Source organism: Serratia grimesii (assembly GCF_900186025.1).
In the GTDB taxonomy this organism is placed as follows: Bacteria; Pseudomonadota; Gammaproteobacteria; order Enterobacterales; family Enterobacteriaceae; genus Serratia; species Serratia grimesii.
Genome location: NZ_LT883155.1, coordinates 3,118,800 through 3,175,083 on the forward strand (window position 1 = coordinate 3,118,800; position 56,284 = coordinate 3,175,083).

At 54.0% G+C, this 56,284-nt stretch carries 60 protein-coding genes (2 of these 60 only partly in view); 27 read left to right on the forward strand and 33 right to left on the reverse strand.

Annotated features, from left to right (window positions below; genetic code table 11):
- The 4 genes from efeB to putP all read right to left on the reverse strand — a co-directional run.
- Window positions 1–1,023: the 5' portion of an iron uptake transporter deferrochelatase/peroxidase subunit gene (gene efeB / locus SGBXF1_RS14680; RefSeq protein WP_130381135.1), read on the reverse strand. The gene continues 276 nt to the left of window position 1, outside the view; the window shows 1,023 of its 1,299 coding nt (coding positions 1–1,023); its start codon is at window positions 1,021–1,023; the stop codon falls past the left edge of the window.
- A gap of 11 nt (window positions 1,024–1,034) precedes the next feature.
- Window positions 1,035–2,171: an iron uptake system protein EfeO gene (efeO, locus tag SGBXF1_RS14685; protein WP_186427064.1), complete on the reverse strand. Its 1,137-nt coding sequence runs from the start codon at window positions 2,169–2,171 to the stop codon at window positions 1,035–1,037.
- 18 nt (window positions 2,172–2,189) lie between these two features.
- Complete coding sequence (efeU, locus tag SGBXF1_RS14690; RefSeq protein WP_186427065.1) at window positions 2,190–3,035, reverse strand: iron uptake transporter permease EfeU; 846 nt, start codon at window positions 3,033–3,035, stop codon at window positions 2,190–2,192.
- Between the two features lie 411 nt (window positions 3,036–3,446).
- On the reverse strand, window positions 3,447–4,931 hold the full coding sequence (gene putP / locus SGBXF1_RS14695) for a sodium/proline symporter PutP (protein WP_037419083.1): 1,485 nt from the start codon (window positions 4,929–4,931) through the stop codon (window positions 3,447–3,449).
- A 685-nt stretch (window positions 4,932–5,616) separates the two neighbouring features.
- Between putP and putA the strand changes: the two genes are divergently transcribed.
- The 3 genes from putA to SGBXF1_RS14710 all read left to right on the forward strand — a co-directional run bounded on the left by putA (window position 5,617) and on the right by SGBXF1_RS14710 (window position 10,376).
- On the forward strand, window positions 5,617–9,588 hold the full coding sequence (gene putA, locus SGBXF1_RS14700) for a trifunctional transcriptional regulator/proline dehydrogenase/L-glutamate gamma-semialdehyde dehydrogenase (protein ID WP_186427066.1): 3,972 nt from the start codon (window positions 5,617–5,619) through the stop codon (window positions 9,586–9,588).
- A gap of 178 nt (window positions 9,589–9,766) precedes the next feature.
- Window positions 9,767–9,934 carry a type II toxin-antitoxin system HicA family toxin gene (locus tag SGBXF1_RS14705; RefSeq protein ID WP_186428515.1) on the forward strand — a complete coding sequence of 56 codons (168 nt, stop codon included), beginning with the start codon at window positions 9,767–9,769 and terminating at the stop codon, window positions 9,932–9,934.
- Window positions 9,935–9,962: 28 nt separating this feature from the next.
- Window positions 9,963–10,376: a type II toxin-antitoxin system HicB family antitoxin gene (locus tag SGBXF1_RS14710; RefSeq protein ID WP_186427067.1), complete on the forward strand. Its 414-nt coding sequence runs from the start codon at window positions 9,963–9,965 to the stop codon at window positions 10,374–10,376.
- A 27-nt stretch (window positions 10,377–10,403) separates the two neighbouring features.
- Here SGBXF1_RS14710 and tcyN read toward each other — a convergent pair whose 3' ends face one another.
- From tcyN to SGBXF1_RS23880, 8 genes are all read right to left on the reverse strand, one after another.
- Window positions 10,404–11,156 carry an L-cystine ABC transporter ATP-binding protein TcyN gene (tcyN, locus tag SGBXF1_RS14715; protein WP_186427068.1) on the reverse strand — a complete coding sequence of 251 codons (753 nt, stop codon included), beginning with the start codon at window positions 11,154–11,156 and terminating at the stop codon, window positions 10,404–10,406.
- 3 nt (window positions 11,157–11,159) lie between these two features.
- Window positions 11,160–11,822 carry a cystine ABC transporter permease gene (gene tcyL, locus SGBXF1_RS14720; RefSeq protein WP_037419074.1) on the reverse strand — a complete coding sequence of 221 codons (663 nt, stop codon included), beginning with the start codon at window positions 11,820–11,822 and terminating at the stop codon, window positions 11,160–11,162.
- A complete protein-coding gene (gene tcyJ / locus SGBXF1_RS14725; protein WP_037419071.1) occupies window positions 11,822–12,622 on the reverse strand; it encodes a cystine ABC transporter substrate-binding protein in 801 nt (266 codons plus the stop codon). Before tcyJ ends, tcyL begins: the two co-directional genes overlap by 1 nt.
- Window positions 12,623–12,736: 114 nt before the next feature.
- A complete protein-coding gene (locus tag SGBXF1_RS14730; protein WP_186427069.1) occupies window positions 12,737–13,729 on the reverse strand; it encodes a D-cysteine desulfhydrase in 993 nt (330 codons plus the stop codon).
- Between the two features lie 127 nt (window positions 13,730–13,856).
- Window positions 13,857–14,366, reverse strand: coding sequence for a flagella biosynthesis regulatory protein FliZ (gene fliZ, locus SGBXF1_RS14735; RefSeq protein WP_037419066.1), 510 nt, complete (start codon window positions 14,364–14,366; stop codon window positions 13,857–13,859).
- Between the two features lie 58 nt (window positions 14,367–14,424).
- Window positions 14,425–15,147: an RNA polymerase sigma factor FliA gene (locus SGBXF1_RS14740; protein WP_037419063.1), complete on the reverse strand. Its 723-nt coding sequence runs from the start codon at window positions 15,145–15,147 to the stop codon at window positions 14,425–14,427.
- Between the two features lie 183 nt (window positions 15,148–15,330).
- Window positions 15,331–16,611 carry a FliC/FljB family flagellin gene (locus SGBXF1_RS14745; protein WP_186427070.1) on the reverse strand — a complete coding sequence of 427 codons (1,281 nt, stop codon included), beginning with the start codon at window positions 16,609–16,611 and terminating at the stop codon, window positions 15,331–15,333.
- Between the two features lie 42 nt (window positions 16,612–16,653).
- Window positions 16,654–16,872, reverse strand: coding sequence for a histidine kinase (locus SGBXF1_RS23880; protein ID WP_238320969.1), 219 nt, complete (start codon window positions 16,870–16,872; stop codon window positions 16,654–16,656).
- A gap of 18 nt (window positions 16,873–16,890) precedes the next feature.
- Here SGBXF1_RS23880 and fliD point away from each other — a divergent pair, with 18 nt between their 5' ends.
- The 4 genes from fliD (at window position 16,891) to SGBXF1_RS14765 (ending at window position 20,271) form a co-directional block, all read left to right on the forward strand.
- Window positions 16,891–18,288 carry a flagellar filament capping protein FliD gene (fliD, locus tag SGBXF1_RS14750; RefSeq protein ID WP_186427071.1) on the forward strand — a complete coding sequence of 466 codons (1,398 nt, stop codon included), beginning with the start codon at window positions 16,891–16,893 and terminating at the stop codon, window positions 18,286–18,288.
- A 26-nt stretch (window positions 18,289–18,314) separates the two neighbouring features.
- The gene (fliS, locus tag SGBXF1_RS14755; RefSeq protein ID WP_037419056.1) at window positions 18,315–18,725 is read left to right on the forward strand and encodes a flagellar export chaperone FliS; all 411 of its coding nucleotides are present in this window, start codon (window positions 18,315–18,317) and stop codon (window positions 18,723–18,725) included.
- Window positions 18,725–19,093, forward strand: a complete 369-nt coding sequence (fliT, locus tag SGBXF1_RS14760) for a flagella biosynthesis regulatory protein FliT (RefSeq protein WP_037419054.1) — start codon at window positions 18,725–18,727, stop codon at window positions 19,091–19,093. Before fliS ends, fliT begins: the two co-directional genes overlap by 1 nt.
- Window positions 19,094–19,404: 311 nt before the next feature.
- Window positions 19,405–20,271 carry a helix-turn-helix transcriptional regulator gene (locus SGBXF1_RS14765; protein WP_037419051.1) on the forward strand — a complete coding sequence of 289 codons (867 nt, stop codon included), beginning with the start codon at window positions 19,405–19,407 and terminating at the stop codon, window positions 20,269–20,271.
- 553 nt (window positions 20,272–20,824) lie between these two features.
- Here SGBXF1_RS14765 and SGBXF1_RS14770 read toward each other — a convergent pair.
- Entirely contained in the window at window positions 20,825–21,739 is a 915-nt protein-coding gene (locus SGBXF1_RS14770; protein WP_186427072.1) for a LysR family transcriptional regulator, read from the reverse strand.
- Between the two features lie 145 nt (window positions 21,740–21,884).
- Here SGBXF1_RS14770 and SGBXF1_RS14775 point away from each other — a divergent pair, with 145 nt between their 5' ends.
- Window positions 21,885–22,484: an FMN-dependent NADH-azoreductase gene (locus tag SGBXF1_RS14775; protein ID WP_186427073.1), complete on the forward strand. Its 600-nt coding sequence runs from the start codon at window positions 21,885–21,887 to the stop codon at window positions 22,482–22,484.
- A gap of 46 nt (window positions 22,485–22,530) precedes the next feature.
- Here the strand turns inward: SGBXF1_RS14775 and fliE are convergent, their stop codons facing one another.
- Entirely contained in the window at window positions 22,531–22,845 is a 315-nt protein-coding gene (fliE, locus tag SGBXF1_RS14780; RefSeq protein ID WP_061806533.1) for a flagellar hook-basal body complex protein FliE, read from the reverse strand.
- Between the two features lie 365 nt (window positions 22,846–23,210).
- On the opposite strand from fliE, the gene fliF reads away from it, so the two are divergent.
- From fliF to sra, 14 genes are all read left to right on the forward strand, one after another.
- Window positions 23,211–24,896, forward strand: coding sequence for a flagellar basal-body MS-ring/collar protein FliF (gene fliF, locus SGBXF1_RS14785; protein WP_186427074.1), 1,686 nt, complete (start codon window positions 23,211–23,213; stop codon window positions 24,894–24,896).
- Window positions 24,893–25,885: a flagellar motor switch protein FliG gene (gene fliG / locus SGBXF1_RS14790; protein ID WP_037419039.1), complete on the forward strand. Its 993-nt coding sequence runs from the start codon at window positions 24,893–24,895 to the stop codon at window positions 25,883–25,885. Before fliF ends, fliG begins: the two co-directional genes overlap by 4 nt.
- Window positions 25,878–26,576: a flagellar assembly protein FliH gene (fliH, locus tag SGBXF1_RS14795; RefSeq protein WP_037419036.1), complete on the forward strand. Its 699-nt coding sequence runs from the start codon at window positions 25,878–25,880 to the stop codon at window positions 26,574–26,576. The genes fliG and fliH overlap by 8 nt, the downstream gene beginning before the upstream one ends.
- Window positions 26,576–27,937, forward strand: coding sequence for a flagellar protein export ATPase FliI (fliI, locus tag SGBXF1_RS14800; protein WP_037419033.1), 1,362 nt, complete (start codon window positions 26,576–26,578; stop codon window positions 27,935–27,937). The genes fliH and fliI overlap by 1 nt, the downstream gene beginning before the upstream one ends.
- Window positions 27,938–27,959: 22 nt before the next feature.
- Window positions 27,960–28,406, forward strand: a complete 447-nt coding sequence (fliJ, locus tag SGBXF1_RS14805) for a flagellar export protein FliJ (RefSeq protein WP_037419030.1) — start codon at window positions 27,960–27,962, stop codon at window positions 28,404–28,406.
- Window positions 28,403–29,629: a flagellar hook-length control protein FliK gene (locus tag SGBXF1_RS14810; RefSeq protein WP_186427075.1), complete on the forward strand. Its 1,227-nt coding sequence runs from the start codon at window positions 28,403–28,405 to the stop codon at window positions 29,627–29,629. The genes fliJ and SGBXF1_RS14810 overlap by 4 nt, the downstream gene beginning before the upstream one ends.
- A gap of 186 nt (window positions 29,630–29,815) precedes the next feature.
- Window positions 29,816–30,298, forward strand: a complete 483-nt coding sequence (gene fliL, locus SGBXF1_RS14815) for a flagellar basal body-associated protein FliL (protein WP_186427076.1) — start codon at window positions 29,816–29,818, stop codon at window positions 30,296–30,298.
- 5 nt (window positions 30,299–30,303) lie between these two features.
- Window positions 30,304–31,305, forward strand: a complete 1,002-nt coding sequence (gene fliM, locus SGBXF1_RS14820) for a flagellar motor switch protein FliM (protein ID WP_037419020.1) — start codon at window positions 30,304–30,306, stop codon at window positions 31,303–31,305.
- Window positions 31,302–31,715 carry a flagellar motor switch protein FliN gene (fliN, locus tag SGBXF1_RS14825; protein WP_037419017.1) on the forward strand — a complete coding sequence of 138 codons (414 nt, stop codon included), beginning with the start codon at window positions 31,302–31,304 and terminating at the stop codon, window positions 31,713–31,715. Before fliM ends, fliN begins: the two co-directional genes overlap by 4 nt.
- Complete coding sequence (fliO, locus tag SGBXF1_RS14830) at window positions 31,715–32,119, forward strand: flagellar biosynthetic protein FliO (protein WP_037419014.1); 405 nt, start codon at window positions 31,715–31,717, stop codon at window positions 32,117–32,119. Before fliN ends, fliO begins: the two co-directional genes overlap by 1 nt.
- Complete coding sequence (fliP, locus tag SGBXF1_RS14835) at window positions 32,116–32,892, forward strand: flagellar type III secretion system pore protein FliP (RefSeq protein ID WP_238320970.1); 777 nt, start codon at window positions 32,116–32,118, stop codon at window positions 32,890–32,892. Before fliO ends, fliP begins: the two co-directional genes overlap by 4 nt.
- A 33-nt stretch (window positions 32,893–32,925) precedes the next feature.
- Window positions 32,926–33,195: a flagellar biosynthesis protein FliQ gene (fliQ, locus tag SGBXF1_RS14840; protein ID WP_037419012.1), complete on the forward strand. Its 270-nt coding sequence runs from the start codon at window positions 32,926–32,928 to the stop codon at window positions 33,193–33,195.
- 2 nt (window positions 33,196–33,197) lie between these two features.
- On the forward strand, window positions 33,198–33,980 hold the full coding sequence (fliR, locus tag SGBXF1_RS14845; protein WP_037419009.1) for a flagellar biosynthetic protein FliR: 783 nt from the start codon (window positions 33,198–33,200) through the stop codon (window positions 33,978–33,980).
- A 388-nt stretch (window positions 33,981–34,368) separates the two neighbouring features.
- Window positions 34,369–34,500, forward strand: a complete 132-nt coding sequence (gene sra, locus SGBXF1_RS14850) for a stationary-phase-induced ribosome-associated protein (protein WP_176573194.1) — start codon at window positions 34,369–34,371, stop codon at window positions 34,498–34,500.
- A gap of 330 nt (window positions 34,501–34,830) precedes the next feature.
- Here the strand turns inward: sra and flgL are convergent, their stop codons facing one another.
- The 11 genes from flgL to flgB all read right to left on the reverse strand — a co-directional run bounded on the left by flgL (window position 34,831) and on the right by flgB (window position 45,261).
- Window positions 34,831–35,790 carry a flagellar hook-associated protein FlgL gene (gene flgL, locus SGBXF1_RS14855; protein ID WP_061806537.1) on the reverse strand — a complete coding sequence of 320 codons (960 nt, stop codon included), beginning with the start codon at window positions 35,788–35,790 and terminating at the stop codon, window positions 34,831–34,833.
- A 60-nt stretch (window positions 35,791–35,850) separates the two neighbouring features.
- The gene (gene flgK / locus SGBXF1_RS14860) at window positions 35,851–37,497 is read right to left on the reverse strand and encodes a flagellar hook-associated protein FlgK (RefSeq protein WP_061806538.1); all 1,647 of its coding nucleotides are present in this window, start codon (window positions 37,495–37,497) and stop codon (window positions 35,851–35,853) included.
- Between the two features lie 314 nt (window positions 37,498–37,811).
- Window positions 37,812–38,753 (reverse strand): flagellar assembly peptidoglycan hydrolase FlgJ, encoded by a 942-nt coding sequence (gene flgJ, locus SGBXF1_RS14865; RefSeq protein ID WP_037419000.1) that lies wholly within the window; start codon window positions 38,751–38,753, stop codon window positions 37,812–37,814.
- Complete coding sequence (locus tag SGBXF1_RS14870; protein WP_037418997.1) at window positions 38,753–39,853, reverse strand: flagellar basal body P-ring protein FlgI; 1,101 nt, start codon at window positions 39,851–39,853, stop codon at window positions 38,753–38,755. The genes flgJ and SGBXF1_RS14870 overlap by 1 nt, the downstream gene beginning before the upstream one ends.
- Window positions 39,854–39,998: 145 nt before the next feature.
- Complete coding sequence (gene flgH, locus SGBXF1_RS14875) at window positions 39,999–40,700, reverse strand: flagellar basal body L-ring protein FlgH (RefSeq protein ID WP_037418995.1); 702 nt, start codon at window positions 40,698–40,700, stop codon at window positions 39,999–40,001.
- Between the two features lie 77 nt (window positions 40,701–40,777).
- Window positions 40,778–41,560 carry a flagellar basal-body rod protein FlgG gene (flgG, locus tag SGBXF1_RS14880; protein WP_037418992.1) on the reverse strand — a complete coding sequence of 261 codons (783 nt, stop codon included), beginning with the start codon at window positions 41,558–41,560 and terminating at the stop codon, window positions 40,778–40,780.
- Window positions 41,561–41,578: 18 nt separating this feature from the next.
- The gene (locus SGBXF1_RS14885; protein WP_037418990.1) at window positions 41,579–42,334 is read right to left on the reverse strand and encodes a flagellar basal body rod protein FlgF; all 756 of its coding nucleotides are present in this window, start codon (window positions 42,332–42,334) and stop codon (window positions 41,579–41,581) included.
- 12 nt (window positions 42,335–42,346) lie between these two features.
- Window positions 42,347–43,570: a flagellar hook protein FlgE gene (flgE, locus tag SGBXF1_RS14890; RefSeq protein ID WP_186427077.1), complete on the reverse strand. Its 1,224-nt coding sequence runs from the start codon at window positions 43,568–43,570 to the stop codon at window positions 42,347–42,349.
- Between the two features lie 177 nt (window positions 43,571–43,747).
- Window positions 43,748–44,425 (reverse strand): flagellar hook assembly protein FlgD, encoded by a 678-nt coding sequence (flgD, locus tag SGBXF1_RS14895; protein WP_037418986.1) that lies wholly within the window; start codon window positions 44,423–44,425, stop codon window positions 43,748–43,750.
- Between the two features lie 12 nt (window positions 44,426–44,437).
- A complete protein-coding gene (gene flgC, locus SGBXF1_RS14900) occupies window positions 44,438–44,842 on the reverse strand; it encodes a flagellar basal body rod protein FlgC (RefSeq protein ID WP_186427078.1) in 405 nt (134 codons plus the stop codon).
- A 5-nt stretch (window positions 44,843–44,847) separates the two neighbouring features.
- Window positions 44,848–45,261, reverse strand: coding sequence for a flagellar basal body rod protein FlgB (gene flgB, locus SGBXF1_RS14905; RefSeq protein WP_037418980.1), 414 nt, complete (start codon window positions 45,259–45,261; stop codon window positions 44,848–44,850).
- 160 nt (window positions 45,262–45,421) lie between these two features.
- Between flgB and flgA the strand changes: the two genes are divergently transcribed.
- The 5 genes from flgA (at window position 45,422) to SGBXF1_RS14930 (ending at window position 48,038) form a co-directional block, all read left to right on the forward strand.
- Entirely contained in the window at window positions 45,422–46,075 is a 654-nt protein-coding gene (gene flgA, locus SGBXF1_RS14910; RefSeq protein ID WP_186428516.1) for a flagellar basal body P-ring formation chaperone FlgA, read from the forward strand.
- 243 nt (window positions 46,076–46,318) lie between these two features.
- Complete coding sequence (flgM, locus tag SGBXF1_RS14915; RefSeq protein WP_037418974.1) at window positions 46,319–46,645, forward strand: flagellar biosynthesis anti-sigma factor FlgM; 327 nt, start codon at window positions 46,319–46,321, stop codon at window positions 46,643–46,645.
- Window positions 46,646–46,701: 56 nt separating this feature from the next.
- Entirely contained in the window at window positions 46,702–47,136 is a 435-nt protein-coding gene (locus SGBXF1_RS14920; protein WP_037418970.1) for a flagella synthesis protein FlgN, read from the forward strand.
- Window positions 47,137–47,368: 232 nt separating this feature from the next.
- Window positions 47,369–47,755 carry a type II toxin-antitoxin system RelE/ParE family toxin gene (locus tag SGBXF1_RS14925; protein ID WP_061806543.1) on the forward strand — a complete coding sequence of 129 codons (387 nt, stop codon included), beginning with the start codon at window positions 47,369–47,371 and terminating at the stop codon, window positions 47,753–47,755.
- A complete protein-coding gene (locus SGBXF1_RS14930; RefSeq protein WP_037418964.1) occupies window positions 47,736–48,038 on the forward strand; it encodes a helix-turn-helix domain-containing protein in 303 nt (100 codons plus the stop codon). The genes SGBXF1_RS14925 and SGBXF1_RS14930 overlap by 20 nt, the downstream gene beginning before the upstream one ends.
- A gap of 4 nt (window positions 48,039–48,042) precedes the next feature.
- Here SGBXF1_RS14930 and SGBXF1_RS14935 read toward each other — a convergent pair whose 3' ends face one another.
- From SGBXF1_RS14935 to SGBXF1_RS14970, 8 genes are all read right to left on the reverse strand, one after another.
- Window positions 48,043–48,447 carry a flagellar protein FlhE gene (locus SGBXF1_RS14935; RefSeq protein WP_037418961.1) on the reverse strand — a complete coding sequence of 135 codons (405 nt, stop codon included), beginning with the start codon at window positions 48,445–48,447 and terminating at the stop codon, window positions 48,043–48,045.
- On the reverse strand, window positions 48,447–50,525 hold the full coding sequence (flhA, locus tag SGBXF1_RS14940; protein WP_037418956.1) for a flagellar biosynthesis protein FlhA: 2,079 nt from the start codon (window positions 50,523–50,525) through the stop codon (window positions 48,447–48,449). Before flhA ends, SGBXF1_RS14935 begins: the two co-directional genes overlap by 1 nt.
- Window positions 50,518–51,669 (reverse strand): flagellar biosynthesis protein FlhB, encoded by a 1,152-nt coding sequence (gene flhB, locus SGBXF1_RS14945; RefSeq protein ID WP_037418952.1) that lies wholly within the window; start codon window positions 51,667–51,669, stop codon window positions 50,518–50,520. The genes flhA and flhB overlap by 8 nt, the downstream gene beginning before the upstream one ends.
- 175 nt (window positions 51,670–51,844) lie before the next feature.
- Window positions 51,845–52,489 (reverse strand): protein phosphatase CheZ, encoded by a 645-nt coding sequence (cheZ, locus tag SGBXF1_RS14950; protein ID WP_037418947.1) that lies wholly within the window; start codon window positions 52,487–52,489, stop codon window positions 51,845–51,847.
- Window positions 52,490–52,499: 10 nt separating this feature from the next.
- A complete protein-coding gene (gene cheY, locus SGBXF1_RS14955; protein WP_037418944.1) occupies window positions 52,500–52,889 on the reverse strand; it encodes a chemotaxis response regulator CheY in 390 nt (129 codons plus the stop codon).
- A gap of 85 nt (window positions 52,890–52,974) precedes the next feature.
- Window positions 52,975–54,024 carry a protein-glutamate methylesterase/protein-glutamine glutaminase gene (locus SGBXF1_RS14960; protein WP_037418941.1) on the reverse strand — a complete coding sequence of 350 codons (1,050 nt, stop codon included), beginning with the start codon at window positions 54,022–54,024 and terminating at the stop codon, window positions 52,975–52,977.
- Entirely contained in the window at window positions 54,024–54,896 is an 873-nt protein-coding gene (gene cheR, locus SGBXF1_RS14965; protein WP_186427079.1) for a protein-glutamate O-methyltransferase CheR, read from the reverse strand. Before cheR ends, SGBXF1_RS14960 begins: the two co-directional genes overlap by 1 nt.
- Window positions 54,897–54,924: 28 nt before the next feature.
- Window positions 54,925–56,284, reverse strand: partial view of a methyl-accepting chemotaxis protein gene (locus SGBXF1_RS14970; RefSeq protein WP_186427080.1) — the 3' portion only. It continues 266 nt past the right edge of the window; only the last 1,360 of its 1,626 coding nucleotides appear in the window; its start codon lies off the right edge, out of view; its stop codon occupies window positions 54,925–54,927.

The following is a 56,284-nucleotide window of genomic DNA, read 5'->3' on the forward strand; positions in this document are numbered from 1 at the left end:
CAGGCGAATATGCGCATCCATCGGGATCATTTTACCCTCGGGATCTTGGGCGTAGTCTGGCTCGTCATGCTCATGCTTCATACCAAGCGGCGCCCCGCTGTGCTTCTCGCGACCAAAGATGGTTTGCTGTTCCTGCAACGGTGTGCGGTCCCAGAACTCCACGTGGAAACGGATAATACGCGCAGCCTGATAGCTGCCCCCTACCGCCCATGCGGGTTCCCCGGCATTGTCGGCTACCCACACCACCTGATCCATCAGCGGTTTGTCGTCGGTTTTCGGGTTGGCGGTACCATCTTTAAAGCCCAACAGGTTGATCGGCGTTTCCTTGCCTTTGCTGCGTGCCGCGTGGGCAGAAATAAACCCTTCTCGCTTCCAACGCACGCTGAGCAGATCCGGCGAATGCTTGATAATGTCACGCAATGCATGGATCACCGTCTCATTGGTATTCGCACAGATCTGCAACACCAAATCGCCGTGGCACAGGCTGGCATCCAATGAATCATTGGGAAAGCGCGTCATTTTCTGCAACCGCAGCGGTTTATGCGCCTGCAGGCCGAAACGTTCGTCAAACAACGAGGTGCCAACCGACACGGTGATAGTCAGGTTATCCGGATAAATTTCCGGTCCCATAATGCCCGAATCAAGTGGTGGCAACTTGGGATCCACTTCCGGTGCCTTACCGCCCGTGGTCAAAAATGCAATGCGGGTTGTCAGTAGCCGAAACAGCCGCTCTAAATCCTGTTTGTTACTGGCCAGTACGTCGAACGCCACCAGCATCATTGCCGCCTGCTGCGGCGTGAGGATCCCGGCCTGATGTACGCCATAAAACGGCTGCTTCTGCCAACGTTCGTCCTGCGGCACCGCCAGTGGCTCGGCAGCGCTATCTTTTGCCTGAGCCAAACGGCTGCCACCCAGCGCCAAAACGCCGAGCCCTAACCCTTGCAGCAAACGACGACGCGACGGTGACGCCGCGCCTTGGGATTGCTGATGCGGCCCGTTTTCAGGGCCGATCTTGTTACTCATAGTGCTTTGCCTCAATCCAGACCCAGAACGCCACGCAGTTGTGACAGGTCTTCCGCCAGAGTCGTGATTGGCCCTTTCATTGCTTTACGATCGGCATCCGTCAGCTTCTCGTAAGACTCATAACCCTCTTTGGTTTTGTATTTCGCCAAAATGGTATCGACGGTTTTGAAGTTGGCGTCAATCTTGTCCAGCAAGGGTTTGTTCGCCTTAACCAGTAGCGGACGCAGCAGGTTCACAATTTTTTGTGCGCCGTCGACGTTGGCCTGGAAGTCCCACAGATCAGTACGGCTGTAACGGTCTTCTTCACCGCTGATTTTGCTCGCTGCCACTTCCTCGATCAAACCGGCTGCACCACCGACCACTTTGCTTGGCGGGAAGGTCAGATCGTTCACGCGTTTTTGCAGCTCAACGGTGTCGTTGTACAATTGTTCAGCGTATTTGCTCATGTCTTTGGTGGTGTTGTCAGCAAACAGCGCTTTTTCCAGACGGTGGAAACCGGTGAACTTCGGATCTTCCGCTTTCTTCTCGTAATCGTCTTCACGGGCATCGATACTGCCGTCCAGATCAGAAAACAGCTCAGCAATCGGTTCAATGCGTTCGTAGTGTTGACGCGTTGGAGCATACAGTTTGCGCGCCTGCTCCACGTTGCCGGCTTTTACCGCATCGGTGAACAGTTTGGTCTGTTTAACCAGCGCTTCCACTTCTTTGGTCACGTAAACTTTGTATTCGGCAATCGGCCCAACCAAATCCATCGCATTAGGTTTACCGTCAGTTGCGGCGCCAACCGCAGCCGTCACGGTCAATTTTCCCTTCGGATTGCTGAGCAACCCACAGGTCATGTCGTACTCACCCGCATCGAGATTAGCCGTCATTTTCTGAGTGAAGCCTGGCGCAATATTTTCGCGCTCTTCTACCACCATCACTCCTTTCAGGATTTCCCATTCAACGTTTTTTTGACTGGTGTTGTGCACCACAAATTGGGTTTTACCGGCCGGTACGGTCAATTGCATCGGCTCACACTGTTTATCGTTTACGGTAATCTTTACCTGCGGCACATCTGCCGCCAAGGCATTAATGCTCAGCGCAAATGCCGGGAGAGCCAGTAATGCTGCGTGCAACGCCTTGCGGCGGAATAATGGAGTAGACATACAAATTCCCTATTAAAATTAATGATTGATTTTACGTTGCGCCGAAACTGCTGCCGGTTCCGCACGCTGCGGCAGGAAAAAGAAAATCAGTGCTGGGATCAGATACAGGAAATAGACCGCCACTTCGCTTACCGTTGGCGCTTCCTGATAGCCGAAGATACCTTCGAGCAGGGTGCCAAACAGCGAATGGGTTGAAAGGTGGTTGCTGAGATCGAAGGCGATATCCTGGAAGTGGTTCCACAACCCGGCTTCATGGAAGGCGCGGATCGCACCTGCGGCCAGACCGGCAGCAACAAACAGAATAAACAGGCTGGTCCATTTGAAGAATTTAGCCAGGTGCAGCTTCACACCGCCCCAGTAGATCACCATGCCCAGTATGATTGCGGCAACCAAACCCAGTACCGCACCGATCGGGGCTGCAATCCCCACGTCTTGTTGGAAAGCCGCCAGCAGAAAGAACACCGATTCCAGCCCTTCGCGGGCTACGGCAAAAAAGACCATCGCCACCAATGCCCAACCCTGGCCTTTACCGGAGTTGAGGGCGCTGTCGATCGCCCCTTCCAGATGTACCTTGACCGACTTGGACACTTTACGCATCCAGAACACCATATAGGTCAGGATAAACACCGCCACCACCGCAACAATGCCCTCAAACAGTTCTTGCTGCTTCTGTGGGAATTCGCCAGTGGTTTCATTGATGAAAATACCCAGCGCCAGGCACAGGGCAGCGGCAACAATCACCCCTATCCATACCACACCTAGCCATTGACCCCGCTGCGTACGTTTTAGGTAGCTGGCGATCAGGCTGACGATTAACGCAGCCTCAAGCCCCTCACGGAACATGATAAGGAAGGGAACAAACATAAGTAATAACCCCTAAAAAGGCATCTGCTGCAAAGCGCCCGCACGCCGAAAACGGCGGCAACGCCAATGTAAAGAAAAGTAAAACACAACGATAGTGATTATCATTCTGGCTGGCGGAAATACAAGAGCTGCAAGGGTGATTTTTTCTAATCAAATGTCGCCAGTTGTTTCAGGCAAATGACAGAAAACCACGGTGACATAAATGACAAAGGGCGCATTAAGCGCCCTCAGACTGATAACAAACCTCATTCCTGCACAGAGCGAGTAGAGATCGATGAATAAAAAATCAGGAAAATCAATTTATTGATTTTCGGCTGATCACTACAAAGCAGGAAAAATCACGCTTTTTCCTGCTTTGTCAGCAACCTAAGGGCGCATTAAGCGCCCTTTGAGATGATTAACCCGAGAGGATTAAACGGTTTTGAACTCGGCTTCCGCCTGATCGAAACGTTCGGTGATGGTCGCCGAAGGTTTGCGGCCCATCAGGCTCACCACAACAATAGCGATGCAGCCGAGCAAGAAGCCAGGGATGATTTCATACAGCCCCAGCCAAGCGAAGTGTTTCCAGACGATCACAGTGACCGCACCCACCAGCATACCGGCCAATGCGCCATTGCGCGTCATGCGTGACCACATCACAGAGATCAGTACCACCGGGCCAAAGGCCGCGCCGAAACCGGCCCATGCATAGCTCACCAGACCCAACACGCGGTTTTCCGGGTTTGCTGCCAGGGCGATAGCCACCAATGCCACAACCAACACCATCAAACGCCCGACCCACACCAACTCACGCTGGCTGGCACCTTTACGCAGGAAAGCTTTGTATAAGTCTTCAGTAATCGCACTTGAACAAACCAGCAACTGGCAGCTCAGGGTACTCATGACTGCCGCCAGAATCGCCGACAGTAGAATGCCTGCAACCCAAGGGTTGAACAGAATCATCGCCAGTTCGATAAACACGCGTTCGCCGTTCTGCGACACATTACCCGCCAATTCCGGGTTGTTGGCAAAGTAGGCAATACCGAAGAAACCAACGGCAATGGTGCCTGCCAGACACAGAATCATCCAGGTCATGCTGATACGGCGTGCGCTGCGGATAGTGCGGTGAGAGTCTGCCGCCATAAAACGCGCCAGAATGTGTGGTTGACCGAAATACCCTAAGCCCCAACCCAGCAGCGAAAGAATAGCCACAAAGTTCAGGCCTTTCAGCATATCGATATTGGCCGGGTTCTTCGCCTCAATCACCAGCATTGACGTGTCGATACCGCCAACGGCAAAGATCACAATCACCGGCGTCAGGATCAACGCGAAAATCATCAGGCTGGCCTGTACAGTGTCAGTCCAGCTCACCGCCAGGAAACCACCAATAAAGGTATAGAGGATAGTGGCAGCAGCACCGGCCCACAGCGCTGTTTCGTAGCTCATACCAAAGGTGCTTTCGAACAGACGCGCACCGGCCACGATACCGGAGGCACAATAGATGGTGAAGAACACCAAAATAACAATGGCTGAAATCACCCGCAACAGCTTGCTGTTGTCTTCAAAACGGCTGGTGAAATAATCCGGTAACGTCAGGGCGTTATTGTTAGCTTCGGTATGAACACGCAGCCGCCCCGCCACCAGTTTCCAGTTAAAGTAAGCACCGATCGTCAGGCCAATGGCAATCCAGCTTTCAGAAATACCGGACAGGAAGATCGCGCCCGGCAGGCCCATCAGCAACCAGCCGCTCATATCCGATGCGCCGGCAGAGAGCGCAGTTACCACGCTACCCAAGCTACGGCCGCCCAGAATGTAGTCGTCAAAGTTATTGGTTGCCCGGTAGGCAAGTAAGCCGATTAACACCATCCCGAAAATATACACCAGGAAGGTCACCAGCATTGGTGTGCTCATTATCATGAAATTCTCCACTCTCATTATTATTTCGCGCTGCCCCTTCTTCATTGAAACTGTATCTGTGCTGGTTGTAAGCACGCCTTTCAGTCACGCTTGTCAGCGCTGAGGGCTCTTGCTCTTACCACGTAGATACCGTCTCAATGTCTTTGGGCATATAGCGATAGTTACTGCTTGCCAATCCGCCGGAACGAGGCGAAATTGCGGACACCCCGCAGGTGAAAATAGTTTCCACCCGTAATTGTCTGACCGCTGGCTATCCTAGTTGACCTGTTCATTATCCAACAAGACATTTAACAACAAAGTTACACAAAGTTTACCCTGCGTCACATTTAACCGCTCTCACAGTTGCACCACCCACAACCAAAAAGAGTTGCACCTCATACAAACCCAGCCTTACCCCTGATATTGCTGGGGATAACTCCCTTAAATACTCTCTTCATCCCCTTTGGATAGCCTGTTTGTCAAAAGCAGCAGCAAGAACCGTGCCGGTTATTGATGTTAAAAAACTGATGAAACTCACACTTCGCTCATCAGCTTGATTTAACACGGTTGCACAAAGTTGCAACATGCAGGATATTGTCTGCATTCATCACAGCACACAACGCACGAACCTATCCCAACAAGCTATCTGGCCCGCAGTTTGTATAGCCTGATGGGATAGGTTCTTAAACACAGGAGTTGGATTGGCATGGGCACTACCACTATGGGCGTGAAGCTCGACGAGGCAACTCGCGATCGCATCAAAAGCGCAGCACAGCGTATCGATCGCACGCCGCACTGGCTGATCAAACAAGCCATTTTTAATTATCTCGAGCGTCTCGAGAACGGTTCCGATATTCCTGAAATCCCTGCACTTGCCGCCGCCGGCCAGGCCGAAGCGGACGACATTATGCCGCAAGTGCAAGAAGAGTCCCACCAGCCATTCCTTGAATTTGCAGAACAGATTCTGCCACAGTCGGTCAACCGTGCTGCGATCACGGCGGCTTATCGCCGTCCTGAGACAGAAGCGGTGCCGATGTTACTCGAACAGGCGCGATTACCTGCCGATCTTGCCAAAGCCACCCATAAGATGGCTTACGACATCGCCGAGAAGTTGCGTAACCAAAAGAGTGCAAATGGCCGCGCCGGAATGGTGCAAGGTTTGCTGCAAGAGTTCTCACTGTCCTCACAGGAAGGCGTGGCGCTGATGTGCCTGGCAGAAGCCCTGCTGCGTATTCCAGATAAACCAACCCGTGACGCGCTGATCCGCGACAAAATCAGCAACGGTAACTGGCATTCCCACCTCGGCCGCAGCCCATCCCTGTTTGTTAACGCCGCCACCTGGGGCCTGCTGTTCACGGGCAAACTGGTGTCGACCCATAACGAAGCCAACCTGTCTCGTTCACTGAACCGTATTATCGGCAAGAGCGGTGAACCGCTGATCCGCAAAGGCGTGGATATGGCGATGCGCCTGATGGGCGAACAATTCGTTACCGGTGAAACCATCGCCGAAGCGCTGGCAAATGCCCGCAAGCTGGAAGACAAAGGCTTCCGTTACTCCTACGACATGCTGGGTGAAGCCGCCCTGACCGAAGCCGACGCACAGGCTTATCTGGTGTCCTACCAGCAAGCAATCCACGCGATCGGCAAAGCCTCTAACGGACGTGGCATCTATGAAGGCCCAGGTATTTCGATCAAGCTTTCCGCACTGCACCCACGCTACAGTCGTGCGCAGTACGAACGCGTCATGGAAGAGCTTTATCCACGCCTGCTGTCACTGACTCTGCAAGCACGCCAATATGACATCGGCATTAATATCGATGCCGAAGAAGCCGACCGTCTGGAAATCTCACTCGACCTGCTGGAAAAGCTGTGCTTTGAGCCACAATTGGCTGGCTGGAACGGCATCGGTTTCGTAATCCAGGCCTATCAGAAACGCTGCCCGTTCGCCATCGATGCCGTCATCGACATGGCACAACGCAGCCGCCGCCGCCTGATGATCCGTCTGGTGAAAGGCGCCTACTGGGACAGCGAGATCAAACGCGCCCAAATGGACGGACTGGAGGGCTATCCGGTATATACCCGCAAGGTCTACACCGACGTTTCCTATCTGGCCTGCGCACGCAAACTGCTGGCAGTACCGAACCTGATTTACCCACAGTTCGCTACCCACAACGCCCATACCTTGAGCGCCATTTACCATTTGGCCGGCAATAACTACTACCCAGGCCAGTATGAGTTCCAATGCCTGCACGGCATGGGTGAACCGCTGTATGAGCAAGTGGTAGGTAAAGTGGCCGACGGTAAACTGAACCGCCCTTGCCGTATTTATGCCCCGGTCGGCACCCATGAAACGCTGCTGGCGTATTTGGTACGTCGCCTGCTGGAAAACGGTGCTAATACCTCATTCGTTAACCGCATTGCTGATGCCACGCTGCCGCTCGATGAGCTGGTTGCCGATCCTGTCAGCGCGGTCGAAGCGCTGGCCGCCACAGAAGGCCAAATTGGCCTGCCACATCCGCGCATCCCGCTGCCACGTGAGCTGTATGGCGAAAAACGCACCAACTCCAGCGGTCTAGATCTGTCCAACGAACAGCGTCTGGCCTCCTTGTCCAGCGCACTCCTGACCAGCGCGACTCACCCATGGCGTGCAGAGCCGATCATCGACTCAGAGCTGGATCAAGGTGTTGAACAACCGGTGATTAACCCTGCCGAACCGGGCGATGTCGTCGGTTACGTACGTGAAGCCACCGAAGGTGAAGTCAGCCGAGCGCTTGATGCCGCCGCTGCTGCCGGACCAATTTGGTTCGCCACCCCACCGTCCGAGCGCGCCGCGATTCTTGAACGTGCCGCTGAACTGATGGAAGGTCAGTTGCAAAGCCTGCTGGGTATTCTGGTACGCGAAGCCGGTAAAACCTTTAATAACGCCATCGCAGAAGTCCGTGAAGCAGTCGATTTCCTGCATTACTACGCAGGCCAGGTACGCGATGACTTCGCCAATGACAGCCATCGTCCACTTGGACCGGTCGTCTGTATCAGCCCGTGGAACTTCCCACTGGCGATCTTCACCGGCCAGATTGCCGCTGCGCTGGCAGCAGGCAACAGCGTGCTGGCCAAACCGGCAGAACAAACCCCATTGGTCGCCGCACAGGCTGTGCGTATTCTATTAGAAGCCGGTATTCCGCAAGGCGTGCTGCAACTGCTGCCAGGCCAGGGTGAGAGTGTCGGGTCCGTACTGGTTAACGATGCCCGCGTTCGCGGTGTGATGTTTACCGGCTCTACCGATGTTGCCGGTATCCTGCAACGCAGCATCGCCGGCCGTCTGGATCCACAAGGGCGTCCAACCCCATTGATCGCCGAAACCGGTGGCTTGAACGCCATGATCGTTGACTCTTCGGCGCTGACTGAACAGGTCGTGACCGACGTAGTTGCTTCCGCCTTCGACAGTGCCGGTCAACGTTGTTCTGCCCTGCGTATCCTGTGTATTCAGGAAGACGTGGCGGACCACACCTTGCAAATGCTGCGCGGTGCGATGGCCGAATGCCGCATGGGTAACCCGGAACGTCTGTCTACCGATATCGGTCCGGTGATCGATGCCGAAGCCAAAACCGGTATCGAACGTCATATCCAGGCGATGCGCGCCAAAGGCCGCAAGGTCTACCAAGCGGCAAAAGGCAATGTGCAGGATGAGAAAGAGTGGTCACGCGGCACCTTCATTAAGCCAACCTTGATCGAGCTGGACAGCTTCGACGAGCTGCAAAAAGAGATCTTTGGCCCAGTGTTGCACGTGGTCCGCTTCCAACGTACCAATCTGGAGTCGCTGGTCGATCAGATCAACGCTGCCGGTTATGGCCTGACGCTGGGTATCCATACCCGCATTGATGAGACGATTGCCCGTGTAACTGAACGCGCCAAGGTCGGTAACCTGTACGTTAACCGCAACATGGTCGGCGCGGTAGTCGGCGTGCAACCGTTCGGCGGCGAGGGTCTGTCCGGCACCGGTCCAAAAGCGGGCGGTCCGCTGTACCTGTACCGTTTACTGGCTAACCGCCCGGATGACGCAGTGCAACGCACCCTAAACCGTCAAGATGACGAGCGCCCACTGGAAGCCACCGCGCGACCACAACTGCTCAAGGCACATCACGCGCTGGAACAATGGGCCGTAGCTGAAAAACAGTCGGAACTGGTTACCTTGGCACAACGCTACGCCGAACTGGGCCAGGGTGGCACCATGCGCCCTCTGCCAGGCCCGACCGGCGAACGCAACACCTATGCCCTGTTACCGCGTGAGCGTGTCCTGTGCCTGGCCGACAATGAGGCGGATGCCTTGACGCAGTTGGCTGCGGTACTGGGAGTAGGTAGCAGCTTGTTGTGGCCAGAAGCCGAGCTGCAGCGCAACCTGTATCGCCGCCTGCCAGCAGCCGTTCAGGCCAGCATCAGCTTCAGCAAAGATTGGCAGCAGGACAAGGTCGAGTTCGACGCCGCCATTTACCACGGTGACGCCGATCAGTTGCGTACCCTGTGCGAGCAAATCGCCCAGCGTAGCGGCGCGATCGTTTCGGTGCAGGGTTTTGCCCACGGCGAAACCAACATTCTGCTGGAACGCCTGCTGATCGAACGCTCGCTGAGTGTTAACACCGCTGCTGCCGGCGGTAACGCCAGCTTGATGACCATAGGTTAACCTCTGACTACCGGTTATCGATGATGGTAACCCAGTATGCGAGGCTTCACGCAAACCCTGCCCATGTGCAGGGTTTTTTATTGTCTGCCTGAAATTTGCACGTTAACGTATCAATCTCGTCGCCATAAAGTGTGTATGGTGTGTACGTCAGGGATAATGAACGCGTGAAAGTTCGGAGCTGATCAAGCTATTAGAAAATAGCGGCTGGGTTTTAGAACGCATAAGGGGAAGTCTCCATCAGTTTAAACACCCGAACTTTCCTCTGGTGATCACCGTTCCGCATCCCCGCAAGGATCTCAAACCGGGAACTCTGCGCCAAATAATGAAAGATGCAGGGTTGTTTTGACTCGTGCCAAGCATTAGCAGGAGAAGCTATGTTTTACCCTTCTTACATACACTCAGATCCAGATGGCAGTGCCAGCGGCTTCTTTCCCGACGTACCTGGCTGCTATTTTGCCTGTGACACCCTGGATAAAACTTTCGAAGACGCAAAAAAAGCGCTAGACGCACATTTTGAATGTTTAAGCGAAGATAACCAACCGATACCTCGCCCGCAATCCGTTGCCTTTCATCTGGCGCAGGAAAGTGACACCCTGGTCGGCGGACAATGGCTGCTGGTTGATATCAATATGGATAAGTTTGATGGGCGAGCAGAGCGCATAAATATCACTTTGCCGCACCGCTTGTTGAGCCGCATTGACTCGCTGGTGCAACAGCATCCGGCTTATGGTGGCCGCAGTACGTTTCTCGCCACGGCTGCACGCAATGAGTTATTAAAAGCAATTTAAAGGCCGAACATGTTCGGCCCCTACAGATTATTGATTCAGGAATTTATCGAGGAATTGCTGGGTACGCTGATGCTGCGGATTAGCAAACAGTTCTTTTGCTGGGCCTTGTTCAACGATACGACCGTGGTCCATAAAGATGGCGCGGTCGGCGACATCGCGGGCAAAGCTCATCTCATGCGTCACAATCACCATGGTGCGCTTTTCTTCCGCCAGCGAACGAATGGTGTTGAGCACCTCGCCCACCAACTCTGGATCGAGTGCGGAGGTCGGTTCATCAAACAGGATCACTTCCGGTTGCATCGCCAGCGCACGGGCAATCGCCACCCGCTGTTGCTGCCCACCTGAAAGACGACGTGGATAGGCCAACTCTTTACCGTTCAAACCCACTTTGGCTAACAGTGCCCGCGCACGTTGTTCGGCAGTGGCCTTTGATTCACCTTTAACGATGACCGGACCTTCAATAATGTTCTCCAGCACCGAACGATGCGGGAATAAATTGAAGTTCTGGAACACAAAACCCACCTGTTGGCGTAAAGCGCGCACCAACTGTTTCTGTTTGCTCAGCGGCTTGGAACTGTCGATCATAATATCGCCAACCTGAATAGTGCCAGAATCCGGCACTTCCAACAGGTTGATACAACGCAGCAAAGTGGTTTTGCCCGAACCACTAGGCCCAATAATCGCGACCACTTCGCCCGCACTGACCTCCAGATCAATCCCATGCAGCACCGTTTGACCTTTGAATTTCTTGGTCAATTGTTTCACTTCAATGGCACTCATGCATTACTCCTGATCCTGGCGGTTTACGTGGGCTTCCAGACGGTTTTGCAACGCTGAAAGCAAGGTCGCCATCACCCAATAAATCAACGACGCCGCCAGATACATGGTAAAGACTTCCAGCGTACGCGAGGTAATCAGTTGCGCCTGACGGAACAGCTCTGGCACCTGAATGGTCGCTGCCAGCGAGGTGTCTTTCACCAGGCCGATAAAGCTGTTACCCAATGGCGGTAATGCGGTACGGGCCGCCTGCGGCAGGATCACCCGACGTAGCGTTTGCCAGCGTGTCATACCGATGCTGGCTGCGGCTTCCCACTGCCCTTTTTCGATAGACGAAATTGCCGCTCGCAGGGTTTCTGAGGTATAGGCCGCCGTATTGAGTGACAGGCCAATCAACGCCGCCGGGAAGGGATCAAACTCGATACCAAACTGCGGCAGACCGTAGTAAATCATGAATAGCTGCGCGATCAACGGCGTGCCACGGAACAATGACACGTAAAAGCGCGACAGCCATGACAGCGGCCATAACGGCGAAAGGCGCATCAGCGCCAGCAGAAAACCGAGCAGTAAGCCAAGCGCCATGCCCCCCAGACTGAGCTGGAGGGTGAGTATCGCGCCCCGCAATAAAAATGGCGCTGAATCCAGCGCCAGTTGGATACTTTCGTGCATTATTTAGTTACGTCCGCGCCAAACCATTTGTCAGAGATCTTCGCCATCGTGCCATCTTTTTGCATCTCGGCGATTGCCTGGTTAATCGCGGCCAGCAGTTCCGGGTTGTTTTTGCGTACGGCAACGCCAGATTCCTGACGAGAGAACGCAGGACCAGCGACGGCCAGCGTATCACCGGTTTTCTTCACCAGATCCAATGCGGCCAGACGATCAACCAAAATAGCGTTAATACGACCTACGCGCAGGTCCTGATACTTGGTTGGGTCGTCATCGTAAGTACGCACATCGACACCCTGCACATTATCGCGCAGCCACTGCTCGTAGTTGGTACCCAGACCAACACCGACTTTCTTGCCTTTAAGATCTTCCGGCTTGGTGATGGTGCCCTCATTGCCCTTTTTCACCAGCGCCTGAATACCGGAGATGGTGTAAGGGGTGGAGAAATCGTATTTCTTCTGACGTTCTGGCGAGATGGTCACCTGATTGATCACCACATCGATACGTTTAGAATCCAACGAAGCCAGCATACCGTCCCATTTGGTCGGGTTCAGTTTGGCTTTAACACCAAGATGCTGTGCCAGTGCATTAGCAAAATCCACTTCGAAGCCCGTCAGCTTGCCATCTTCCCCCTGGAAGCTGAACGGTGGATACGTGCCTTCCAGCCCAACCACCAGCGTCCCGTGATGTTTTACCTGCTCCAGCAGGTTATCTGCGGCGTAGGTTTGCGTGCTCAAACCGGCTGTCAGTGCAACGGTCATCACGCCCAGTAGCAATTGACGACGAACTTTAGAAAAGACCATAAACACCCCATCTGTTGTTTATCTTTTTTGATATCAGCACTTTAACAGTGTGACCGCCTGCATGAAGGAATATAACCTTATAAATATAGTTCAAAATGGAATAACAAATCTTGTTCACACCTGTGGATGGTAGGCAAACAGCGCTGGCGCACCGCCGGTATGAATAAACAAAATCGGGCCGTCATCGCGGAAACGCTGTTGGGCAATGCCGTCGATCAAACCCGCCATCGCCTTGCCGGTATATACCGGATCCAACAATACCCCTTCCTGCTGTGCCAATAGCTGTATCGCTGCCAGCCCTTCTTCATTTGGCATACCATACTGCGGCGCAAAGTAATCGTCCCACAGTTGGATTGGCGTCAGTTCGTCGATGTCCAACGAACAAGCCAGCGCTTTTTGGATCAGCTCAACCTTGGGCAATTGGTCAATCACTTTACGCGATACGGTCACACCAATCAGTTCAGCCTCTGGCAACAGTTGTTGCAGGCCAACCGCCAGCCCGGCATGTGTACCGGCGCTGCCGGAAGCCACCACGATGGAGCTAAAGGCGACGTTACTACGGCGACTCTGCTCAGCAATTTCCAGCGCACACTGCACGTAACCTAATGCGCCCAGCGCATTAGAACCGCCCACTGGCACCACGTAAGGTCGGAAACCTTGTACTTCGAGACGAATCGCCAAATCGGCTAATTGTTGCTGTGGATCGTGCAGCGCATCGCACATCACCACTTCTGCGTTGAACAACCCAAGCAACAGGCGATTGCCATTGGTCAGGTAGTTTTCTGCTTTGGTGTCGATCGGATTTTCCAGCAACGCCACACAGTGTAAGCCCAGCTTGGCCGCCACCGCTGCCGTTTGGCGTACGTGGTTAGATTGAATAGCACCGGCGGTCACCAGCGTATCTGCACCTTGACGCAAGGCATCAGCGGCAAGATATTCCAGTTTTCTCAATTTGTTACCGCCCATCGCCATCGGCGTGACGTCGTCACGTTTGATGTAAATTTCACGACCGAGGTAATCTGAAAGGCGAGACAGTTTTTCGAGCGGTGTCGCAGAGCCGACAAAATCGAGGCGCGGGAATTGCGCCAGTTGTTGTTGCAGATTCACAACTTCCCCCAGGGAATAAAGTATCAACATCTAAAAGATAGATTTAGCAGATGTGAACTTAATAATCACTCTTTATTCGTGATGGGGGATAGACGAAAACCCCGGCTGGTGCGCCGGGGAGACGAGATCAATAGCTTTTCTGCCAGGCGAGATACTGGTCGTATTTACGCAGTGCGATACGGTAATTGTTGTGTGCCGCGGAGGGCAATTCTTCGATAATACGCTGATGGCTGGCATTGTTGGCAAACTTGTCTGCCGGGTAGTTGCGTTCCACCAACATCTCATCCAACCGGCGCAAGCGCACGACGTATTCGCGGATGGTGCTGTGGCTCATTTCGGTCTGCTCAAACAAGTACTGTTTAAACGCCATAATATCGAAATAGCTCGGATGGCTATTACAGGAAATCTCACTGCAGAAACGGCACAGCGCGGTCAGTTCATTTTGCACATTCAGCCAAACATGATCATCAATGGGCTGGTCCATACGTGCAATCGCGTCTTTGTTAATGATCTTGCCGCGGAATACTAACGCCATACGATCTAATAACTTGCCACACTGAGAGCAGTGGGTCTGGCTGTGCTTGTAATCTTTCAAATAACGGCTCAGCGGCCGTTTTTTCAATAATATTCCTGGCATAAGGACAGTCCGATTATCGCAATGGTGATCAGGTTGAAGGGTAACGGTTGAAGACATGTCAGTTTTCGTTCGCCAGACGAGCACGCAGGCGTTTAATCGCCTGACTATGCAATTGGCTGACACGCGATTCCCCCACGTCCAGCACGGCGCCGATCTCTTTCAGATTCAACTCTTCCTGGTAATACAACGTCAGCACCATTTTCTCGCGATCCGGCAACGCTTCGATGGCGTCGATCACCCGTTGGCGCAGGTTCCCCTCCAACAGATGATGTAACGGATTGGCCTCTTCGTGCCCTTCCAGCAGCGGTTCCGCGCTTTCGCCATGCTCTTCCCGCCATTCGTCATAGGAAAAAAGCTGGCTGTTATTGGTGTCCAACAGAATTTGACGATACTCATCCAGTGATATATTCAGCGTCTGCGCGACCTCCACTTCACTGGCCGGCCGGCCTAGCCGCTGTTCCAGTTGTCGCATCACCTGCGCGACTTCACGCGCATGCCGACGCACGCTGCGCGGCACCCAGTCACGGCTGCGTAGCTCATCGAGCATGGCACCGCGGATGCGTTGCACCGCGTAGGTGGTAAAGGCTGTTCCTTGCAGGGCGTCATAACGCTCAACGGCGTTCAACAACCCGATTCCTCCGGCCTGCAGCAGATCGTCAAGCTCCACGCTGGCGGGCAACCTGACCTGCAGGCGCAACGCCTCGTGGCGCACTAACGGTACGTAGCGCAACCAGAGAGAATTTTTGTCCATCACGCCTTCGGCGGTATACAGATCGCTCACTATGTCTAAAACCTGCGGATAAGAGAGTCAGCGCTATTATCCGTAGGGGGCAAAATGCCAATCGGCTGAACAGTCGTACAAAACAGGCCTTATTTGCGCCATGCAATAACTCCGCAGCGCGCGACCATAAAAAAACCCCGCCGGAGCGGGGTTCTTTGCGACAGGTTAATCGAGGAGAGTCGATTAACGCAGCAGGGACAACACGTTCTGAGTAGACTGGTTAGCCTGTGCCAGAACAGAGGTGCCAGCCTGTTGCAGGATGTTGGCACGGCTCATGTTAGACACTTCGGTCGCGTAGTCAGCATCTTGAATACGAGACTGAGAAGCAGACAGGTTGTTCACGGTGCTGTTCAGGTTGTTGATAACAGAATCGAAACGGTTCTGTACCGCACCCAGGGAAGAACGCAGACCGTCAACCTGGGACAGTGCGTCATCAAGCTGTTTCAGTGGGTTGATCACATTTTTGTTTTCAGTTGTTGCAGTTACAGTACCGTCAGCAGCAACTGTTGCATCTTTGTACATTGCCTTACCATCAGTGCCAGTGGTTTTAACAACATATTTTGATGCGCCGGTGCTGTCAGTGAAGGAGTGTAACTCATCACCTGAAGCCAGACCTTTAACAGTTACGTTTTTGCCACTTTTAACGTCAACATCGGTCACTGCTGTAGGTGTACCCGCTGCAGCTGCAGTGGTAACGTTTTTGGCAGTATCATAGTTGAATGAGCCATCATCTTGTTTTGTTGCTTCGTAGTACTTAGCGGTACCAGTCTCATCTTTAATCGCATATTTAGTTGCACCACCTTCGGTGTAACTAACTACTGAAGCTTTTGTTTTGTCTGCGATATCCGCACCAGACGCGTCTTTACCTACGGTAGCGGTAACAGATTTAGTCCCGGCAACGCTGTTAACCACTGCGCCAACTTTGTTGTTCTTATCAGAAACATCAAAAGTAGTCAGGTTCAGAGTGTCTTTATTGATATTTTTCAGATCAATGCTGATAGTTTCGCCATCGTTAGCGCCAACCTGAATGGTCAGCGACTGATCTTTGCTCAGCACTTTTACGCCGTTGAAATCGGTCTGCTGGGAGATACGGTCAATTTCAGACAGACGCTGGGTGATTTCGTCCTGGATGGATTTCAGGTCGCTATCAGAGTTAGAACCGTTCTGAGACTGTACGGTCAGACGACGGATGTTCTGCAGGTTATCGTTAACTTCGTTCAGTGCGCCTTCAGTGGTCTGTGCCAGAGAGATACCGTCGTTTGCATTACGGGAAGCCTGAGTCAGACCTTTGATGTTAGCAGTGAAGCGGTTAGAGATCGCCTGACCCGCTGCATCGTCTTTAGCGCTGTTGATACGCAGGCCAGAAGACAGACGCTCAATTGCAGTACCCAAAGAAGACTGTGATTTGTTCAGGTTGTTCTGCGCCATCAGCGACAGGCTGTTGGTGTTAATTACTTGTGCCATTATATGCTTTCCTTACGAGTCAGTTGCGTTCTCGCAACGTAGTTAAAAGGTTCGGGCTGCTTTGCCCACGGCGTCAACCACCGTCCCATCAGGTATCGGCTCTCCCCTTGCAACCTTTAGAAATTTTTTGTTTTTTTTTGCATAATCAGCAATAGGGTAAATAACGCTGTTTTTCCCTCTTCTATTGCGCCATCGTTTTTTTATTTTTTCGGTAAACTTTTTCTCCACTGGGCCGATAACGCGTAAAGCGAATAAAGTCATTATCAAGGAGAATTACCAATGGCATCGATCAGTTCATTAGGCATCGGCTCAGGACTCGACCTCAACGGCTTGCTGGACAAACTGAGTAAAGCGGAACAGCAACGTCTGACGCCCTACACCACCCAGCAAACCAGCTACAACGCCCAACTGACTGCCTATGGCACGCTAAAAGGCTCACTGGAAAAGTTTGATAACTTAAGTAAAGAGCTGGCGAAACCTGCTTTTTTTAACAATACCACCGCCAGCAAACACGATCAGTTTGCCATCACCACCACCGATAAGGCGGTAGCAGGGAACTACAGCGTTGAAGTGCTGAAACTGGCACAACCGCAAACGCTGACTACCCAAACCCCAGTTTCCGACCAAACAGAAAAACTGGGCACGCCTGGCAGCAGTGACCGTTCAATCAGCATCACCGCCGGCAACCCGCCTAAAAATGTGAATATTCCACTGAGTGACGATCAAACTTCGCTGGTGGAAATGCGTGATGCCATCAATAACGCCAAGGCTGGCGTCAACGCCAGTATCATGCGGGTAGGTGACAACGACTATCAGCTGGCACTCAGCTCCACCACTACCGGCGAAAAAAGCACCATTTCGGTTCAGGTCAATAATGACGACAAACTGGGTAAAATACTGAATTACGACTCCGTCGCAAAAAACGGTGCAATGAAGCAAACTGTGGCCGGTCAGGATGCTGAAATTAAAGTCAACGGCACACCTATTAAACGTAGTACCAACTCGATTGCAGATGCCTTGCAGGGCGTGACTATCGATCTGAAAACCACCACCAAAACAGATGAACCACAGAACTTGGTGGTTAGCACTGATAAAGCCGGTACCGCAGCTAAGATCAAAGACTGGGTTGACAACTATAACTCGCTACTGGATACCTTTAACTCGCTGACCAAATATACCCCAGTAAAAACTGGCGAGGCGCAGAATGCTAAAAACGGCGCGTTGCTGGGTGATAACACCTTGCGTGGTATTCAGTCATCGATTAAAAGTGCGCTCAGCGCAGCCCAAGACAACCCCGAACTGAAAGGCCTGGGCAACCTGGGTATCACAACCAACACCAAAACCAACAAGTTAGAAATTGACAGCACTAAACTAAATAAAGCCATTGAAGACAAACCAGAGCAAGTTGCCAACTTCTTCGCCGGCAATGGCACGGATACCGGCATGGCCACCGAGATCCATAACGAGATCCAAAATTACATCAAGGCCGGCGGCATCATCGAAAACTCGACCAAAAGCATCAATACCAACCTCGACCGTCTCAATAGCCAGATAACTACGGTCACCGCCAGCATTCAAAACACCATAGATCGTTATAAACAACAATTTGTACAGCTGGATACCATGATGTCCAAACTGAGTGGTACCGGTGATTATTTAAAACAACAGTTCAAATAAGAACTTTTTAACCAGGTAAAAAAAGCATGTATAACCGTAGCGGCACTCAGGCCTATGCACAGGTCAGTTTGGAAAGCGGCGTGATGAGCGCCAGCCCGCATCAGTTAATCGTGATGCTTTTCGACGGGGCGCTTAGCGCCCTGTTACGCGCACGGATACTGATGAACCAGGGTGATATCGCTGGCAAGGGTCAGGCACTGTCAAAGGCCATCAATATTATTGATAACGGCCTGAAGGGCGGTCTCGACCACCAGCAAGGTGGTGAAATGGCCGATAATCTGGCAGCGCTGTATGACTATATGAAGCGGCGCTTGATGCAAGCCAATCTGCACAATGATGAAGCAGCGATCACCGAAGTCGTCAAACTGCTGGAAAATATTGCTGACGCCTGGCGCCAAATTGGCCCTAATTATCACCCTTCTCAGGACGCCGTGTAATGGAACGTCAACAGCAGTTGTTAGCCGCCTATCAACAAATTTTCACCCTGAGTAGCCATATGATTGTATTGGCGCAGACCGGCCGGTGGGAAGAACTGGTCGAACAGGAACTGGCCTATGTGACGGCGGTAGAAAAAACCGCCGCCTTTACCGGGCAGGCTGGCCCGTCAATGGCGCTACAGGAATTGCTGCATCATAAGTTGCAGCAAATTCTGGACAACGAAACCGAATTGAAACGTTTGCTGCAACAACGCATGGACCAATTGAAAGAATTGATTGGCCAATCAACGCGCCAAAACGTGGTCAACAGCACTTACGGTCAGTTTCACGATCGCGCTCTGCTGTTAGGAGAGCCACAAATCAGGTGAAACCGTGACAATAACGGCGACGTTGGAATAAATAGCAGCATGTACTATTATTCCCCGGTTAAGTCAGGATATTAATCCATGGCATTTGAATTATTCAGATAATGGGTAATTAGTAAAAATGCACAATTTGAGCCATGCTCTCACTTTCACGGATAAGCATCACTCCAACACGGACGTTTTCTGTTCAGCAGGAAATTTATTTTTGATAGATAAAACACGCCGCTGTGCTTCACAGCATATGGAAAAATGTTGCTCCAACGCCCATCAAAGCGTAAAGATATTCACAGATAATGGCTGCGAAATGAATATCGATGGAACGTACAATTAATATTTGTCCTGGAATTGGTGCATCGGCACACATCATTCAGCATACTGAATTATTATTCCCTTCAGTTTATTTTGAGCAACCACATCTGTACCTGGTACAACAAGGCCACAAGCGCATACGTTGGCAACAGCGAGAAATCGTAGCTCATGCGGGCGAATTGTTGATTATCGACGGAGGCCAAACCGTAGATATAATTAACGGCCCTTCAAATGATGGGGTTTTTAGTTGCCAGTTGCTAACCTGTGACCCACAGCTGTTCACGGCACAGCCGGGCGCCGTTGAAACAACATCCTCGACACCCTTCGATGCGGTGCTGGCGTTACGCAACCTGCCTTGTGCCTTGATGCACAGTTTTGAGACCACCAGCCTGGCGCTGGCACTTAAACACCGTTTCCCAACGGCGATCATTCGCCACAAAATGCTAGAAATTCTACTCTGGTTAAAACAATTCAATATCAACTTTATACACAATGAAGCCAGGAATTTAACCCAACGGGTGCGCCGCTGTCTGGCGACCGATCCCCATAATATCTGGACGGCGGCTGAGGTAGCGGAAACATTGTCGATGAGTGAAGTAATGCTACGACGCAAGCTGTCGGCAGAGAACACATCACTGCGTAATCTGATGATCGACGTGCGTATGAGCAGCGCATTGGCGCTTCTGCAATCTACCGATTGGCCGATATCCGTCATCGCCCAGCACGTAGGTTATGAAAGCTCTTCGCGGTTCGCCGAACGTTTCCGTAAGCGTTTCGGTTTTGCTCCCACGGCAGTTCGTGGACATCAACGCGCAATGGAACCCAGTGCGATTCGCCCCGATCACTTCAGCATGATGCAAGAACAGGAGTGATAGCCGCAGGCGTAAATTAAATCATTGAACAATGAGAACGTTGTTTACGTAAACAGGATTAGCGCAAAACGACCAGGTGGGATAGCATCGGCAACGCATTAAAACTGTCAGAAGTGAATAAACCATGCTCAACGAAAAACTGCTGCTTTCCCTGGTTGTGTTACTGCTCGGTATGTGGTTACTTGGCTTGCTGTATGAAGAAGAAGCCATGCGAATGCTGGCGGGAAAATAAAACAGCAAGGCCACGAACGTGGCCCCAATTGTTTTAACTTTGTTTAATTAAAATGCTTATTAATACAGTTAAAACGATAAGTATTAAAATACTTAACAACCGCCATCTACGTTCACTTTTACCGCTCATTATCTTACCTGGTAATTGAAAGGTCTTTACACCCTAAAATTATAATCCAGCGATCAACGTGACAATTTGCGCTACATCGTGGTTTATGCCCTTCTACTCCGTCGATTGATGCACATTACGTTGCAATAACGCCATTAGCATGCAAGTGATTATTCAAAATGACATGACTAAAACACGGGCATCTTCCGGCAATCAAGGCGCTATAAGGGCCAATCTGGCGGGAAGTTGCGCCACTAATTGGTCTACCGCAAGTCTGACTTTTAACGGTTGGTAAGCGGCATGAGGCCAGACGGCATTGACGGGGAAATCGACACTGTCATAGCTGCGCATTATCGCCACCAAGCGACCTTCAACAACGTGCTCACGGGCCAGCCAATACGGCAGCCAAGCCACGCCAGCCCCACTTACAGCAGCATTGGTAACAGCTTGCATGTCGTCCATCAGGATTCTTGCCTGCGGCCTTATTTCTTGCAGACGGTTGTCGTCGTCCCTAAGTTGCCATTTCTGGACAATACCCGCACGTAAATACCCTACTGCCTGATGTTGACTGAGATCGTGTAACGACAGCGGTTCGCCACAGCGCTGTAAATAGGCCGGTGACGCACAAAATGTCATGCCGTGGTGGCCTAACTGCCGGCCTACCAGACTACTGCTGTCAGGCAACGCACCAATACGAATAGCCAGATCAAACCCTTCGTCGATCAAATCCACGGTTCGATCGCTAAAGGACAGTTCCAACGTCAATTGTGGATGCTGTAGTGCCAGTTCCGTCAGCAGCGGTGCTATGCACAAATGGCCGAACAACACGGGCATTGACACACGCAACCTGCCGCTGGCTTGCACTTTACCGCTATCGAGCAAGGCTTCAGCGTTGTTAAGCGTCGCCAGTGCCTGTCGGCAATGCTCATAAAACAGCACCCCCTCATCCGTCAGACTTTGGCTACGTGTCGTGCGTAGGAAAAGCATGACCCCCAGCCGTTCCTCCAACCGAGAGATAATTTTACTGATGGCAGAGCGTGTCAGATGCAGTTTTTCAGCGGCATTAGCGAAGCTGCCTGCTTCCGCTACGGCGACAAATACCGGGATCCCACTCAGTTCAGTTCTCACCTTATTGCTTCCTTTTTGGAATCAATGATGTGAAACACTATCACCACTGGTGAATATTCAGCAATGCTAACATGCATTATCTCGAACACCCCAACGGCCCAACTGACACATTGGGGCTTATTCAGACCATCATCAGGAAAAGATCATGAACAATATATTGGTACTCAAATCCAGCATCATGGGCGAACAATCCCACACAAATAGACTGATCGATACCTTCTTGAACGAACGCAACACAAAGGGGTTTCAGGATAACGTCGTAATACGCGATTTGGTTTCGCTCGACTTACCCGTGCTGGACGCCGAATTGTTCGGTGCATTACGTGGCAGTGAAACCCTAAGCGCACGGGCCAAAGATGTCGTGGCGCTCTCGGACCAGTTAATTGCCGAGCTTAAGGCCAGTGATTTGGTGGTGATTGGTGCGCCGATGTACAACCACAACGTACCAACACATTTAAAAAATTGGTTTGATTTGGTGGCGCGAGCCCGTGTGACATTCAACTATACGGCGACTTATCCGGTCGGTTTGGTCGAAGGCGTGCGTGCCCTGGTGATCAGTTCCCGTGGCGGTAGACATGTGGGTAGCGAAACCGATGCGGTTACACCCTACCTGCGTTCCGTTTTAGGCTTGATGGGGATCAGTGAAGTGCAATTCGTTTATGCGGAAGGCCTGGATATGAAACCACATGGGCGAGACCAGGGGATGGAAAGTGCTCATCATCAACTTGCCGCGCTACTTTCTTAATCGTCCTCTCCGATAAATCATGGCCTCAAACACGAGGCCATGCCCATCACACCGCCATATTCATTATTTCCTGGTAGGCGGAAACCAACTTATTACGCACTTGCACACCCATCTGTAGTGAGACGGATGATTTTTGCAAATCAACCATGACGTCATTTAGGCTAATGCCCGGGACGCCCACTTCGAAATCTTGCGCCTGTTTGCGCGCGGCCTGCTGGGTATCGCTGATTTTGCCGATCGCGGCTTTCAGTTCACTGGCAAAATTAACGCCTTGTGCCGACGCACCTTGCCCCATTGACCCAGCCTGAATCGCTGTGGCCTGCAATTGCTGCAATACCCCTTCAATGCCCTGAATTGCCATTCTGACCTCATATACGCGTCATACTTCAAGCCGCCTCGATGCAACTCGAACTATTTTAGATATAAACATAATGCTGCCGGCCCTTATGACGACAGGCACTACTTTGATGATCCACACCCTATCACAGCGTTTTTATCCTAAAGCCGCTAATTAACTGCAAAAAACCCGGCTTATCGGGCCATCGAAATTCCCCTCAAGGGCAAATAATGGCATGCCCAGAAATGGGAGCGCCGCTATTCAGAAGAAATGTGTATCAGGGAGTCTGTTTTGTCACACAACGCTAACCACATCGTTCATCAGCCTGGCAGGGAGCTACGCCGTGGCCCGCACCGGATCCTGAGCGTCATTGAAGGACACTGGCTAAAATGAGTGCTTCAATTACCGCCACCGAAAGCCGCGATAATGGCCTGCAAGCCATGTGGAATCGTCTGCGCGCCAACCCCAAAATCCCACTGCTGATTGCCGCGTCCGCTGCCATCGCCATTGTGGTCGCGCTGCTGTTATGGGTAAAAAGTCCAGACTACCGCGTTCTGTACAGCAACATTAACGATCGCGACGGCGGAGCCATCGTCACTCAACTGACGCAAATGAATATCCCTTACCGCTTCGCCGAGAACGGCGCAGCGCTGCTGATCCCCGCCGATAAAGTGCATGAAACCCGTTTACGCTTGGCACAATTGGGCCTGCCTAAAGGGGGAGCCGTAGGCTTCGAACTGCTGGATCAGGAAAAATTCGGCATCAGCCAGTTTAGCGAGCAAATCAACTACCAGCGTGCGCTGGAAGGTGAACTGTCACGCACCATCGAATCACTGGGACCGGTACAAAACGCCCGAGTGCATTTGGCTTTGCCAAAACCTTCGCTGTTTGTTCGTGAGCAAAAATCGCCTTCCGCGTCGGTGACACTGACGCTACAACCCGGCCGCGCATTAGATGACGGCCAGATCAACGCTATCGTTTATATGATCTCAAGCAGCGTTGCTGGTTTGCCGCCGGGCAACGTTACGGTGGTCGATCAATCAGGTCGCCTGCTGACCCAGTCTGACGGCGCCGGTCGCGATCTGAACGCGGCACAGCTGAAATATGCCAACGAAGTAGAAAACCGCTACCAACGACGGATCGAAGCCATTCTGGCGCCGATGGTCGGCAGCGCCAACGTGCGTGCCCAGGTCACCGCGCAGATCGATTTTGCGACCCGCGAGCAAACTGACGAAGAATACCAACCGAATCAGCTACCGAATAAAGCCGCTGTACGCTCGAAGCAAATGAGCCAAAGCGATCAAATTGGTGGGCCACAAGTCGGCGGCGTACCGGGTGCTCTGTCGAATCAACCTAGCGCCCCCGCTGTTGCCCCGATTGAAACCGCTAAACCGGCTGCCACTGGCAATAACGCTAACACTGCCAATACTGCCGCGCCACGCAGTGCTGCTACTGGGCCGCAGAATAGCCGTCACGATGAAACCACCAACTACGAGGTCGATCGCACCATTCGCCATACCCAGCAAAAAGCCGGGACGGTGCAGCGACTGTCGGTTGCGGTGGTGGTCAACTACAGCGGCACGGATAAAAATGGCAAGCCATTGCCGATGAGCAAAGATCAGTTGGCGCAGATCGAATCCCTGGTGCGTGAATCCATGGGCTTCTCCAGTGCCCGTGGCGATACCCTTAATGTGGTCAACGCACCGTTCACTGATAACGAAGTCACTGGTGGTGAGCTACCGTTCTGGCAAAGCCAGTCATTTATCGATCGTCTGTTCGACGCGGGCCGCTATCTGCTGGTACTGCTGGTCGCTTGGCTGCTTTGGCGCAAACTGGTACGGCCGCAACTGCAAAATCGTCAGGCTGTGCAAAAGGCCGCGCTTGCCGCCGCCAATGCGCCAATGGTTAAACCAGCCGACAGCACGAAACAGAGTAATGAGGAGCTGGCGCAGCACCGTAAATCGCAGCAGCGCGTCAGTGCAGAAGTCCAGAGCCAGCGGATCCGCGATCTGGCTGATAAAGACCCGCGTGTGGTCGCTCTGGTAATCCGCCAATGGATGAGTAACGAACTATGAGTCTGACCGGAACCGAAAAAAGCGCCATCCTGTTGATGACGCTGGGTGAAGATCGCGCCGCCGAGGTGTTTAAACACCTCTCCTCGCGTGAAGTCCAGCAGTTGAGTGGCACCATGGCCAGCATGAGTCAGGTATCGCACAAGCAGTTGCACGAAATACTGCGTGAGTTTGAAGACGACGCCGAACAGTATGCAGCGCTGAGCGTTAACGCGAGCGACTACCTACGTTCTGTGCTGGTCAAAGCGTTGGGTGAAGAGCGTGCCTCCAGCCTGTTGGAGGATATTCTCGAATCTCGCGAGACCACCACCGGCATGGAAACACTGAACTTTATGGAGCCGATGAGCGCCGCCGATCTGATCCGCGACGAACACCCACAAATCATCGCGACCATTTTGGTTCACCTGAAACGGGGTCAGGCGGCAGACATTTTGGCGCTGTTCGACGAGCGCCTGCGCAACGACGTGATGTTGCGTATCGCCACTTTCGGTGGTGTACAGCCGGCAGCGCTGGCGGAACTGACCGAAGTTCTGAACAACCTGCTCGATGGTCAAAACCTCAAGCGCAGCAAAATGGGCGGGGTACGTACCGCAGCCGAGATCATCAACCTGATGAAAACGCAGCAGGAAGAAGCGGTTATCGACGCTATGCGCGAATACGACGGTGAGCTGGCCCAGAAAATTATCGACGAGATGTTCCTGTTCGAAAACCTGGTGGAAGTCGACGATCGCAGCATCCAGCGCCTGTTGCAGGAAGTGGAAGGCGAATCCTTGCTGGTTGCGCTCAAAGGCGCGGAACAGCCGCTGCGCGAGAAGTTCCTCAAAAACATGTCGCAACGCGCCGCCGACATTCTGCGCGACGATCTGGCCAACCGTGGCCCGGTACGCATGTCGCAGGTAGAGAACGAACAGAAAGCCATCCTGTTGGTGGTTCGCCGTTTGGCAGAAACCGGCGAAATGATTATCGGCGGTGGCGAGGACACCTATGTCTGATCGCATTAACACCCTGCCCTGGCAGCCATGGTCGCTTAATGATCTGAATGAACCCAAGCCAGAGATCGCCCCGTTGCCGGTGGCGGAAACTTACAGTATTCCAATGGACGACACTGTCGTCCAGGAACAGCAATTGGCCCAGTTGCGCTTGCAGGCAGAGCAGCAGGGCCAGCAGCTTGGCTATGCTGACGGCCACCAAAAGGGTTACGACGCAGGATTTCAGGCCGGAATGGAAGAAGGTCGTCAGCAGGGTTTGCTGGAGGCACAACAGCAGCAACAGCCTCTGACCGCTCACTGGCAACAACTGGTGACCGAATTCCAGCACACGCTGGACGCGCTCGATAGCGTTATCGCCTCGCGTCTTATGCAATTGGCGTTGACCGCCGCCAAGCAGGTGCTCGGTCAGCCGCCCGTGTGTGACGGGACCGCCCTGCTGGCGCAAATCCAGCAGTTGATCCAACAAGAACCGATGTTCAGTGGCAAACCGCAGTTACGTGTTCATCCAGATGATTATCAGCGGATAGAGCAACAATTAGGCGCGACGCTCAGCCTGCACGGCTGGCGACTGCTGGCTGATGGCCAATTACACCCTGGTGGTTGCAAGGTCAGTGCCGATGAAGGCGACCTCGACGCCAGCCTGGCAACACGCTGGCATGAACTCTGCCGCCTTGCCGCACCGGGAGACGTGTAATGACCCTGCGCCTCGGCCGCTGGCTGACGTCACTGGACACGCTGGAAAAACGCATCGCGCACACCCCGACGGTACGTCGCTATGGCCGTCTGACACGCGCTACCGGGTTGGTACTCGAAGCCACCGGGCTGCAATTGCCGATAGGCGCTACCTGCCTGATCGAACGTCACGACGCCGGTGAAGTTCAGGAAGTGGAAAGCGAAGTGGTCGGTTTTAACGGTCAGCGGCTGTTCCTGATGCCTTTGGAAGAAGTGGAAGGCATTGTCCCTGGCGCCCGGGTTTATGCCCGGGTCTCGTCGGAAGGGCAAAGTGCCAGCAAACAATTGCCACTTGGGCCGGCATTACTGGGGCGCGTGCTCGACGGTAGCGCCAAACCGCTCGACGGCCTACCGGCCCCGGAAACCGGCTATCGCGCACCCTTGATCACTGCCCCGTTCAACCCACTGCAACGTACGCCGATCGAACAGGTGCTGGACGTCGGCGTACGCACCATCAATGGCCTGTTGACCGTCGGTCGCGGCCAACGTATGGGTCTGTTTGCCGGTTCCGGCGTGGGGAAAAGCGTACTGCTGGGCATGATGGCGCGTTACACCCAGGCCGATGTGATCGTCGTCGGCCTCATCGGTGAACGCGGCCGCGAGGTCAAAGACTTTATCGAAAACATTCTTGGCCCTGAAGGTCGAGCACGTTCGGTAGTCATTGCCGCACCGGCGGATGTTTCCCCTTTACTGCGTATGCAAGGGGCCGCCTACGCCACCCGTATCGCCGAGGACTTCCGCGATCGTGGCCAACACGTGCTGCTGATTATGGATTCGCTAACCCGTTATGCCATGGCGCAGCGTGAGATCGCCCTGGCTATCGGCGAACCTCCGGCAACCAAAGGCTATCCACCTTCCGTCTTTGCCAAATTGCCGGCACTGGTCGAACGTGCCGGTAACGGCATTAGCGGCGGGGGATCAATTACCGCCTTTTATACAGTGCTGACCGAGGGCGATGACCAGCAGGATCCGATTGCCGATTCGGCGCGAGCCATTCTTGACGGGCACGTCGTGCTATCGCGACGGCTTGCCGAAGCCGGTCACTACCCGGCGATCGACATTGAAGCCTCGATCAGCCGTGCCATGACGTCACTGATTGACGACGAGCACTACCGCCGGGTACGCAACTTCAAACAGATGCTGGCCAGCTATCAGCGTAACCGTGACTTGATCAGCGTCGGTGCCTACGTCGCAGGCAGCGATCCACTGCTGGACAAAGCCATGACGCTGTATCCGCAGATGGAGGCCTATCTGCAGCAGGGTATTTTCGAGCGCAGCGGTTACGACGACGCCTGCCAACAGCTACAACAGTTGATCGTTTAACGTCACTAAAGGCGAAAATCCGATGAAACCACAGTCACCCCTCATTACCCTGCGCGATCTGGCGCAGGATGCGGTGGAACAGGCAACGCAGCAATTGGGCCAGGTACGTAAGGCACAACAAGCCGCTGAACAGCAGCTTTCCATGCTGCTCAATTATCAGGATGAGTACCGCCAGAAGCTGAATAACCAACTGAGTGGCGGCATGGAGTCGTCCAACTGGCAGAACTACCAGCAGTTTATCGGCACGCTGGAACAGGCCATTACCCAACATCGACAACAACTGACGCAGTGGGGGCAGAAGGTGGACCACGCCATGAAACAGTGGCAGGACAAACAGCAGCGGCTGAATGCCTTCGAAACCCTGCACAGCCGCGCCCAAAGCGCGGAGCAGCAGTTGGAGAACAAACGGGATCAAAAACTGATGGATGAGTTCGCTCAACGCAGTGCACAAAGGAATCTACATCAATGAACCTCAACGCTTTGCCAGGCATATCGACCCAGAGCGATACAGGCTTACTGCCGGACACGCAACTGTCGTTGGACGAGTCGTCACTCTCCTCCGCCTTTGCCCAATTGCTCGGTGCTCGCGTGCTGCCTGCCGATAAGTCTGCAGGAAAACTGTCACCCATGACACTGAGCGCAGAAGATGAATCAGCACCGCTCAGCCGCAACCAATTGACTCAGCTACTGGCCGCATTCGGCGAGCGAGATGGGCTTATTGCGCCGTCGTTACTAAGTGACAGTCCGCAGTTGGCAAGCGACACCAGCGAAGATCTCCCATCAAGCCAGCCGTCTCAAGACGCCGCTCTCCGGCCTGCCGGTGAGATTGACGCCGCCACACTGCAAGCCCTGTTTGCCATGCTGCCCATGGCCGCTCCCCCTTCTGCACCGGACACTGCCAAACTGACCATTGAAGGTGACCCGGATGCCACTCAACCTGCCGCCCTGTTGACTGCCGCACTGGGTCAACAATCTGACGCCTCTGGTAGCCCGATAACCAACGCACAGAAAACCGCGACAACGCTGACCAAAGAGTCACCACATGTTGAAAGCCGTGCTGAGAACATCCCGCAACAGACAGCCTCAGCCGCAATCCATGACAAGATGGATACCGCCTCGCTGAAATTCAGCGCAGATACGCAACCTCAGGCCCAGCTCAATCCTCATATGGCACCACCAGTGTCCAGCCCGGTAGCCGCACCCGCACCAGCCACTTCGCTGGTCACTGCCCCACCAACACCTCAGTTGAACGCTCAACTTGGCAGCCCAGAATGGCAACAGGCATTGAACCAGCAAGTGTTGATGTTCCATCGTAACGGCCAGCAAAGTGCCGAACTGCGGTTGCATCCGCAAGAGCTGGGGGCACTGCAAATCACCCTCAAGCTCGATGACAACCAGGCGCACCTGCACATTGCCTCTGCACACGGCCAGGTACGCTCCGCCGTCGAAGCCGCCCTTCCGCAACTGCGTCATGCATTGGCCGAGAGCGGCATCAATCTGGGGCAAAGCAGCGTCGGGGGAGAATCCACACCTCAGTGGCAACAGGCACAGCAACAACATGCTGAACAACAGGGCCGATCGGATTACCGCGATCGCCACGGTGACAGCAATCTGACCGCCGATGCTCTCAGTGCCCCGGTGGAATTGCAGGCCATGGCCCGCGCAGTCAGTGGCGTTGATATTTTCGCCTGAGTCACTGCAAACGTCCAAGCTGGCACGCTTTTCTCTGTCTATTCTGGCTATTGCGCGCCGGAATAGACGCGATAATACCGTTACATGTCATGCGTGTGGCTTTTGCGCGCGCTATGCCCGATGGTTTTCAGGGTGCGTTCAACATGGCGGTCACTTGCAAAACCAAAACAGGAATTTGATTTAGCTATGTCTCAAAATACCCTACCGGCAGCACCAAAACGCTCCCTTCTGGTCATCCTGCTGGTGTTGATCGCCGTCGTCGCCAGCGGCGCGGCCGGTTATAGCTGGTGGCAACTCAAGCAGCACCAGAGCGGCGCGCAGCCTGCCGCCAAACCACAACCGCCGGCCGCACCGGTATTTATGCCGCTGGACACGTTCACCGTCAATCTGATGACGCCCGATAACAACCCCGATCGCGTGTTGTATATCGGTCTGACATTACGTTTGCCGGACGAAAATACTCGCCGCCAACTGAACGATTTTCTGCCCGAGGTGCGCAGTCGTCTGCTGATGCTGCTGTCTCGTCAGGAAGCGGGCCAACTGAGCAGCGAACAAGGGAAGCAGCAACTGGTGGCGCAGATTAAGGACGTGCTTAGCCCGCCGCTAGTTAAGGGACAACCGAAGCAGGTGGTCAGCGATGTGCTGTTCACTGCCTTCATATTGCGGTAATCACTATGGGCGACAGCATTCTTTCACAGGCAGAGATCGACGCCTTGCTCAACGGCGACAGCGCGGGTGATGAACCCGAAGCCGTCACCAGCAACGAGAGCGAGGTCAAGCCGTACGATCCGACCACCCAGCGCCGCGTGGTACGCGAGCGTCTGCACGCGCTGGAAATCATCAATGAACGTTTTGCCCGGCAGTTCCGCATGGGGTTGTTCAACCTGCTGCGTCGTAGCCCGGACATCACCGTCGGCCCGATCAAGATCCAGCCGTATCACGAATTTGCCCGTAATCTGCCGGTGCCGACCAACCTCAACCTGGTGCACCTGAACCCGCTGCGTGGCACAGCATTATTCGTGTTCGCACCGAGTCTGGTATTTATCGCTGTCGATAACCTGTTCGGCGGCGACGGACGCTTTCCAACGAAAGTGGAAGGCCGTGAGTTTACACCCACTGAACAGCGGGTGATTAAACGCATGCTACGCCTGGCTCTGGATGCTTACGGCGACGCCTGGAGCGCGATTTACAAGATTAACGTGGAATACGTTCGTGCTGAAATGCAGGTGAAATTCACCAATATCACCACCTCACCGAACGACATTGTGGTGACCACACCGTTCCAGGTGGAGATCGGTGCGCTGAGCGGTGAATTCAATATCTGTATTCCGTTTGCAATGATCGAACCGCTCCGCGAACTGCTCACCAACCCGCCGTTGGAAAACTCACGGCAGGAAGACAGCCACTGGCGTGAAACATTGGTGAAGCAGGTACAGCATTCCGAACTGGAACTGATTGCCAACTTCGTCGATATCCCAATGCGGCTGTCGAAGATCCTGAAGTTGCAGCCAGGGGACGTATTACCGATTGATAAACCGGACCGCCTGATTGCCCACGTGGACGGCGTACCGGTTCTGACCAGCCAATATGGCACGTTAAACGGGCAATACGCCCTGCGTGTTGAACATTTGATTAACCCTATTTTGAATGCTCTGAGTGAGGAACAGCCCAAATGAGTGATCCTAAGCAACCGTCTGGCGAAGGAAAGGAATCCGTGGACGATCTGTGGGCTGATGCGTTTAACGAACAGCAAGCTACTGAAAAAACGTCTGCGAGTGACGCCGTGTTTAAATCGCTGGAACCGCAGGATGCAAGCGGCAGCCTGCAAGATATCGATCTGATCCTGGACATCCCGGTCAAATTGACCGTCGAACTGGGCCGCACCAAAATGACCATTAAAGAGCTGCTACGTCTGTCGCAGGGATCTGTCGTGGCGTTGGACGGGCTGGCGGGTGAACCGCTGGATATTATGATCAACGGTTATCTGATTGCCCAAGGCGAAGTCGTGGTCGTGGCCGACAAGTTTGGCGTGCGCATTACCGACATCATCACTCCTTCTGAGCGCATGCGCCGCCTGAGCCGCTGATGAATCCAAGCACGACCGCGCCTAACGCAGGCACTTTGCAACCTTCCGCGCCGGCACTGCCGGCCGGTTCAGTGCTGATGCAAGTCAGCACTGCGCTTGGCGGTATCCTGTTATTGATCCTGCTGGCCGGTTGGCTTTTCCGTCGTCTGGGGTTTGCCCCACAGGCGCGTAACAGCAAACTGCTTAATCTGCGCGCCAGTTGTCAGGTTGGGCAACGGGAGCGCGTGGTGGTGATCGAGGTGGATAATACCCTGCTGGTGTTGGGCGTCACCGCCCAGCAAATAACCCCTTTACATACCCTGCCCGCGCCACCGCAAGACAGCACCGCAGCCGACACTGCGCCACCGGCTGATTTTCGCCAACTGATGCAAAAAGTTCTGAAACGTCCGGAAAAATCGGCATGAAATTCCTTGTTCCTTATATCGCCTCGTTTATCCGGGGCAAAAAATGCCTTTACGGAATAGCCACTGCCCTGCTGTTAGCCAGCCCGGCGGCTTTCGCGCAACTGCCTGGGCTGATCAGCCAGCCACTGGCCAATGGCGGCCAAAGCTGGTCATTGCCGGTGCAAACACTGGTGTTGCTGACGTCGCTCAGTTTCCTGCCCGCCATGTTGCTGATGATGACCAGTTTCACCCGTATCATCATTGTCCTTGGGCTGTTACGCAATGCGCTGGGCACCCCGTCAGCACCGCCGAACCAGGTGATGTTGGGACTGGCCTTGTTCCTGACCTTTTTTATCATGTCACCGGTGTTCGACAAGGTCTATCAGGACGCTTATTTGCCGTTCAGTCAGGACAAAATCGGTTTGGATGTGGCCCTGGATAAAGGTTCACAACCGCTGCGCGAGTTTATGCTGCGTCAAACGCGTGAAACCGATCTGGCACTGTACGCCAAACTCGCCAACCAGCCACCACTGGCCGGGCCAGAAGCAGTACCTATGCGTATTCTGTTACCTGCCTACGTCACCAGCGAGCTAAAAACGGCGTTCCAAATTGGTTTCACCGTATTTATTCCCTTCCTGATTATCGATCTGGTGGTCGCCAGCGTCTTGATGGCGTTAGGGATGATGATGGTGCCGCCGGCGACCATCTCGCTACCGTTCAAACTGATGTTGTTTGTGCTGGTCGATGGCTGGCAGCTGTTGCTCGGCTCACTGGCGCAAAGTTTTTACTCGTAACCCGGCGCTCACGCCACCTCTGAAGGAAGCATAATGACACCCGAATCGGTCATGGCACTGGGCACCGAAGCGATGAAAGTGGCGCTGGCGCTGGCGGCCCCCATGCTGCTCGCCGCACTGGTCAGCGGCCTGGTGGTCAGCCTGCTTCAGGCCGCCACCCAGATTAACGAAATGACGCTGTCGTTCATTCCAAAAATTCTGGCAGTGGTCGCCACCATCGTGATTGCCGGTCCATGGATGTTGAACCTGCTGCTGGATTATATGCGCACGCTGTTCACTAACCTGCCAAATCTGATTGGTTAATCATGCTCACATTTGACAGCGCGCAGTTTGGCGTCTGGCTAAGCCAATACTTCTGGCCATTGCTGCGTATTCTGGCGCTAATCAGCACCGCACCGGTATTCAGCGAAAAGCAAATCAGCAAGAAGGTCAAGGTTGGTCTGGGCGGGCTGATCGTCATACTGATTGCACCCGGGTTGCCCATCAGTACTGTCCCCATTTTCTCTGTAGCCGGATTGTGGCTGGCGGCTCAGCAAATACTGATCGGTGTAGCGCTGGGCCTGACGATGCAATTTGCCTTCGCGGCGATACGCTTGGCTGGCGAGGTGATCGGCATGCAGATGGGTCTGTCGTTCGCCACCTTCTTTGACCCCAGTGGCGGGCCGAATACGCCGGTCTTGGCGCGGCTACTCAACTTACTGGCCATGTTGCTGTTCCTCAGCTTCAACGGCCACCTGTGGTTGATTTCACTGTTAGTGGACAGTTTTCATACCCTGCCGATCCAGACCGAGCCTTTGAATGGCAATGGATTTCTGGCACTCACTCAGGTGGGCTCATTGATTTTCATCAATGGCATGATGCTGGCATTACCGCTGATTTGCCTGTTACTAACGCTGAACCTGGCACTTGGCCTGCTCAATCGCATGACCCCTCAGCTGTCGGTGTTTGTTATCGGTTTCCCGGTCACCATGACGATTGGCATTATGACCATAGGCATGATGATGCCGATGCTAGCGCCGTTTTGTGAGCACCTTTTCGGCGAATTCTTTGATCGTCTGGCCGATGTTCTCAGTAACATGACGCCTTAACGTTACCCTACTTATGCGGCTCAACGGCCGCTCCTCTCCGAACAAACTGGCAGTAAATACCCTTTCTCGCTATAAAAAGTTGAAAAAAACAGATAAACACTATTTGGCTTCGATTATTTTTATTGCCTTGAATAATAAAATACCCCCCTTAGAATGACCTTATTAAATATAAAGCCATCAGTAGAAAACCACCCTACCAATCCGTTAGCCATCACAGAATAAAATAAAGGAGTGAGATTAAATAAAAGAATCCACAGGGAAGTAAAAATAAAAACGGTATTCATCCAACATCCACAAGGATAAAAATAGTCGCTCACCGGGGTCAGCCGGCGGGGCGGGCACATTTATTATCTGCGGTGTTTTTACCTCTACTCTCAGGAGCATAGAAATGAAAGCGAAAACCAACAGAAGAGCACGTCGAGCTTTGGGCCTGGCACACTGGGCAACCAACCGAATTCAAATTGCTCTATGCCCATCAGCAAATGATGGGAAATGGAAAATGGTTAAAAAGAAAAAATAACCAGGCAGTTATAATTAATTATGGATATATAACATCTATAATTATTCCTCAGTCCGCAATAAATACCTTGGCGTTTCCCAACGTTAAATAAGGCGGATATGACACATCTATTTTGTGTGTCTGTCGAAAAAAAGGCACGTCACTCAAACCTTAGTGGGGGAAAGAGTGACGTGCCAAAAAAGTGCGCCCGGTTTCAAGAATCCCCTTCCCCTGTGTTACAGCGATAAGGTCTTCTAAGCACACCCAAAGAGTGCCCCTTCGTCTTTCAAGCTGTAGCTTGAGAGACAAAGGGTATGGTTGGTTCTACTTCAACGTGAAAGGCGACGGGAATTAGCGGTTCATTTGGAACAGCGACATACCCTGCATGTCGCCGAAGGTCTTATATGACGCCTGCAACGCAGCCTGTTGCATAAAGTAAGCTGAGATCGACTCAGCCAGATCCGCATCCGTCAGTGCACTCATCTGAATTTGAGTGGACATGTCGCGCTCTTTACCGATGCTGTCCAACTGATCCATCTCTTGCAATTGGCTGCCCAGTTCGGCACGCACGCTAAGCACCTTATTGTAGGAGTTGTCCATGCCGCGGTTAGCCTTGGCCAGGGCATCGGTCACCTGTTGCTTGGTGGCATCGTCTGCGTCCTGCAGCGGTGTTTTTAACGCTTTCAATGCAATGTCGATGCTCTCGAAGACGTTGGAAACTGGCGCGCTGCCGTCCGGTTCAGGTTTCGGGTTACTGGTCAGCGACATGAACACCTCGTTACCAGGATGTCCGATGGTCATGGTACGGTTAGCGTCCACCTTCTGCTGGACCGCCTTGTCGCCGCCTTTGTAGCTCACAGTGCCGCCTTCATCGACAAACGGCGCCTTGTCATTCACATAACCGCCGAACATGTAGTTGCCGTTGCCATCGGTGCTGTTGGCCTGATTGAGCAACTGATCTTTCAGTCCCTGCAATTGAGTAGCCAGTGAATCACGATCGTTATCGCTTTCGGTGCCGCCAGCGTTGACGATCAACGATTTGATATCGGCGATAGTGGATGTGGCGCCAGCCAGCACGGTTTCTTCCATCGACACGTTCTGACGGGCAAAAGTGCGCGCCAGCGTATACTGGTTATTCTCAGCCTGGGACTGCGACAACATCACCGCCTGCGATGCCGCCAGCGGATCGTCGGATGGATTGATCACCCGTTTGCCCGTCGACAACTGTTCAGCAGCCTTCATAAACAGCGACTGGTTGCCAGTGATGCCGGACATGTTTTGTTGATACATCATGCTGGTACTCATGCGCATGCTGTAGGTTCCTCAAAATGAGCGGCCGACCTCCGTGTCAGAGGCCGGACTGCGGTTAAATCAACGGATGCTTAACAAGGTGTCAAACAGGGAGCTGGCGGTTTCAACCACCTTCGCGTTAGCCATGTAATATTGCTGGAAACGCAACAGCTCACCGTACTCTTCGTCCAGGTTGACGCCTGAAATCGACTGTTGTTGTCTGGCCAATTGCGTGACGATGTTAGCCTGTGAGGTCGTCGCCACTTTGGCTGATGCGGTCTGGTTACCAATACTGCTGACCAAACCGGCGTAGGCGCCGCTAAAGGTCGCTTTACCGTCCACCAACTTCTGGGTTTGCAGATCGATCAGTTTCGTGATGTTTTCATTGTTACCGCGGCCACTGCCTTCTTTATTGGAAGCAGCAATTTTTGAGGTGTCGGTAATGGCGACCTTCAGAGTCCCCGCTACATCACTCACCGGCTTCACGGTAAAGCTGTCTTTAGCCTTAGCGTTGCCGTCAATACCGACCTGCAACCCATCAAAGCTCAGCGTCGGCTTGCCATCGGCATCTGTGCCCGCAGTCGCATTGACCTTGACGTTGTCCGGCAAACGGCTCACCTGCCAATTGCTGCCGTCAAACTCAACGCGATAATCATTAGCTTTCACTTTGCTGGTATCGGTGTAAGACACCGACAATGACGCATCACCGGTATTACGGGTGTTATCCACCACGCGGCCGCCGCCGAAGCTGAAGAAATCGGTACCGGCATCGTCATTCAGATCGAAACCTTCACGGTGCTGCTGGTTAAAGCTGTCCGCTAACGCCAGCGCAATTTGCCCCAGTTGATTACGGGCACCATCCAACGTTTCGCTGCGGAATTTGAGCACACCACTCAGGTTGCCACTGTTAATCTGGCTCTCAGGTACTTCAGTAGCGCCATGGCCACGGTCATACCCCAGGGTCATGCGGGCAGGATCGCTGCTGGAAGGCACCGCCGCTACCTGGTAGGTGGTACTGCCTTGTACCAGTGTCAGGCCGTTGGCAAATGAAACCGTGTAGGCGTCGCCATCCTGCTGGGTGACTTGTACACCAACCACTTTATTCAGGTCCGTCACCAGTTGATCTCGCTGATCCAGCAACGCATTCGGCTCGCCGCCGCTGCCACGCAGACGGGTAATCTCATCGTTCAGGTTAGCGATCTGCTGGCTGTAGCTGTTGATCTGCTGCGCGCTATCACTGATCTGCTGATTAACACCACTGTCCATATCACGCAGATACTTGTCCGTGTTGTTGAACTGGTTAACCAGACCGTTGGCCTTGCCCAGCACGGTTTGACGCGATGCATCGTCGCCAGGATGGCTGACGATATTTTGCAGGTTGGTGAAGAAGTCCTGCATGTTGGTCGACAAGGTGTTGGTTTTGCTCGCCAGCAAGTTGTCGATCTGTGAGATTTTATCGTAGTAAGTGCCCTGCGCTTCCGCATTGCTTTGCGCACTGCGCAGCTGATTAGTGATGAACTGGTTGTATTCGCGATTCACGCTGGTGACGGTCACGCCGTTGCCGATAAAACCGTTCATGGTGCTTAAGCCACCGTTCTGCGCCAGGATGGCAGTCTGGCGGTTATAGCCAACCACGTTGTAGTTGGAAATGTTGTTACTGACGGTACTGAGCGCCACCTGAGCCGCATTCAGCCCGCTCATCGCGGTATTGATTAAGCTATTGGACATAAGAATTCCTTTTGCTGCGGTGCCGGTGGCCCACAGGGTTCAATTAAGCTGCTGAGCCTTTTCGCTCAGCCTGTCTCGGTTATCGGCAAAAAACGGGGAAACTTGATAGGGAATTGCTGGCCTTTATTCATGATTCATCACTTTCGCAAATCCCAAAATCATCAGCGTGCCAACAAAGCACTCCCCGGGAACTGGGCCAGCTACATGACCGGGGGTGACACCCCGGCCATGTGGCCCGTAAGGGATCAGGCCCACAAAGGGGCCGAATAACAACAAACAGCTAACGGCGTAGTAACGTCAAGAATGAAAGGGGTTTAGAACAGATCCTTCAAGTCATGGGTGTAGGCTTTTATTACCTGTTCGCCCGTGTTTTTCATCTGCTGAATGACACTGACCAACTTGTTGGCATATTGTGGGTCAGTGGCGTACCCGGCCCGCTGTAACGCATGTGCCGCCTGTTCAGGACTGCGAGCGTTGGCCACATCGGCATAGCGCGGATTGTTGGTCAGCAGTTTGACGTAGTCGGCCATCGCCTCAACGTAAGACCCGTAAACGCGGAATTTCGCCTTGATTTTCTTCGCCGCCCCCTGTTCAAACTCGGTGGTGGTGATCTCGGTCACCGGGCCGTCCCAGTTACCGCCCGCCTTAATACCGAACAGGTTATAACTCGGCGTCCCTTCGGCAGTCGGTATCTCGCGTTGACCCCAACCTGACTCCAACGCTGCCTGCGCGACAATCAGCTGATGCGGAATGCCGCTCTGCTGGCTGGCGACACGCGCCGGGATCGACAGACGGGCAACAAAGTTGCCGTTATTTAGCGTCAATGGCGCCGCCGAGGGTGCTTTCGGCACCGCACGGCGGATCATCTGCTCCAGCGCCTGATTTGGCAGCGTTTGCAGCACCTCATTGTCCAACGCCATCGGCGACAAGCCCGCGGTTTCACTCGGCACAGTATTGGCATTGCCCATCTGTTTGACCATCATGTCGGCCAGCCCGAGTCCTTTCTGCGACATCTGCTGGGCGATCTGCTGGTCATACATTGAGGTGTAAAGCCGCGTTTGATCGCTGCTCAACACCCCGTCCTGCGGTAGTGCGGCGCGCATGCTCTTTAGCATCATCTGCACGAACATGCCTTCAACCTGCTGGGCCACCTGTTTCAGGTTACCTTGCGGATCCGCGGCCGCGTCACGCTTCAACCCATTTAGCGCCTGGGCGTCATAGGCCGCGCCCGACATCGCCATCAAATCACCGGCCATCAGATAATTTCCAGCTTAGCGCGCAAGCAACCGGCACTTTGCATCGCCTGTAGGATCGACATCAGATCGATCGGCGTGGCCCCCAGTGCATTCAGCGCACGGATCACGTTGTTCAGGTTGGCACTGGCATTAACCTTTTGCAGCGAGCCACCCTGCTGTTGTACGGAGATCTGGGTATTTGGCGTCACCACCGTCTGCCCGCCGCCAAACGGTGTCGTTGGCTGGCTGACGGTATTTTGTCGATCGACCACCACTGACAAATTGCCCTGCGCTACAGCACAAGAATCCAGGATTACATCGCGATTCATCACGACCGAACCGGTTCGTGAATTGATTATCACCTTGGCGTCAATCGCCCCAACGCTGACGTTAATGTTCTGGATTTCCGCCAGGAAACGTACTTGTGAGCTGTTGCCCTGTGGCACCAAAACCTGAATGGTGCGGGCATCCAACGGTGAAGCGGTACCGCCCCCACGCTGGCGGTTGATAGCGTCACTGATCTGCTGCGCCAGCGTAAAATCTTCATCATTAAGCTGTAGGTTAATCACCCCGCCGGCACCGAAGGTCGTTGGCAGTTCTCGTTCAATGGTCGCGCCATTGCTGATACGGCCACCCGCCAGTTGGTTGACTTGCACGCTGCTACCACCGGCTGATGCGCCAGCGCCCCCGACCAGCACGTTGCCCTGCGCCAATGCATAGACCTGATTATCCACCCCCTTCAGCGGGGTCATCAGCAAAGTGCCGCCACGCAGGCTCTTGGCGTTACCCATTGAGGACACCACCACGTCAATATTCTGCCCGGTACGTGAAAACGGCGGCAACTTGGCGGTGACCATGACGGCCGCCACATTTTTCAGCTGCATATTGGTGCCCGGAGGCACGGTGATGCCCAGTTGCGACAGCATATTACTCAGGCTCTGGGTGGTGAACGGTGTCTGCATGGTTTGGTCGCCAGAGCCGTCAAGCCCCACAACCAGCCCGTAACCAATCAGGGCGTTATCGCGAACCCCTTGCACCGTAACCAGATCGCGAATGCGCTCTGCCGCCACCGGCAGACTCATTGCGCTAATCAGCAGCGCCATTAGAATTTTATTTAACATTGTGACCTCATTCACCCTACCTAACAGGCATTATTGACGCGGGGCAGTTTGGGGACAGGCAGCGCGGTAGAATGATGCGTACACAGAGTACGTCGCCCTTCCGAGCACTGCCCAACCTCAAAATGGCAAGTAAAATAGCCTGTGTTTAAAACGGCGAAACATTTAAGAAGAAGCGTTGTAACCAGCCCATGGTCTGCGCCTCATTGATATAGCCGTTACCGACGTATTCAATACGCGCATCCGCCACCTGAGTAGAGGTAACAGAGTTGCTGCCGCTGATGGTGCGCGGGTTGACCACCCCGGAGAAACGAATGAATTCAGTGCCCTGATTGATGGCGATCTGTTTTTCCCCCACCACGTGCAGGTTGCCGTTGACCAAGACCTGGTTAACCGTCACGGTAATGGTGCCGCTGAAGGTATTGTTGGCGTTGGCCCCGCCCTTGCCACCGAAGGTGCTGTCGCCGGAAATGTCCATATCGGCACGTGCATTGCCCAACAAGCCGTCCAGATAACGCGGTGATGTGGCAACGCCGAATTTGCTGGCACCGTTGCGACTGGCGTTGGCGGATGAGCTCTTGCTGGCACTCACGTTTTCCTGTAGCACGATGGTCAGGGTGTCACCAACGTTGCGCGGACGACGATCTTCAAACAGCGGCTGATAGCCGTAGTTCATCGGCTGTACCGTCTGGAAAATAGAACCGTTCGGTACCGGCGCCCCCGCCGGCGCAGGCTGCGCCGTGGTAGTCCCATCCACCAAAGGTTTATGCGGAATGTAAGCGCAGCCGCTCAGCGTCAGCATCATCATTCCCGCCAGCCAGCGTTTTCCCTGCCGCGGCAGGGTTGCCATTGAATATGTGGTTACCACGGGTATCGCCTTTGTTTCACGAAATTGGGGTTACGGGCGCAGCATGCTGCGCCCGTCAATTACAGTTGCGTCAGTTTTTGCAGCATCTGATCGGAGGTCGATACCGCCTTACTGTTGATCTCATAAGCGCGCTGGGTCTGGATCATGTTGACCAACTCTTCCGCCACGTTGACGTTGGAGGTTTCCACATAACCCTGATACAGCAAGCCGGCACCGTTGAGCCCCGGAGTGCTTTCGTTAGGTGCACCTGAGCTTTGGGTTTCCTGATACAGGTTCTCACCGACGCTTTCCAGACCACTATCGTTTACGAAGGTGGTCAATGTCAGTTGTCCCACCTGCTGAGCGGCGGTTTGCCCCTGCTGTGTGACGCTGACGATGCCATCGCGGCCGACAGTGATACTCAAGGCATTGGCCGGTATGGTGATCGCCGGTTGTACCTGGAACCCGCTGGCGGTCACTAGCTGACCATTCTGATCAATCTGGAACGAACCATCACGGGTATAGGCCTGGCTGCCATCTGGCAACATGACCTGGAAGAAACCCTGCCCCTTGATGGCAACGTCCTTGCTATTGTTGGTCTGCGACAGATTGCCCTGGCTGTGCAGACGTTCGGTCGCCACTGGACGTACACCGGTGCCGATCTGCAGACCGGAAGGCAGCGTGGTTTGCTCGGAGGATTGCGCCCCCGGCTGACGCATAGTCTGGTACAACAGATCTTCAAACACTGCGCGTTGGCGTTTGAAACCGTTGGTGCTGACGTTAGCCAGGTTGTTGGCGATCACGTCCATATTGGTCTGCTGCGCATCCAGACCGGTTTTGGCAATCCATAACGATGGAATCATTGATTATTTCCTTGCTACTTAGCTCATTGATAACAATGAGTTGGCGCGCTGTTCGTTTTCATCCACGCTGTGGATGACCTTCATTTGCATTTCAAAACGACGGGCGTTGGCGATCATGTCTACCATGGTCTCCATCGGCTTGACGTTACTGCCCTCAAGCACCCCCGGCATGACCCGCACCAGCGGATCGTTCTGCAGTTGGTTGCCACGCTGTTGCCGTGTTTCTGGCGTCAGATGGAACAGACCGTCGTCACCGCGCATCACTTCACGCGCATCTGCTTTCACCAACTTCAGGCGACCTATCTGCGCAATGGTATTAGGTGGGTCGCCAGCATTCAGCGCCGAGATTGTGCCGTCGGCGGCGATAGTGATCTCCGACGACGGAGGGACTTCAATCGGTCCACCATCGCCCATCAGCGGCATCCCCTGTACCGTCAACTGCCCGGTGGAAGAAACCTGGATGTTACCGTTGCGGGTATAGGCTTCACTGCCGTCCGGCAGACTAACGGCCAGAAAACCGTCCTGTTGTACCGCGACGTCCAGCGGACGCGCGGTGTAGTTCAACGCCCCCTGGCTCATGTCGGCACCCGGTGTCGAAGCCGTTACCAACGTACGCGTCGCCAGACTCGGGCCGTCTACCGGCACTGCGCGCAGCGCCGACAGCTGGGCACGAAAGCCCGGCGTCGAGGCGTTTGCCAGGTTATTGGCGGTCACCGCCTGCTGGTCCAGCGTCTGCCGTGCCGCACCCATCGCGGTATAAATCGCGTGATCCATAGCTCAATCCTATTAGCGCAGGCTAACCAGCGTTTGCAGGATGGAGTCCTGCGTTTTGATGGTCTGAGCGTTCGACTGATAGTTGCGCTGGGCAACGATCATATTCACCAGCTCCTGGCTGAGATCGACGTTGGACGACTCCAGCGCACCACTGGCCAATTTGCCGAGGCCGCCGCTGCCTGCCAGACCAACACGCGGTTGACCTGAAGCGCCAGTTTCTTGCCACACGTTATCGCCCTGAGAAGACAAGCCTTCTGGGTTGGAGAAGTTAGCCATCACGATTTGGCCCAGCACCTGAGTCTGCTGGTTGGAGTAGATTCCCACTACCGTACCGTCGTTGTTGATCTGGAAGTTGGTGTATTCACCTGCCGCATAACCGTCCTGCGAGACCTTGCTTACCGAGTCGCTGCTAACGTTCTGTTGCATGCTGCCCGCGAAGCTCAGCGTGAAGTTTTGCGGTGGAGCACCGTCTTTGCCGCCCATAGGAATCAGCATGCTGAAGTCGCCTGCGTTACCCTGGGTACTGGTGGTGCTCATCAGATTGCCGCTGGTGCTGAATTCCATGGTGCCGGCATCAACAGCTTTCTCGCTGCCGTCCTGAGCATAAACTTGCCACTTGTTGTCGCCGGTCTTCACAAAGTAGGCATTGATGTTGTGCGCATTGCCCAGCGAGTCATAGGCGGTGATGGTGTTGACGTAGTTATAGGTTTCCTGATTGGTCGGATCGAACGTTTTGTTCTCCGGTACCTTATGGGTGGACTTCAGGTTAGCCACCATGGAACCCGCGGTGGAAGCCTTGGCGTTCATCATGCCTTCAGGAATGCTCAGCGGCACCGGGTTAGCGCCCTGCTGGATGGTCGGCGGCGTACCGGCAGCCGGGTAGCCGGTCAGTTGCAGACCTTGCATGTTGGTCAGGTTACGGTTTTCATCCAGTTTGAACTGGCCGTTACGGGTGTAAAAGATACCGCCGTCCTTGTCCTGCATGCGGAAGAAACCGTTGCCGGTGATGGCCACATCCAGCGCACGGCTCGTGCCGGTGGTGGTGCCGCCCTTAAAGTTCTGGGTGATACCAGACACCTTAACGCCCAGTCCAACCTGCGAACCGGCAAACATGTCGGCAAAAGAAACGCTGCCAGATTTAAAGCCGGAAGTGGCTGAGTTGGCGATGTTGTTACCAATCACGTCCAGGTTGGTTGCTGCCGCGTTTAAGCCGCTTACTGCCTGAGAAAAGGCCATGTCATTCTCCGAATAATGTTTAGGCTTCCATACCCGTCATACTCCAAGCTGCAAGTGTGCAGACCCGCTTTGACTCACCCGAATCGGCTACCTAAGTAAGCACATCGGGAATCGTTCAGTGGTCACCCCTGCGACTCGAATTATTTTGGATATAACCGAGTGAAATACATTGTTGTGCTATAAGATTTGTCGAACTTCTTCCAGTGTGGCGCTACCCGCCAGACCGAGATCCAGCTTGGCACCGTTGCCATCGCGGATGACGCCGTTGACCATGCCAAAATGCAGGCTGCGTGCCACCAGCTGTTCGCCATTGCCCTTGGCGTTGATCGCCACTTTGTAGGCGCCGTCAGGTGCTGCACTGCCGTCATCCACCGAGCCGTCCCATGTGAACGAATGTACGCCAGCGGTCAAACCGCCGATCTCGATGGTGCGTACCACTTGTCCGCTGGCATTGGTGATGGTTGCGGTGACCTGATCTGCGGCACGTTCCAACTCAACACCAAATGGCGTGGTGCTCACCTTGCCGTCTTTGCTGCCGGCCAGGATGTTGCTGCCGGGTACCATCACACCATGACCGATAAGCGCAGTGGCCTGCAGCGACTGATTGCTGTTGATCTGGCCGGAGATCGACCCCAGCGTGGTGTTGAGTTTCTCGATGCCCTGAACGGTATTGATCTGCGCCAATTGACTGGTCAGTTCATTGTTCTGCATCGGGTTGGTGGGATCCTGGTTCTTCAACTGCGCCACCAACAGCGTCAGGAAGCTGTTGTTCAGATCCTGACTGTTGGTGGTTTTGCTGTTGGCACCGATGACGGTGTTATCCAGCGTTTCATTGGTAGTTGCGGCAATAGCCATGGAAATCTCCGGTTATTGACCCAACGTCAGGGTTTTCATCATCATCGACTTGGTGGTGTTAAGCACCTCGACGTTGGCCTGATAGCTACGGGAGGCAGAAATGGTGTTAACCATCTCACCCACCACGTCAACGTTCGGCATGCGTACGTAACCCTTGGCGTCTGCCAGCGGGTTACCCGGCTGATACACCATGCGTTCCGGTGCCGGATCGTCCACCACCTGCGCCACACGTACACCGCCCATCGGTTGTCCAGGTGCAGCCGCCACTTCGAACACGACCTGTTTGGCACGGTAGGGTTGACCGTCCGGGCCAGTCACGCTGTCGGCGTTGGCCATGTTGCTGGCACTGACGTTCATGCGTTGCGACTGCGCGGACAGCGCAGAGCCGGAGATATCAAATATATTCAGTAATGACATGAACCTTATCCTTGTTGCAGCACCGACATCATCCCTTTGATCTGGCCGTTAATTAACGTCAGATCGGTCTGATATTTCAGGCTGTTATCGGCGAAGTTGGTGCGCTCGCGATCCATGTCCACCGTATTGCCGTCCATCGACGGTTGATCCGGCACGCGGAACAGCAAGTCGAGCTGTGGTGGCTGCATGTTCTGCGCCGGAATGTGGCGTGCAGAAGTCATATTCAGCGCAATACCACTGCCGCTGACGCGGCCCTGTTCCAGCACCTTATTGAGTTGACTGGCGAAATCGATATCCCGCGCCTGATAGCCCGGTGTGTCTGCGTTGGCGATGTTGGCGGCCAGTATTTCCTGCCGCTGGGCGCGCAGGTTCAGCGCCTCTTGACCAAAGCGCAGAGCAGCGTCCAGTTTGTCGATCATGCTCCCTCCGCGAGGTTAGAATTTGGAGCCGACAGCATAAACGCCCCTTCCGCCAGCCTATCGCAGGAATAAGAGCAAAATGCGTCGCTATTTATCTGCTTAGCCTACGCGCAGTACGGGTACACTTACGCGCACCCTGATGGCTATTGAGGAAGCAATGATGAAAGGTAAAATTCTGCTGTTTGCCATGCTGATGTTCAGCATGAGCGCACACGCCGAAGATTTGGCGATGCAGATAGATCGCTTCATCAGCAGCCAGTTCAGTGGGAGTCCTGTACAGGTTAAGGTGCTGGTGCGTACACCGTCATCCCAGTGGCCACAGTGCGAATTTCCACAGCTTTCTCTGCCACAGAGTGCGCGCCGTTGGGGTAATATCAGCGTCTCGGCGCGCTGTGGGCAGGAACGGCGATTTATCCAGACACAGGTCCAGGTAATAGGGAAATACCTGGTGTCGGCACGCAGTATCAGTGCCGGTAGCCGGCTAACGGCGGCGGACATCACACTGAAGAGTGGGCGGCTCGACACACTGCCCCCACGTACATTAAGTGAACCCGGTAAGGCTCTCGGAGCCATCAGCCTGCGGAATATCAGCCCTGGTCAACCGCTGACCTTCTCGATGTTACGTCGGGCCTGGGTGATTAAGGCCGGTCAGTCAGTTCAGGTGACTGCACAAGGAACCGGATTTAATATCAGTGGTTCGGGCAAGGCGATGAACAATGCTGCCGCTGAAGACAGCATCCGTGTACGCATGGCTTCCGGGCAAATTGTGAGTGGCATAGCCGGTGACGACGGTACGATTCGCATTACATTATAAAAAAGGCATACCCAAAATAATTGGCGTTACATCGCGGCACGTCCGTGAGCCACCCAGAACCATGCAAACTGTGTTGCTGGGGCGGGTAGATGCAGTCAACAAAGATGCAACTTCACGTATGGCGGGTATAAAGGTTTATAAAACCTTGCCGATAAGAAAACCATAAGCAGTATTTTATCGGCCACCAGGGCCGCAAAATGTCAGCCATGGCCTGTATGGCGATGGCATCGATGGAGATTAACCATGAGTATCGATCGCACCCAGCGACTGCAACCCGTCCCAACGGTGCAACCGCGTGAGACACCCGCTGAAAACCAACTTCAGCCGCGCAAAGCCGTCCAGACAGAAAGCACTGTCAGCGGTACCCAGGTAAAATTGAGCGACGCGCAAGCGCGGTTAATGCAACCGGGCACACAAGATATTGATATGAACCGAGTGGATGCCATTAAACAGGCAATCCGTAACGGCGAGCTGAAAATGGATGCCGGCAAAATTGCCGATGCGCTGCTGCAAGACGTGCAAAATGACGCCCGGTGGATGTCAAACGGCAACCCAACGCCAGAGGCTTGATCGGGCACTGCCGCCAGGTTAAGACTAAGGGACTCTTTGAAAGGTGATTATTCGCAATGGAAAATCTGGCGCAATTGATTAATAAGCTGCTGGAAACCCTGAATGCGCTGGATACAGTGCTGACGGAAGAACATGACTTGCTCTGCTCAGGCCAATTACCGGGCGTCGCACTGCAACGCGCTACCGACGAGAAGAGCCAGTTACTGGCCACGGTAAACTATTTGGAACAGCAACGGCTACGCCAGGAAAGTGCGCAAGGGCAACAGGCCCCTTATTCCTCACATCCGCACCTGGCAGAGGCTTGGCAACGCGTACAGACGCTCAGCCAACAGCTGAGAGATAAAAACCAGCATAACGGCATGTTGCTCAATCAGCAGATCGATCATAACACTCAGGCGTTGGCGATCCTCAGCAAGCAAAATAAATCGCTTTACGGCCCGGATGGCCAGTCACGCAACACCAGCCTACTGGGGCGAAAGATCGGCGTTTAATCAATGGAACCTCACCCGGTCACGCTACCGTTCAACCGGGTGCCTCCCTTCCTATTGCATAGCCTCTCGCACTTCCTGTGCCACTTTATCTAACCATCTGAATTTATTTTCGTAATACTGCGCATACCTGGCATTTCCGGCTGTTCTCTCCCTTCCCGCTCATCCACCCTGTGCTGGTTTTTAAACCACTTGATCTATACCCTAAAAGGGGATAGTTTTACAGGGAGTGTGAATGACCGATATTTACCTCACCAAAACATTTCAGGCATTCGCTGCCCACGAACGCATTAGCGACGCCACGGTGATCCAAGCTGCGCGAGAAATACAAAACCAACTGTACGATGCCAATTTGGGCAGTTGCGTTTATAAGAAACGAGTCGCCCGCGCGGGTGGCGGTAAACGCGGCGGTTACCGGGTGCTTATTGCCTTTCGAGATGAGGACCGGTTTTTTTTCATGCGGGGATTTGCCAAAAATGAAATGGACAACATTGCCAGTGATGAATTAGTCGGGTTGAAACGCCTTGCTGCGCTCTATCTGGACTATTCCCCTTTCAGGCTTTATCAGTTGGTTAATGACAAGAGGTTAAGGAGATTGACCTATGAGCAAGATTCTTGCTGAAATCCACCAGGAAGTGCAGGAGCTGCATCAGGCAGGATTTGTCGACGATGTCACTATGCGGACGTTTGACATGCTGTGCTTACGCCCGGTTAAGCAGTACACCGCTGCGGACATTCGCGCCCTTCGTGAGCGTGAAAATGTCAGCCAGCCTGTATTTGCTCTGTATCTGAACGTCAGCAAAAAAGCAGTACAAAAATGGGAACGTGGCGAAGCCGTTCCCAACTCCGCCGCGATGAAGCTTCTTTCACTGGTAGAACACAACGGCCTGGCAATTCTCGCCTAATCTATTATTCGTAATTAACAATCACCTGATTGCTAATTACCCGTAGTGGCGGGTTTAGGCTACCGCGTGCCTGCACATAATAAACAAAACGTAGCTCGGCGTTGGCCGGCTCTCCCTGTAACCCGGTGCTGCTACCACTGCCGCCGCCCAGCGCAATACAGCGGGTTAAGGTGCAGAGCTGTGCTTGCATACCCGCGGGTTCGCCAGCCAGTAGTTGATAGCGCCAACTGACGCTGGTGATACGTGCATTGTCATCCGGTAACGCATTAGGCGCCCGCAGCCCTGGCGATTCGCCCCGCTCGCCACCGTATTCCAGCGTGGCGCCGACACTGTCGGCAACCCAGGAACCCGATATCGCCTGTGCGCTCAACGGCGACAACAGGAAAATCAACGCCAGAAGCCGTTTCATTAAGCTGCCCCTATCGTGGATGTCATGCGGATTTGTCGATCATCGTTAATTTCCAGATTCGACAGCACCACAATCTGCGGCAGACTGCGACGCAGGAAGCGTGCCAGCAACGCCCGCAGCGCGTGGTTCACCAACAGTACCGGCGGAGCACTGAGCATTTCCTGTCGCTGGAGTGCCTGTTTAGCCTGTTCCAGCAAACGATCCGCCAGCCCCGGTTCGAGACCACCACCGCCCTGTAGTGCTTGCAATAACAAGCGTTCAAGTTGGGTGTCCAAACCAATGACCTGAATTTCACCGTTACCCGGGAACCACTGCTGGGTGATCGCCCGTCCCAATGCAACTCGCACCACCGTGGTCAGTTCATAAGGATCGGTTTGTGACGGTGCGTGCTCCGCCAGGGTTTCAATAATCGTGCGCATATCACGGATCGAAACCCGTTCAGCTAGCAGGTTCTGCAATACCTTATGCAGCGTGGTCAACGTCACTACACCGGGCACGAAATCTTCGGTCAGCTTCGGTATATCCTGGGCAACACGATCCAACAGTTGCTGCGTTTCCTGTCGGCCAAACAGCTCGCTGGCGAATTGACCAATCAAATGATTAAGGTGAGTCGCTACCACGGTGCTGGCCTCAACCACGGTAAAGCCCTGGATCTGCGCCTGTTCACGCAATGCGCTGTCAATCCATACGGCTTCTAATCCAAAGGCAGGATCGGTGGTTTTGTCGCCGGCCAACTCACCCACGGCGTTACCTGGGTTGATCGCCAACCAACGTCCCGGTTGTGCTTCGCCACTGCCGATTTCTACGCCTTTCATCAAGATACGGTAGCTCGCAGGGGGCAATTCCAGGTTATCGCGGATATGCACTACTGGTGGCAGGTATCCCATCTCCTGCGCAAACTTCTTGCGGATGCCACGGATACGGCCAAGTAGCTCGCCGTTCTGTTGGAAATCCACCATCGGGATCAAGCGGTAACCGACCTCCATACCCAAAGGATCTTCCAGCTGTACGTCAGACCAACTGGCTTCCACCGCTTGCGGATTATCCTGCGCTATCGGCGCTTCTTGCACCTTCGGTTCTTGCTGATCGCGCCCGCGCAGCCACCACGCTAACCCTAACAGGCCTGCGGTGAACAGCAGGAAGACCAGGTTCGGCATTCCCGGGACCAGACCCAGTAACCCCAACACAGCCGCACTGAGTAGCATGACGCGCGGGTTGTTGAACAGTTGGCCAACCATCTGTTCGCCAACGTCCTGATCGGTTGCCACGCGGGTTACGATAACACCCGCCGCAGTGGAGATAACCAACGCGGGGATCTGCGCAACCAGGCCGTCACCAATAGTCAGCAAGGTGTAAGTTTCCGCTGCTGTGCCGAGCGCCATACCGTGCTGAAGTACGCCGACCAACAGGCCACCGACCACGTTCAACACCATGATCATTAAACCGGCTACCGCGTCACCACGTACAAATTTACTGGCACCGTCCATCGAGCCGTAGAAATCAGCTTCCTGTGTGACTTCAGAACGCCGTTTTTTCGCGTCCTCTTCACCGATCAAACCCGCATTGAGGTCGGCGTCGATCGCCATTTGCTTGCCCGGCATGCCGTCCAGCACGAAGCGTGCACCGACTTCTGCAATACGTCCTGCACCCTTGGTGATAACCATAAAGTTGATTAACACCAGAATGATAAACACCACAATACCGATGGCGAAGTTACCCCCCACCAGGAAGTGGCCAAAGGCCTCTACCACGCGACCAGCAGCCGCAGAACCCGTGTGCCCTTCCATCAGGATGATACGTGTCGATGCGACGTTGAGCGACAGGCGCAATAAGGTCGAGAACAGCAATATGGTAGGGAATGCGGCGAATTCCAGCGTACGCTGGGTGAACATCGCCACCAGCAACACCATGATCGACAAGGCAATATTGAAGGTGAACAACAGATCGAGGATAAATGCCGGCAACGGCAGCACCATCATCGACAGGATCATCAGAATCAGTATCGGGCCAGCCAGCACCTGCCACTGTGTATCTTTAAAACTGCCCGGCAAACGAAGCAGGGCGGCTAAATTAGCCATCAGAGTTACTTTCTCCAGCAAAATCCAGTGCTTCCGGCACCGGTAAACGTTCAGGTTTTTTCGGGATCAATCCCCCTTCACGCCGCCAGCGTCTTAGCTGGTAAACCCAGGCCAGAACTTCGGCCACGGCGGCATACAAGGTCGCGGGTATGTGTTGTCCAATCTCGCTGTGCCGATACAAGGCGCGCGCTAATGGCGGCGCTTCCAGCATCGGGATACGGTGTTCTGCACCCAGTTCACGGATACGCAGTGCAATTTCGCCGGCCCCCTTGGCCAGTACTTTCGGCGCACTCATTTTTTTATCGTTGTACTGCAGTGCGACAGCGTAATGCGTCGGGTTGGTGACGATAACGTCAGCCTTGGGTACGTCTGCCATCATGCGCCGGCGAGCAATGGCTCGCTGTTGCTGACGGATGCGCCCTTTTACGTGCGGATCACCCTCTTGTTCTTTGAATTCGTCGCGGATGTCCTGCTTGGTCATCTTCAGTTTTTTGAAGTGGCTCCACAGCTGATAGAACACGTCAAACGCCACCATCGGTGTCAGTCCGAGCACAACCAACAGACCGCAAAAGATGATCATGTGTAGCGCATTACCCAATGCATCGAGCGGCTGTTGCGTTACCAGATGCAGCATCGCTGCCCAGTTGTGCCACAGGAATAAACCGGTGATCCACCCGACCAACGTCGCCTTCAGGATGCCCTTCAATAACTCGGCCAACACCTGGCTGGAAAAGATCCGTTTTAAACCCGACAGCGGGTTCATACGCTTTAAATCAAACTTGAGTGATTTACCGCTTAGCAGTAAGCCGCCCAGCAACATAGGGGCAGTGATCGCCACCAGCGTCAGTCCCGCCATGATCGGTAATAGCGCCCACACTGCCTGCCGTAATAGCATGCCCAACTGGTGCAACATCTGTTTGTCGTTGCTGACCATGCCATGATCGAAATTCAGACCCTGCGTCAACATTGCCGCCAGCTGTTGCGCCATGTTGCCGCCGGAGACCCATATGATCGACAACCCAGCCACCAGCATCAGGACCGATGTCAGCTCACGCGAACGCGGGATCTGGCCATCTTCGCGCGCCTTTTCCACCCTATGGGGGGTGGGGGCCTCGCTCTTTTCCAGATCGCTGTCTTCAGCCACGGGCGCGCTTCCTGTGCGGGGGGAATAAAATTGCCGCCAGCATGCCAAAAAAATGCTGATTTCATTGATGGAACAACGGGGAAAAAGGCAGGTTATTTGCGGGATGACAGTAAGTGGGAGACACCCTGTTCGCTGTAGACATCAGGGACGCAGCCAAGCCGCGTCCCTGAGAGCGTTAGAAACCGAGACTATCGAGCAGGTCGTCGACTTGCGCCTGGTTGGCAATCACGCCGGCACCATTTTGGTCGAGCTGCGGGCCATTGAGCAGGCTGTCGTTCGGCTTTTTCTCTTTCGCCGGCTGTTCCGGAATATTTTCCATCAGCACCATCAACAACTGCTTTTCAATCTCCTGCACCACGTCCATCATGCGTTTGATCACCTGACCGGTCAGATCCTGGAAATCCTGCGCCATCATGATTTCCAGCAACTGGGCGTTAGTGAACGCCGTGTGCTCTGGCACCTGCTCCAGATACTGACGGGTGTCGGTAACCAACTCGCGCGCGTCGTCCAACTCAATCGGATCGGCAAACCAGTCGTCCCAGCGGCCTTTCAAGGCTTTGGCCTCTGACTCCAGCTCCGCCTGACGCGGTTGGGCCGCCTCAACGCAGTTCAACGCCCGTTCCGCCGCCTGCGCCGTCATGGTGACCACGTAATCAAGACGATCGCGTGCATCCGGGATTGCCTCTGCCGCCTGGGCGATCGCCTGATCGAGCCCCAGTTCGCGCATGCTGTCACGTAGCATACGTGTCAGTTGGCCAATGCGGGAGATGATCTCCCCCGCGGTTGCCGCATCGCTGGCAGGCATTGGAATGTCTCTCATCGCCCTCTCCTTACATGCCCAGTTTTTCAAAGATCTTATTGAGCTTTTCTTCCAGCGTTGCCGCCGTAAAAGGTTTCACCACGTAACCGCTGGCGCCAGCCTGAGCCGCCGCGATAATATTTTCTTTTTTGGCTTCTGCCGTCACCATCAGCACCGGCATAGCCGCTAATGCGCCGTCAGCCCGGATAGTTTGCAGCAATTCCAGACCATCCATGTTTGGCATGTTCCAGTCGGAAACCACGAAATCGAAATCGCCGGCACGCAGTTTATTCAGCGCATCTGCACCGTCTTCGGCTTCTTCTACATTGTTGAATCCTAACTCTTTCAGCAAGTTTCTGACGATACGACGCATTGTGGAGAAGTCATCCACCACCAGAAACTTGAGGCTCTTGTCTGCCATTTTTATTCCTAACCTTTAAATTATTCCAAACAACGGCCACCTCGCGGCAGCCATTAGCGATAACCCTATCAATAAGGGCATAAAATCAAATACGTAACGCTTGTCCGCCGGCAATTTGTGCCAACATGCGCTGACTCATGCGATCCAGCTCCACCACTTCATTGACACCACCAGTGGCGATCGCCTCACGTGGCATCCCGAAGACCACACAACTGGCTTCGTTCTGTGCCAACGTATAAGCACCTGCACGATGCATTTCCAACATGCCTGCCGCACCGTCATTACCCATACCTGTCAGGATCACCCCCACAGCATTGCGCCCGGCATATTGCGCGACCGAGCGGAATAACACGTCCACTGAGGGGCGATGGCGATTGACTGCCGGGCCGTCATGCAGCTTCACCTGATAGTTGGCCCCACTGCGTGACAACTCCATATGCCGGTCACCCGGCGCAATGTAAGCATGACCCGGCAGCACGCGTTCGCCGTCTTCGGCCTCTTTCACTGTGATCTGACAAAGCTTGTTCAAACGTTCGGCAAATGAACGGGTAAAACCCGGCGGCATATGCTGAGTGATCAGCAACGCAGGGCTGGTTGCCGGCAAGGGTTGCAGCACCTGACGGATGGCTTCAGTGCCCCCGGTTGAGGCACCAATAGCGATCAACTTTTCACTGCTGAGCAAAGGTGCATGGCTGAGGATCGCCGGTGCCGGGCTGTTGGAGCGCTGTGGTAAACGCGCTTTGGCCGCCGTGCGGATCTTCTCGGCAATCAGTTCGCTGTATGCCAGCATGCCTTCGCGAATACCCAACTGCGGTTTAGTCACGAAATCTACCGCCCCCAACTCCAGTGCACGCAGCGTAATCTCTGAACCTTTGCCCGTCAGTGATGACACCATCACCACTGGCATCGGCCGCAGACGCATCAGTTTTTCAAGGAAATCGAGACCGTCCATACGCGGCATTTCGACGTCCAACGTCAGCACCTGTGGGTTAAACTTTTTGATCAGATCGCGAGCAACCAGTGGATCGGGTGCACTTGCTACCATCTCCATGTCGGGATGGCCGTTGACAATCTCGGTCATCAATTGCCGCATAAGCGCCGAATCGTCTACGCACAGTACTCTGATTTTATTCATTACCTCTCCTTGGTCAGGCCATACACGGTCTGCCCACGCAAGTAGAAATCCCGGCTGATCTGGCTAAAGTTCTCGGAGTGACCGGCAAACATCAGGCCCCCCGGTTTAAGCAAGGGTACAAAGCGGCGCAGAATGCGCTCTTGTGTCGCCTTATCGAAATAGATCATCACGTTGCGGCAGAAAATAGCGTCAAACTGACCCGGTAGCGCCCATTCAGGGGCCAGCAGGTTGAGTGACTGGAAGTTCACCCGCCCCGCCAACTCAGGCCGCACCCGTACCAGTCCCTGATGCGGGCCGGTGCCGCGCAAAAAGTAACGCTGCATCTGCGTCGGCGTCAGAGTGCGTAAATCTTCCTGTCGATAAACCCCAGCCTCGGCCTTTTCCAGCACCTGGGTATCAATGTCACTGGCCCATACCTGGCAGCCAGTGGTACGTTGCCCCAGCACGTCACTCAGGGTGATCGCAATCGAATAGGGTTCTTCCCCTGTCGATGCAGCAGTACTCCACACGCTGTAACCGTTCGGTCGCTGACGCGCATGTTCCGCTAGAATGGGGAAGTGATGCGCTTCGCGGAAAAAGGCCGTCAGGTTGGTGGTCAGCGCATTGATAAATGCCTGCCATTCAGCACTGTTTGGATCGCTTTCCAGTAATGCCAGATAGTCGCCAAAGTCATTCAGGCCTAATAAACGCAGGCGACGCACCAAACGGTTGTAAACCATCTCTCGTTTGTGCTCCGCCAACACAATGCCGGCACGCTGATAAATCAGTTGGCTGATACGCCGAAAATGCACGTCCAGCAACGGCAAGCGTTGCACCATCTGCGTCAATAATGTCGCAGGGTCACGATGAGGAATCGACGGCGCCGGTTTCATACCATCTCACTCAGAAAAAACGGGCTGCTTATGCGTTTTGACAATCTGGGGCTTCCTTTACCACGGGTGAAACTGCGTCTTTCGCGTTAACGGGGGCAGCGAAGTTATCGTCCGCCAGGCGGAATACCGATACTGCGTCAGCCAGAGTAATTGCCTGATCTTCCAGTGCAGTCGCCGCCGAAGCCGCTTCCTCCACCAATGCGGCGTTCTGCTGGGTTACCTGATCCATTTGGGTCACCGCCTGGGTCACCTGTTCGATGCCGCGGCTTTGTTCGTCTGACGCGGAGGCGATCTCACCCATTATGTCGGTAACCCGAGTGACCGAACGTACGATGTCCTGCATGGTGGCACCGGAGTTTTCCACTAGTACCGAGCCTTGCTTCACACGGCTGACTGACTCGTCGATCAAACCTTTAATTTCTTTCGCCGCCTGTGCACTACGCTGCGCCAGGTTGCGCACTTCACCAGCGACCACTGCAAAGCCACGGCCCTGCTCACCGGCACGCGCTGCCTCTACCGCAGCATTCAACGCCAGGATATTGGTTTGGAAGGCAATGCCGTCGATCACGCTGGTAATAGCACCAATCTTGTGAGAACTGTTGGCAATGTCGTGCATAGTGGTCACCACGTCGCCCGCCAGCTCTCCCCCCTTGGCTGCGGTTGTTGAAGCATCCCGTGCCAATTGTGAGGCCTGACGTGCGTTATCGGCGTTTTGTTTCACCGTGGCGGTTAACTGCTCCATGCTAGCGGCAGTCTCTTCCAGTGAGGCAGCCTGCTGCTCAGTGCGTGAAGAGAGATCGTTGTTACCCTCAGAGATTTCCTGCAAACCAATCAGGATCGACTCAGCCCCGTCACGTACCGCACCCACAGTACCAATCAGCGATTGTTGCATCCGTTGCAGACTGGCGAATAATTGACTGATCTCATTACGGCCATACACCTGGATAGGCGTGGCCAAATCGCCAGCGGCAATGCGATCAAAATGACTGCGCATAATATTTAGCGGCTGTACCAGCATGTTACGCAACCACCACATGGCGCTGCCGGTGACCACGATCAACATCAGCACTGCACCCGCCACAAACCAACCTGACAGGGTGAAAGATTGTTGATTCGATGCATTGGCTTCGCTGACATTCGCGTTAACCAGTTGCAGATACTGAACAAAATCGGCTTCAAACAGATCCTGGGTTTTCTGCGTCGGTTGATCCATAAACGCCTGCAGATTATCGTTCTCAAGGAAGGTAATAAGCTCACGCAGCGCACCACGCAGTCGGTCATAGCTTGCCTTGGTGGTTTCTGTCAGTTGTTGTTCCTGTTCGCTATTACGCGATACCGCCAGGAACTGGTTAAAATAGAGATCTGCTTTCTGCAACGAACTGCGCGCA

What these genes read in the sequence shown, in the direction of transcription:
- fliN (WP_037419017.1), top strand. Translation starts at nt 31,302, where the DNA reads ATGAGTGATCCTAAGCAACCGTCTGGCGAAGGAAAGGAATCCGTGGAC.
- SGBXF1_RS14920 (WP_037418970.1), top strand. Translation starts at nt 46,702, where the DNA reads ATGGAAAATCTGGCGCAATTGATTAATAAGCTGCTGGAAACCCTGAAT.
- fliO (WP_037419014.1), top strand. Translation starts at nt 31,715, where the DNA reads ATGAATCCAAGCACGACCGCGCCTAACGCAGGCACTTTGCAACCTTCC.
- fliP (WP_238320970.1), top strand. Translation starts at nt 32,116, where the DNA reads ATGAAATTCCTTGTTCCTTATATCGCCTCGTTTATCCGGGGCAAAAAA.
- fliL (WP_186427076.1), top strand. Translation starts at nt 29,816, where the DNA reads ATGTCTCAAAATACCCTACCGGCAGCACCAAAACGCTCCCTTCTGGTC.
- fliM (WP_037419020.1), top strand. Translation starts at nt 30,304, where the DNA reads ATGGGCGACAGCATTCTTTCACAGGCAGAGATCGACGCCTTGCTCAAC.
- flgB (WP_037418980.1), bottom strand. Translation starts at nt 45,261, where the DNA reads ATGATCGACAAACTGGACGCTGCTCTGCGCTTTGGTCAAGAGGCGCTG.
- fliD (WP_186427071.1), top strand. Translation starts at nt 16,891, where the DNA reads ATGGCATCGATCAGTTCATTAGGCATCGGCTCAGGACTCGACCTCAAC.
- putP (WP_037419083.1), bottom strand. Translation starts at nt 4,931, where the DNA reads ATGATAATGAGCACACCAATGCTGGTGACCTTCCTGGTGTATATTTTC.
- fliS (WP_037419056.1), top strand. Translation starts at nt 18,315, where the DNA reads ATGTATAACCGTAGCGGCACTCAGGCCTATGCACAGGTCAGTTTGGAA.
- SGBXF1_RS14745 (WP_186427070.1), bottom strand. Translation starts at nt 16,611, where the DNA reads ATGGCACAAGTAATTAACACCAACAGCCTGTCGCTGATGGCGCAGAAC.
- flgD (WP_037418986.1), bottom strand. Translation starts at nt 44,425, where the DNA reads ATGGCTATTGCCGCAACTACCAATGAAACGCTGGATAACACCGTCATC.
- fliI (WP_037419033.1), top strand. Translation starts at nt 26,576, where the DNA reads ATGACCCTGCGCCTCGGCCGCTGGCTGACGTCACTGGACACGCTGGAA.
- tcyJ (WP_037419071.1), bottom strand. Translation starts at nt 12,622, where the DNA reads ATGGTCTTTTCTAAAGTTCGTCGTCAATTGCTACTGGGCGTGATGACC.
- SGBXF1_RS14710 (WP_186427067.1), top strand. Translation starts at nt 9,963, where the DNA reads ATGTTTTACCCTTCTTACATACACTCAGATCCAGATGGCAGTGCCAGC.
- flgL (WP_061806537.1), bottom strand. Translation starts at nt 35,790, where the DNA reads ATGCGCATGAGTACCAGCATGATGTATCAACAAAACATGTCCGGCATC.
- SGBXF1_RS14870 (WP_037418997.1), bottom strand. Translation starts at nt 39,853, where the DNA reads ATGTTAAATAAAATTCTAATGGCGCTGCTGATTAGCGCAATGAGTCTG.
- cheZ (WP_037418947.1), bottom strand. Translation starts at nt 52,489, where the DNA reads ATGAGAGACATTCCAATGCCTGCCAGCGATGCGGCAACCGCGGGGGAG.
- SGBXF1_RS14775 (WP_186427073.1), top strand. Translation starts at nt 21,885, where the DNA reads ATGAACAATATATTGGTACTCAAATCCAGCATCATGGGCGAACAATCC.
- efeO (WP_186427064.1), bottom strand. Translation starts at nt 2,171, where the DNA reads ATGTCTACTCCATTATTCCGCCGCAAGGCGTTGCACGCAGCATTACTG.
- fliR (WP_037419009.1), top strand. Translation starts at nt 33,198, where the DNA reads ATGCTCACATTTGACAGCGCGCAGTTTGGCGTCTGGCTAAGCCAATAC.
- fliG (WP_037419039.1), top strand. Translation starts at nt 24,893, where the DNA reads ATGAGTCTGACCGGAACCGAAAAAAGCGCCATCCTGTTGATGACGCTG.
- fliF (WP_186427074.1), top strand. Translation starts at nt 23,211, where the DNA reads ATGAGTGCTTCAATTACCGCCACCGAAAGCCGCGATAATGGCCTGCAA.
- fliT (WP_037419054.1), top strand. Translation starts at nt 18,725, where the DNA reads ATGGAACGTCAACAGCAGTTGTTAGCCGCCTATCAACAAATTTTCACC.
- fliJ (WP_037419030.1), top strand. Translation starts at nt 27,960, where the DNA reads ATGAAACCACAGTCACCCCTCATTACCCTGCGCGATCTGGCGCAGGAT.
- SGBXF1_RS23880 (WP_238320969.1), bottom strand. Translation starts at nt 16,872, where the DNA reads ATGACTTTATTCGCTTTACGCGTTATCGGCCCAGTGGAGAAAAAGTTT.
- efeU (WP_186427065.1), bottom strand. Translation starts at nt 3,035, where the DNA reads ATGTTTGTTCCCTTCCTTATCATGTTCCGTGAGGGGCTTGAGGCTGCG.
- SGBXF1_RS14930 (WP_037418964.1), top strand. Translation starts at nt 47,736, where the DNA reads ATGAGCAAGATTCTTGCTGAAATCCACCAGGAAGTGCAGGAGCTGCAT.
- SGBXF1_RS14960 (WP_037418941.1), bottom strand. Translation starts at nt 54,024, where the DNA reads ATGAATAAAATCAGAGTACTGTGCGTAGACGATTCGGCGCTTATGCGG.
- fliZ (WP_037419066.1), bottom strand. Translation starts at nt 14,366, where the DNA reads ATGCCAGGAATATTATTGAAAAAACGGCCGCTGAGCCGTTATTTGAAA.
- flgC (WP_186427078.1), bottom strand. Translation starts at nt 44,842, where the DNA reads ATGTCATTACTGAATATATTTGATATCTCCGGCTCTGCGCTGTCCGCG.
- putA (WP_186427066.1), top strand. Translation starts at nt 5,617, where the DNA reads ATGGGCACTACCACTATGGGCGTGAAGCTCGACGAGGCAACTCGCGAT.
- sra (WP_176573194.1), top strand. Translation starts at nt 34,369, where the DNA reads ATGAAAGCGAAAACCAACAGAAGAGCACGTCGAGCTTTGGGCCTGGCA.
- flgH (WP_037418995.1), bottom strand. Translation starts at nt 40,700, where the DNA reads ATGGCAACCCTGCCGCGGCAGGGAAAACGCTGGCTGGCGGGAATGATG.
- tcyN (WP_186427068.1), bottom strand. Translation starts at nt 11,156, where the DNA reads ATGAGTGCCATTGAAGTGAAACAATTGACCAAGAAATTCAAAGGTCAA.
- tcyL (WP_037419074.1), bottom strand. Translation starts at nt 11,822, where the DNA reads ATGCACGAAAGTATCCAACTGGCGCTGGATTCAGCGCCATTTTTATTG.
- fliH (WP_037419036.1), top strand. Translation starts at nt 25,878, where the DNA reads ATGTCTGATCGCATTAACACCCTGCCCTGGCAGCCATGGTCGCTTAAT.
- flhA (WP_037418956.1), bottom strand. Translation starts at nt 50,525, where the DNA reads ATGGCTAATTTAGCCGCCCTGCTTCGTTTGCCGGGCAGTTTTAAAGAT.
- SGBXF1_RS14810 (WP_186427075.1), top strand. Translation starts at nt 28,403, where the DNA reads ATGAACCTCAACGCTTTGCCAGGCATATCGACCCAGAGCGATACAGGC.
- SGBXF1_RS14925 (WP_061806543.1), top strand. Translation starts at nt 47,369, where the DNA reads ATGACCGATATTTACCTCACCAAAACATTTCAGGCATTCGCTGCCCAC.
- flgK (WP_061806538.1), bottom strand. Translation starts at nt 37,497, where the DNA reads ATGTCCAATAGCTTAATCAATACCGCGATGAGCGGGCTGAATGCGGCT.
- flgM (WP_037418974.1), top strand. Translation starts at nt 46,319, where the DNA reads ATGAGTATCGATCGCACCCAGCGACTGCAACCCGTCCCAACGGTGCAA.
- fliE (WP_061806533.1), bottom strand. Translation starts at nt 22,845, where the DNA reads ATGGCAATTCAGGGCATTGAAGGGGTATTGCAGCAATTGCAGGCCACA.
- flgA (WP_186428516.1), top strand. Translation starts at nt 45,422, where the DNA reads ATGAAAGGTAAAATTCTGCTGTTTGCCATGCTGATGTTCAGCATGAGC.
- SGBXF1_RS14885 (WP_037418990.1), bottom strand. Translation starts at nt 42,334, where the DNA reads ATGGATCACGCGATTTATACCGCGATGGGTGCGGCACGGCAGACGCTG.
- flgJ (WP_037419000.1), bottom strand. Translation starts at nt 38,753, where the DNA reads ATGGCCGGTGATTTGATGGCGATGTCGGGCGCGGCCTATGACGCCCAG.
- flgE (WP_186427077.1), bottom strand. Translation starts at nt 43,570, where the DNA reads ATGGCCTTTTCTCAGGCAGTAAGCGGCTTAAACGCGGCAGCAACCAAC.
- SGBXF1_RS14935 (WP_037418961.1), bottom strand. Translation starts at nt 48,447, where the DNA reads ATGAAACGGCTTCTGGCGTTGATTTTCCTGTTGTCGCCGTTGAGCGCA.
- flgG (WP_037418992.1), bottom strand. Translation starts at nt 41,560, where the DNA reads ATGATTCCATCGTTATGGATTGCCAAAACCGGTCTGGATGCGCAGCAG.
- cheR (WP_186427079.1), bottom strand. Translation starts at nt 54,896, where the DNA reads ATGAAACCGGCGCCGTCGATTCCTCATCGTGACCCTGCGACATTATTG.
- cheY (WP_037418944.1), bottom strand. Translation starts at nt 52,889, where the DNA reads ATGGCAGACAAGAGCCTCAAGTTTCTGGTGGTGGATGACTTCTCCACA.
- fliQ (WP_037419012.1), top strand. Translation starts at nt 32,926, where the DNA reads ATGACACCCGAATCGGTCATGGCACTGGGCACCGAAGCGATGAAAGTG.
- SGBXF1_RS14765 (WP_037419051.1), top strand. Translation starts at nt 19,405, where the DNA reads ATGGAACGTACAATTAATATTTGTCCTGGAATTGGTGCATCGGCACAC.